This is a genomic window from Geodermatophilus amargosae, assembly GCF_041028265.1.
In the GTDB taxonomy this organism is placed as follows: Bacteria; Actinomycetota; Actinomycetes; order Mycobacteriales; family Geodermatophilaceae; genus Geodermatophilus; species Geodermatophilus amargosae_A.
In genome coordinates this window covers 57274-99547 of record NZ_JABGCW010000020.1, presented here as the reverse complement: position 1 = coordinate 99547, position 42274 = coordinate 57274, and the positions used below count along the sequence as shown (strand labels likewise).

Genomic DNA, 42274 nt, shown 5'->3' with positions numbered 1-42274 from the left:
CGGGGGTGGCGGCCTCGGGGGTGGCGGCCTCGGGGGTGGGGGCCTCGGGCGCGACGGCAAGGGCCTCGGTCTCGGCACCCTCCGGCTCGACGGACTCCGGTGCGGCACCCTCCGGTGCGGCCTCGGGTGCGCTCGCGGCCGCCGTCGGGTCGGCCAGCGCCGCGTCCCCGGGAGTGGGCGCGGCGGGCGTCCCTGCCTCCGGGGTGACCGCGTCGGGACCGGCCGTCTCGGGCGGGGGGACCTGCTGCGACCCGTCTCCGGGGTTCTCCGTGCTCGACACGCACCGCAGTCTCCCACGCCGCATCCGCGAGACTGCTGCGGTGAGCAGCCCGCCCGCCGGACCGGTGCCGGTCGCCTTCTGCCCGTGCCCGCCGCTGCTGCTCCCCGAGGTCGCCCGCGGGGCCGCCGCGGACACCGGCGCCCTGCTCGCTGCGTGCGAGGCGGCGGTCGGCGCGCTGGCCGCCGGGCGGCCCGACGCCGTGGTGCTCGTGGGCCCCGACGCGGACGGCCGCTACGGCCCCGGCGACGGCGGGGACCTGCGCGGCTTCGGCGTGGACCTCGAGGTGCCGCTGGACGGCGCCGTCCGTCCCGGGGGCCGGCAGCTGCCGCTGTCGCTGACCGTGGGCGCGTGGCTGCTCGACGGCGCCGGGTACGCCGGCGCACGGGTCGGCGCCGGGCCGGAGGACCTCACCGCCGTCGTCGCGGAGCTGCCCGGCCGGACCGGCCTGCTCGTCATGGGCGACGGCTCGGCCCGCCGCAGCGAGAAGGCACCCGGGGCCCTCGATCCCGCCGCCGGGCCCTTCGACGCCGCCGTGGCCGCCGCCCTCGCGCACGGGGACGCCGGCGCGCTCGCCGCGCTGGACCCGGCCGAGGGGGCGCGGCTGCTGGCCGCCGGTGTCCCGGCCTGGCGGGCGGTCGGGGCGCTCCTCGCCGGCCGCGAGGTCGCCGGCGACCTGCTGCTCGACGACGCGCCGTTCGGCGTCGGGTACCTCGTGGCGTGCTGGACGGCGCGGTGACGCCGCCCGCCCTCGCCCCGCCCGTCGTCGCGATCGTCGGGCCGACCGCCACCGGCAAGACGGCCCTGGCGGTCGCGCTGGCGCAGCGCCTGGGCGGCGAGGTGGTCAACGCCGACTCCATGCAGCTCTACCGCGGCATGGACATCGGCACCGCCAAACCCAACGCCGCCGAGCGGCAGGGCGTGCCGCACCACCTGCTCGACCTCTGGCCCGTGCGGCAGGCGGCGTCGGTGGCGGAGTACGCGCGGACGGCGCGCGCGCAGATCGACCGGCTGCGGGCAGCGGGCGTGCTGCCCCTGCTGGTCGGCGGCTCGGGGCTGTACGTGCGCGCCGTCCTCGACGACCTCGACATCCCCGCCACCGATCCCGCCGTGCGCGCCCGTCTGCAGGCCGAGCTGGACGACGTCGGCCCCGCCGCGCTGCACGCCCGGCTGGCCGTCGTCGACCCGGACGCCGCCGCGGCGGTCCTCCCCGGCAACGGCCGGCGGATCGTGCGGGCGCTGGAGGTCGTCGAGATCACCGGCCGCCCGTTCCGCGCCACGCTGCCCGAGCCGCGCCCGCACTACCCGGCGGTGGTCGTCGGCCTGGACCGGGAGCCGGCCGAGCTCGACGCCCGGGTGGCTGAGCGGGTGGACCGGATGTGGGCCGCCGGGTTCGTCGCCGAGGTCGAGGCGCTGGTCGAGCAGGGCCTGCGCGAGGGCCCCACGGCCTCCCGGGCGCTCGGCTACGCGCAGGTGCTCGCCCAGCTCGACGGCGAGCTCACGGCCGACGAGGCGCGCGAGCGGACGGTGGGCACCACCCGCCGGTTCGTCCGCCGGCAGCGGTCCTGGTTCCGCCGCGACGCGACGACGACCTGGTTCGATGCCGCCCGCCCCGACCTCGCCGACGCGGTCGGGGCGCTGGTCGCCGGCCGTACGATCGGGCGGTGAGCGACCGGTTCCTCCTCGGGCACGGCACCGAGAACGACTTCGTCGTCCTCCCCGACCCCGACGGGGACCGCTGGCCCGAGCACCGCCTCGACGCCGCCCTGGTCCAGCGGCTGTGCGAGCGCCGCTCCGGCCTCGGGGCCGACGGCGTCCTGCGCCTGGTGCGCAGCCGGCACGTGCCCGACGCGCCGGCCGTCCTCGGCGAGAGCCTCGACGCCTGCGAGTGGTTCATGGACCACCGCAACGCCGACGGCTCGCACGCCGAGATGTGCGGCAACGGCATCCGGCTGTTCCTGCACGTGCTGGTCACCGAGGGCCTGCTCGACCGGTCGGCCTGCGCCGACGGCGTGCTGGTGGGCACCCGCGGCGGGCCGCGCCGGGTCGGCGCCGGTTCCGACGGCACCTACTGGGTCGACATGGGCCCGGCCCGGCCGTTCGGCCGCGGGGAGGCCACCGTCGCCGGGCAGGCGTTCGCCGGGCAGGCGGTGTCGATGGGCAACCCCCACCTGGTCTGCCTCACCGACGCCGACCTCGACGCCCTCGACCTCACCCGTCAGCCCGCCTTCGACGCCGCGCTGTTCCCCGACGGCGTCAACGTCGAGTTCGTGCGGGTGCTCGCCGCCGGCACCGAGGGCGCCGACGCGCACGTGCGGCTCCGGGTGCACGAGCGCGGGGTGGGCGAGACCCGCTCCTGCGGCACCGGCGCCTGCGCCACGGCGTACGCGGCGCTGGCGGCCGGGTCCGAGGAGCCGCAGCGCGGCACCGTCGTCGTCGACGTCCCCGGCGGCCGGCTGACGGTCGACGTGTCCCCGGAGACGACGGTGCTGCGCGGCCCCGCCGTCGTCGTGGCGACCGGTGAGCTCACCCGGGAGTGGCTGGGGGTCTGACGTCCCTCACCCCGTGGCGGGGGCCTCGTCGAAGAAGCCCGTCAGGCGGCGGATGCGGCCGGCGTCGTCGACCTGGACGACGTCGAGGCCGGTGAGCACCGTGGCGCCGGCGGCGTCGGTGATCCGCCAGTGGAACAGCGCGCTGTCGTGGTGGCGAGCAGGCGCGCTGGTCACCTCGACGCGGCCGCCCGCGAGCGACGCCTGTGTCTGCGCGATGTGCGCGGCGAGCGCCTCGCGACCGGCGACGAGGGTGAGCGGGTCGCAGTAGACGCCGTCGGACGCCCACGCCTGCTCCAGCAGGGCGAGGCGCTCGCGGTCGTCGGTGGCCAGCCAGGCCGCGCCGTACGCGGCGACGGAGTCGTGTTGCTCGGGACCGGTCACGGGATCTCCTCTGCGTGGACGGGGGTGCCGGTCAGGCCGGCCAGGGGGTCGGTGCCGTCGAGGGTCCCGGTGCTGCCGAGGACGGCGCAGCGCAGGAAGCCGGTGCTGTCGAGCATCGAGTGCGTCTCCTGGCGGGCGACGGTCGCGGCGTGGTCGGGCCGGTGGTAGGCCCACGTGACGGCGTCGCGGAGGGTGCGCCACGCGGAGAAGGTGAGGACGGCGCCGTCCTCGGGGGCCTGGACGAGAGCGGCGCGCGAGCCGGGCGCGTCACGGACCTGGCGGCCCAGGGAGGCGAAGCGCTCGAGGAACTCCCCGGTGCGTCCCGCGTCGGCGGACAGCCCGGCCAGCGTGATCACGGCCGCCGCGCCGGCGACCTTGCCGCGGTGCGGGAGCCGGTCGAAGGGCCGCGCGCCGCCGGACAGCACCGCGTCCCCCCGGTAGGACACCGGCTCCAGGACGACGTGCCACGCGCCGCGCACGGACGCGCCGGGCGCCGGGGCGGCCGCGAGCGCTGCTCCTGGGTCCTCCCAGGTCCCGAGCACCGACCACCACGAGCCGACCGTCTCGGGCAGCTCGGCCCGGCCGGGGCCGGCGATCCCCGCCTGGCTGAACGTCGCGCCGACGGGACGCCACGGGCACACCGCGGCGGGCGTGGCCAGCTCCAGCGCCGTCCAGGACACGAACACCGCACACCTCCCATGTGAACGGCACCAACATAGGAGGGGCGGTGAACAGTGTCAACATCGATGGCAGGATGACCCCGTGGCCGCACGGACGACCTACCACCACGGCGACCTGAAGGCCGCCCTCGTCGAGGCGGGGGTCGCCGCGGCACGCGAGGGTGGGGAGGCAGCGGTGGGGCTCAACCGCCTCGCTGCCGGCCTGGGCGTGTCCGCCTCCGCCGCGTACCGGCACTTCCCGGAGGGGCTGGAGGACCTGTTGGTGGCCGTCGGTGACGTCGCCCGACGCCGGCTCGTCGAGCGCCTGGCGCTGCGGATCTCCGAGGTGCCGCCGTCGCGGGACGCCGCGACGGACGCGCGGCGCCGGTTCCGCGCCTCGGGGCGGGCCTACGTGGAGTACGTGCTCGAGGAGCCCGGCCTGTTCCAGGTGGCCAACCGCCACGACCGCGGCCGCCTGCCGGACGCCGATCCGTTCGGCGTGCTCGAGTCCTGCATCGGCGACCTGGTCTCGGCCGGCGTGCTCGGCGAGGCGCGCCGGCCGGACGCCGCGACCGCTGCCTGGGCGGCGGTCCACGGCCTCGCGGTGCTCCTGACCGAGGGCCCGCTGCGCCGGCTGCCCCCGGACCGCCGGGACCGTGCCGTGCAGCGCACCCTCGACATGGTGGAGGCGGGGCTCTGACCGCGGTCGGGTGCCGGCACCCGACCGCGGACGGGTCAGGGGTTGTCGGGGGTGTCGGCGCGGGTCTCGGGCTCGTCGGTCGGCGCCTCGGGCTTGTCGCCGGGGCCCACGTTGCCGGTGCCGCGGGGCGTACCGGCCCCGGTGTCCTGGTCGGCGCCGCCGAAGATGTTGCGCGGGACCTCGAGGCCGGCGGGGTCGCGGCCGGGGTCGTCGGTGCCGGCGTCGCTGCTGGTGCTCACGGAGGGCCTCCTCGGGGTGGGCGTCGTTCCCTGCTGCCCGCAAGCCCTACCCGCCTCCCGGCGGGATGCACCTGACCCGTTCCGGTGTTGTACCCGCCGTATGACGACTGCAGAGACGACAACCCAGGTGACCGCGGACGGCGTGCGTGACACGCTGGACCCGATGACGACCGCACAGAACCGCGCCGTGCTCGCTGCTGCGCAGGACCGGGCCGAGCGCGCGGGGGGGACCCCGCCGCCCGCGCCGGAGTCCCCACGCCCCGCGCCGGCGGGCCAGTGGGACGAGACCGACGACAGCACCGGCTCCTACGACCTCGAGGCCCGTGGGGCACTGCGCCGCGTGGCCGGGCTGTCCACCGAGCTCGCCGACGTCAGCGAGGTCGAGTACCGGCAGCTGCGCCTCGAGCGCGTCGTCCTCGTCGGCGTGTGGGCCGAGGGCACCCAGGCCGACGCCGACCGCTCCCTGGCCGAGCTCGCCGCGCTGGCCGAGACCGCCGGCTCCGAGGTGCTCGAGGCGGTGAGCCAGCGGCGCGACAAGCCCGATGCCGGCACCTACGTGGGCTCGGGCAAGGCCGCCGAGATCCGCGACATCGTCGCGTCGACCGGTGCCGACACCGTGATCTGCGACGGCGAGCTGACCCCGGGCCAGCTCAACGCGCTGGAGAAGATCCTCAAGGTCAAGGTGGTCGACCGGACCGCGCTGATCCTCGACATCTTCGCCCAGCACGCCACCAGCCGGGAGGGCAAGGCCCAGGTCGAGCTCGCCCAGATGCAGTACATGCTGCCGCGCCTGCGCGGCTGGGGTGAGTCGCTGTCCCGGCAGGCCGGTGGCCGCGTCGCCGGCGGTGGCGGCATCGGCACCCGCGGTCCGGGTGAGACCAAGATCGAGACCGACCGGCGGCGGATCCGGTCACGGGTCAGCAAGCTGCGCCGCGAGATCGCCGGGATGGCGACCGCGCGGGCCACGCAGCGCTCGGGCCGCGACCGCAACGCCGTCCCGAGCGTGGCGATCGCCGGGTACACCAACGCCGGCAAGTCCAGCCTGCTCAACCGGCTGACCGGCGCGGGCGTGCTGGTGGAGAACGCGCTGTTCGCCACCCTCGACCCGACGGTGCGCCGGGCCCAGTCGCCCGACGGCCGCGAGTACACGCTCACCGACACCGTCGGCTTCGTGCGGCACCTGCCGCACCAGCTGGTCGACGCCTTCCGCTCGACGCTGGAGGAGGTGGCCGGCGCCGACCTGCTGCTGCACGTCGTCGACGGCTCGGACGCCGACCCGCTCGGCCAGATCGACGCGGTGCACGTCGTGCTCCGCGAGATCGACGCGGCGGCGGTGCCCGAGCTGATCGTCGTCAACAAGGTCGACGCCATGACCGAGGACGACGTGCTGACCCTGCGCCGGGCCCTGCCCGGCGCGGTGTGGATCTCGGCCCGCACCGGTGAGGGCATCGAGCGGCTGCGGGAGATCGTCGCCGCGCGGCTGCCGCACCCGGACGTCGAGGTCGAGGTGCTCGTGCCCTACGACCGCGGCGACCTGGTGGCGCGGGTGCACCGCGACGGCGAGGTCCTCAGCGAGCAGCACGAGGCGGCCGGCACCCGGCTCAGCGCCCGCGTCGACGGCGGCCTGGCCGCCGCGCTCGAGCGGTTCGCCGTCCCCGTCGGCTGACCGCCCCGCACCCGCACCACGCACTCCGCATCCGCCCGGGTGCCCGGCTCCGAGCCGGGTACCCGGGCGGCTCGCCGTCCGGGGTCGCCGAGGTCACGGACGGGTCACGGCCCGGTACCGTGACCGGGTGACCAGCGGCCGTGTGAGCAGCGCCGCTGTGCGGCGCAGTCCCGGCGCGCCGTCCGGGGAGCCGGGGGAGGCCGACGTCCCGCCCGAGCCGGTGGTGACGCCCGGACGACCGTCGTGGTGGCTGCTGCTCGGGGCGCTCGTGGTCACCGCCGGGATCACCGTCGACCTGCTCAGCCGCGGGGTGCTCGAGCGGCTCGACCTCGAGGTCTCCGAGGTGGTCAGCGCCTGGGACCTGCGGAACTCGCCCGCCTACTGGCCGGTCTGGGCGGTCACCCAGATCGGCGGCCGCGGCACCATCCTCATCGTGCTGACCGCCCTGGTCGGCTGGCTGTGCGTGCGGCGGCGGACCGTGGCGCCCCTGGTGCGGGTGCTCACCGCGCTGGCGCTGCTCACCGTGGTGGTCTACGCGTTCAAGTTCGGCACCGGCCGCACGGCACCGGCGTACCCGGGCTCGTTCTTCCACCGCGACGGCGCCAGCTACCCCTCGGGGCACGTGGCCAACGCCGTGCTGATGTGGGGCGTGGCGCGCTGGCAGGCGGTCGAGTACCGCCTCGGTGCGGGGGTGCAGCGCGCGCTGTGGTGGCTCAGCATCGTCGGGCCGGCGGCGACCGGGATCGCGATGGTGTCCCTGGACTTCCACTGGGTCACCGACGCCGTCGTGGGCGCGGCCGTCGGGGTGCTGCTGCTGGGCGTGGTTCACGCACTCGACGCACTCGTGATGTCACGCTGGGCGAGTGCCCGAGCCGGCCGCCCCGCGGCGTAGCGCCGTCGCGCACCCCCGCCGGGCACCGGCGGTCCTGCTCGGGCTGGGTCTGGCGCTGCTGCCGGTCGTCCCTGCGCGTGCCGAGGCGCCGGCCGCCCCGTCCGTGCGCTGCCAGATCACCGATCCGCGGCTGACCGAGCTGTCCGGACTCGTGGACGTCGGTGACCGGATGCTGGCCATGGTCGACGGCGGGGACCAGGTCGCCGTCCACGTGCTCGACGGCGCGTGCCAGGTGGTCGACGTGACCACCGCCGCGCTGGACCCCTACGACCCCGAGGACCTCGGCGTCGGGCCCGACGGCACCGTGTGGTTCGCCGACACCGGCGACAACGCCACCACCCGGGCCACGGTCGCGCTCATCGCACTGCGTCCCGACGGCGGCACCTCGCTGTACCGGCTGACCTATCCCGACGGGCCGCGCGACGCCGAGGCGCTGCTGCTCGCCCCCGACGGCACCCCGTACCTGGTCACCAAGGAGGTGCTCGGCGCCAGCCACGTCTACCGGCCCGCCGCGCCCCTGGCCGACGGCGGCACGGTGCCGCTGACCGACGTCGGGACGGTGACGTTCACCCTCACCGGCACGCCGGGCGGACCGGTGGGCCGGGCCGGGCAGCTGCTGGTGACCGGCGGGGCGGTGGCGCGCGACGGCAGCCGGATCGCGCTGCGCACCTACACCGACGCCTACGTCTGGCCGCTCGCCGGCTCCGACGTCCCGGCCGCGCTGGCCGCCGAGCCGGTGCGGATCGCCCTGCCCGACGCTCCGCAGGGCGAGGCGGTCTCCTTCACCGCCGACGGCAGCGGACTGCTCGTGGCGGGGGAGGGGGTGCCCGGGGACGTCACCCTCGTGCCCATCCCGGCGGCAACGGCGCCGGCTCCCCCGAGCGGGGCCGCCGCGGCCGATCCGTCGCTGTCGGCGCTGCTGGGGGACGACGGCACGGGGATCTCACCCGTGACCGCCGGGGTGGCCGCCGCGATCGTGGCGACCGTGCTGGTGTGGATCGGCGGGCGGATGCGCCGACGCCGCTCGGGCGGTCCCCCCGCCGGCGCCTGACCGACGCGCCGGCGGGCGGACCTGCGGTCAGACCCGCCGCAGGACGGTGACGACGCGGCCGAGGACGGTGGCCTCGTCGCCGGGGATGGGCTCGTAGGCCGGGTTGTGCGGCAGCAGCCAGACGTGCCCGTCCCGGCGCTTGTAGGTCTTCACCGTGGCCTCGCCGTCGAGCATCGCGGCGACGATCTCGCCGTTCTCGGCGGTGGGCTGCTGGCGCACGACCACCCAGTCGCCGTCGCAGATGGCCGCGTCGACCATCGAGTCACCGGCCACCCGCAGCATGAACAGGGTGCCCTCGCCGACGAGCTCGCGAGGCAGCGGGAACACGTCCTCGACCGCCTGCTCGGCCAGCACCGGCCCACCGGCGGCGATGCGCCCCACCAGCGGCACGTAGGTGGGCGCGGTGGTGCCGTCGGGGGCGGCGGGAGCCGCCGGCGCGGTGTCGGCCGTGGCGTCCCCGGGGAGCCGGACGTCGAGGGCGCGCGGCCGGTTGGGATCGCGCCGCAGCCAGCCCTTCTTCTGCAGCACCGAGAGCTGGTGGGCCACCGAGGACGCCGACGACAGGCCGACCGCCTCGCCGATCTCGCGCACCGAGGGTGGGTAACCGCGCCGCTCGATCGAGTCGCGGATGACCTCGAGGACCCGGCGCTGCCGCTGGGTCAGGCCGTCGCCGGCCTCGCCGCGGTCGGGGAAGGTGCGGACCGCGCCCGCGCCGTCCACGCCGTCCGCCGGCCGGCGCGTCGCCGTCCCGCCGTCACGCGTGCCCTGGCCGGTCCCGCTCGTGCCCGCCACGTCTCCTCCTCGCCGGCCGCGTGCCGCGGCCCGTCCGTCGACCGCCCGGCCCTGCGGACCGGTCGGCGGGCGGTGCGCCCGTACGGACCGTAGCGCGTGGACCGCGCGGGTTCAAACGTGTGTTCGAAGGACACGCCGTGCCGACTCGATCCCGTCGTCGAGTTGCGGTAGACATCCGCACATCCGTTCGAAGTCGAACGGGTGTTCGAAACGGTGGGTCGGTCGAGGAGGAGTGGTCATGGGCGGCGTGCGGCAGGCAGTGCTGGACTTCGACGCGGCGGTCCGGGTCCCGTGGCGGCCCCTGCTCGACGGCGCCACCGGCGACGCGCGGCCGGCCGGCCGGCCGGCGCGGGGAGCCTCCCGGACGGCGCTGCCCGGCTCGGGCCTGCGGGTCACCGGTCACCTGCGGCCGGTCCCCGACCTGCCGGCTCCGGAGGCGGTGCGGACCGCGGGCCCGCCGGCGGAGGCGCCCCGCGCCCGCCGGGACCCGGCCCGTCCCGGCGGCCGGCCGGTGCGCTCGGGCCCGGTCCGCGGGGGTGTCCGCCGCGCCCCGGCGCCCGCGCCGGTGCGGCTGACCCGCCGCGGACGCCGCCTCGTGGTCGCGCTGGTGCTGGCGGCGGGCGTGGGCGGCGCGGCCCTGGGGCGGGAGTTCCTCGCGCCCGACCCGGGGCTGCACCTCGCGGGGGAGAGCAGCGTCGTCGTCGAGCAGGGCGACACCGTCTGGTCGATCGCCGGGGAGGTCGCCGGCCCCGGGCAGGACGTGCGGGCCGTGGTCGACGCGATCCAGGAGCTCAACGACCTCGAGGGATCCGCGCTGGTCGCCGGGCAGGTCCTCCGCCTGCCGTAGGCGTCCCGCTCCGGGTCGTCATCCCTGAGAAGTGACGAGACCGCATCGGTGAGTTCGTCAACCATCCGGGCCTTGTCGTTCACCGGCCGGGGTCGCCGGGGCACTTACGGTCAGGAGCGTGTCAGCAGCCGTGAACAGCAGTGCAGCGGTGTCCTTCCGGTCCCCGCAGGACGTCGAGGTCTCCGTGGACGGCACCTGGGGGCCGGGCGTCATGCTCGGCTGGCGGGTCGACGAGACCGGCGGCTGCCAGGCGCTGGTCCTGCTGCGCGACTCGCGGGGCCGGGAGACCTGGACGGACCTCGCCGCCGTGCGGCTGCCCGAGCGGCACCTGTCCCTGGCTCCGGCGACGGGTGAGGCGTCCGGAGGCGTCCCGGGGACGGTGGGTGTGTCCGCGGTCGGTCATCCCGTCGTCGCGCCGGGGGCTCGCGCCGCCCGCCGTCCCTTCCGCCGGCACGGTGGCGACGTCACCGCCGAGCAGCCCGCGGTCAGCGCGGCCGTGGCGGGGCGGCACCGCGCGCCTGCCGGATCCGGTCGGCACCGGGCGGCGACCGCCGAGATGCCGGCCGTGACCTGCGCCGCCCCGGCCGTCGCCGTCCCCACCGGCCCGACCGCCGGCCCGACCGCCGACCCGACCGTCGGCATGGCTCCCGGCGCCTCCGTCTCCGCCACCGCCACCGCCACCGCCACCGCCGAGCCGGACCTGCTCACCCGGCCGATCCGGCTCGGCGACCTCGTCCCGAACGCGCGCGGCGGCCGGCCCGCGGTCCGTCCTCCGGCCTGACCCGGCGCCGGGCACCCGCCCGGCCCGTCGCCGCTCGCCGGCTCCCCGGACGCCGTTGCCTCCCGTCCGTCGGCCCATCTCGGCCTGGCTCCTCGTCCGGACCCGGCGTCTGCTCCGCCGGGCCGGCACGTCCTCGTCCGGGCGGCGGGTCGCTGCCCGGCGTCCGCGGCTGGCCTGAGGCGTCCGGCGGATACACCCGCGCGACCGCCGTCGCGCGCCGACACGCGGTCCCGACCGGCGTGTCGTGTGACGGGTGGGGAACGTGGTCGCGCCTGGTCACCAACGGGTCACGAGCGCATCTCGGCGGAATCGACACGCGGGTCCCCGTCTTGCAGATGTAGTGGAGCGCGGCCTACTGTCCCCCTACATCTAGTAGTTGCACCGGTGGAAGTCCTCCACAGGTCGTCCTCAGGCCCTCCACGGGGTGTCCACCGGATGTCCCCAGAGAGGTCCACAGGACGAACGCCGACGGGCGGCCCGGAGCGGCCCGCCGGCACCGGCCGGCGGCCCCGTGGCGCCGGCCGGACGAGGGATCCACGGAGGAGGTGAACCGCAGTGCGCTGCCCGTTCTGCCACAACCCCGACAGCCGGGTGATCGACTCGCGCGAGGCCGACGAGGGGGCCACCACCCGTCGTCGCCGTTCGTGCCCGGCCTGCGGTCGCCGGTTCACCACCGTGGAGGAGGCGGTGCTCGCCGTCGTCAAGCGCAGCGGGGTGAGCGAGCCGTTCAACCGCGCCAAGGTCGTCGCCGGGGTGCGGCGGGCCTGCCAGGGCCGCCCGGTCGACGAGGACCAGCTCCAGCAGCTCGCCCAGCAGGTGGAGGACGCCGTCCGCGCCAGCGGCGTGGCCGAGGTGCCCAGCAACGAGGTGGGGCTGGCCATCCTGCAGCCGCTCCGGGAGCTCGACGAGGTGGCCTACCTCCGCTTCGCCAGCGTCTACCGCGCCTTCAGCTCGGTCGAGGACTTCGAGAAGGAGATCACCGAGCTGCGGGCGCGCCACCACCGCGGCGGCACCCCGCCCCTGCCGGGCATGCAGATCGAGCCGCCGGCGCCGCGCCGCCGGGGACCGGCCCGCACCCCCTCACCCGCCCGCGACGGCTGACCGCCGTCCCCAGCCCGCCGGCAGCGTCGCCGGCCCCAGCACCACCGCCTGGACCACCGTTCGCACCACCGTTCGCACCGCCAGAGAACGTCGGTACCGCCCGCTAGAAACAGGTCGGCTCTCTTCCCCAGCCGCCTGGACCACTCACCGAGGGAGAGCTCGTGACCGAGATCGAGGACCGCCCGGCAGGCCGCACGCGTCGGGCCGCCAAGGCGCCGACCAGGGGGAAGGGCCTGAAGGTCAAGCGCGTCTACACCACCCCTGGCGTCCACCCGTACGACGAGGTGACGTGGGAGCGCCGCGACGTCGTCATGACCAACTGGCGTGACGGCTCGATCAACTTCGAGCAGCGCGGCGTCGAGTTCCCCGCCGAGTGGAGCATCAACGCCACCAACATCGTCACCACGAAGTACTTCCGCGGCGCCGTCGGCACCCCGCAGCGGGAGACCAGCCTGCGCCAGCTCATCGACCGGGTGGTGCTCACCTACGGCGCCGCCGGCCGCGAGCACGGCTACTTCGCCAGCGAGGGCGACGCCGAGGTCTTCGAGCACGAGCTGACCTGGATGCTGCTGCACCAGGTGTTCAGCTTCAACAGCCCCGTGTGGTTCAACGTCGGCACGAGCGCGCCGCAGCAGGTCAGCGCCTGCTTCATCCTCGCCGTCGACGACACGATGGACTCGATCCTCAACTGGTACCGGGAGGAGGGGCTGATCTTCAAGGGCGGCTCCGGTGCCGGCCTGAACCTCTCCCGCATCCGCTCCTCCAAGGAGCTGCTGTCCTCCGGCGGCACCGCCTCCGGCCCGGTCAGCTTCATGCGGGGCGCCGACGCCTCCGCCGGGACCATCAAGTCCGGTGGTGCCACCCGCCGCGCGGCCAAGATGGTCGTCCTCGACATCGACCACCCCGACATCGAGGAGTTCATCGAGACCAAGGCGCGCGAGGAGGACAAGATCCGCGCGCTGCGCGACGCCGGGTACGACATGGACCTCGGCGGCAAGGACATCACCAGCGTCCAGTACCAGAACGCCAACAACTCCGTCCGCGTCTCCGACGAGTTCATGCGCGCGGTCGAGGACGGCACCGCCTTCGGCCTGCGCGGCCGCATGGACGGCTCGGTGATCGGGACGGTCGACGCCAAGGAGCTGTTCCGCAAGGTCACCACGGCCGCGTGGGAGTGCGCCGACCCCGGCATCCAGTACGACGACACGATCAACGACTGGCACACCAACCCCGAGACGGGCCGGATCAACGCGTCCAACCCCTGCTCGGAGTACATGAGCCTGGACAACAGCTCGTGCAACCTGGCGTCCCTGAACCTCATGAAGTTCCTCAAGGACGACGGCACCTTCGACGCCAAGACCTTCGTCAAGGCCGTCGAGGTGGTCATCACCGCGATGGACATCTCCATCTGCTTCGCCGACTTCCCGACCGAGCCGATCGGGGAGACCACCCGCGCCTACCGGCAGCTGGGCATCGGCTACGCCAACCTCGGCGCCCTGCTGATGGCCACCGGCCACGCCTACGACTCGCGCGGCGGCCAGACGCTGGCCGCCGCCATCACCTCGCTGATGACCGGCACCGCCTACCGCCGCTCGGCCGAGCTGGCCGGCATCGTCGGCGCCTACGACGGCTACGCCCGCAACGCCGACGCGCACGCCCGCGTCATGCGCAAGCACGCCGCGGCCAACGACGCCATCCGCCCGGTCGGGGCCGACGACGCCGACGTGCTGCGTGCCGCCACCGCCCAGTGGCAGGAGTGCCTGGAGATCGGCGGCGAGGTCGGCTGGCGCAACGCCCAGGCCTCCGTGCTGGCCCCCACCGGGACCATCGGCTTCATGATGGACTGCGACACGACCGGCATCGAGCCGGACTTCTCGCTGGTCAAGTACAAGAAGCTGGTCGGCGGCGGGTCCATGCAGATCGTCAACCAGACGGTCCCGCGGGCGCTGAAGAGCCTGGGCTACCAGGACGAGCAGGTCGAGGCGATCGTCGAGTTCATCGCCGAGCACGGCCACGTCGTCGACGCGCCGAGCCTGCGCCCGGAGCACTACGAGGTGTTCGACTGCGCCATGGGCGAGCGGGCCATCTCCCCGATGGGCCACGTGCGCATGATGGCCGCGGTGCAGCCGTTCATCTCCGGCGCGATCAGCAAGACGGTCAACATGCCGGAGACGGCGACCGTCGAGGACGTCGAGAACATCTACTTCCAGGGCTGGAAGCTCGGCCTCAAGGCGCTGGCGATCTACCGCGACAACTGCAAGGTCGGCCAGCCGCTGTCCGACGCCCACTCCTCGAAGAACGCCGCCAAGAAGGCCGACGCGAAGGTCGAGGCGCCGGCGCCGGTCACCACGACGTCGCACCCGGTGCGCCGCCGGCTGCCCAAGAAGCGGCAGAGCATGACGACGTCGTTCAGCGTCGCCGGTGCCGAGGGCTACATGACCGCCGGGATGTACGAGGACGGCAGCCTCGGCGAGGTGTTCCTCAAGCTCGGCAAGCAGGGGTCGACCCTGGCCGGTGTCATGGACGCCTTCTCGATCGGCATCTCGATCGCACTGCAGCACGGTGTGCCGCTGGAGACCTACATCCAGAAGTTCACCAACATGCGCTTCGAGCCGGCCGGCATGACCGACGACCCGGACATCCGGATCGCCCAGTCGGTGATGGACTACATCTTCCGTCGCCTGGCCCTCGACCACCTGCCGGTCGACACCCGCGCCACCCTCGGCATCTTCAGCGCCGAGGAGCGGGCCGCCCAGGTGGCGGGCAGCTACGGGTCGGCCTCGACCGCGGAGGTCGTCGAGGCGGAGGAGGTCGACGTCGAGGCGCTGCGCGGCTCGGTGCCGACCGAGACCGAGACCAGGAGCGTGACACAGGAGAAGGTCACCCCCGAGGGCCCGAAGTCGGTCAAGGAGGCCCACTCCTCGGCCGAGCTGCTCGAGCTGGTCACCGGGACCGCCACCGACGCGCCGCTGTGCATGACCTGCGGCACGAAGATGCGCCCGGCCGGCAGCTGCTACGTCTGCGAAGGCTGCGGCTCCACCAGCGGCTGCAGCTGACCCGAGCGGGCACGAACGGCCGGTGCCCCGGTCCCGCACTCCGCGGGGCCGGGGCACCGGCCGTTCGCGGTCCGGGCGGCGGCCCCCACCGTGCCGGGAGCGTCGTCCCGCCCGCGCCGGGCCCAACCGGCGGAGGGAGGATCCGGCGCGAGCCCGCAGCCGATCCGAGGAGTCCCGTTGGAGCAGGTCCCCGTCGCCGTCACCGGCGCCACCGGTCAGGTCGGCGGCCGCGTCGCCCGCCGGCTCGCCGCGGCCGGCATCCCGCAGCGGCTGCTGCTCCGCGACCCGTCCCGCGCGCCGCGGCTGCCCGGCGCGACCGTCGCCGTCGCGCCCTACGCCGACGGGGACGCCGTCCGCCGGGCGCTGGAGGGCGTGCACACCGTCTTCATGGTGTCGGCGTCGGAGTCGGCCGACCGGGCGGACCAGCACCGGGCCTTCGTCGACGCCGCCGCGGCCGCGGGCGTGCAGCACCTCGTCTACCTCTCCTTCCAGGGCGCGGCGCCGGACGCCACCTTCACGCTCGCCCGCGACCACTGGGCCACCGAGGAGCACGTCCGCGCCCGCGGCCTGCTGCACACGTTCCTGCGCGACTCCCTCTACGCCGACTTCCTCCCCGGCCTGGTGGGGGAGGACGGCGTCATCCGCGGCCCCGCGGGCGACGGCCGGGTGGCGGCGGTCGCCCAGGACGACGTCGCCGACGCGGCGGTCGCCGTCCTCCGCGACCCCGCTCCGCACGCGGGGCGCACCCACGACCTCACCGGCCCGCACGCGCTGACCCTCACCGAGGTCGCCGGCACGATCGCCGCCGTCACCGGCCGGCCGGTGCGCTACTCCCCGGAGACGGTGGAGGAGGCGTTCGCGTCCCGCGCCTCCTACGGCGCCCCGGACTGGCAGGTCGAGGCCTGGGTGTCCACGTACACCGCCATCGCCGCCGGCGAGATGGCGGACGTGAGCACCGCCGTCGAGGACCTGACCGGCCGCCCGGCCACCGCGTTCGAGCAGCTGCTGCGGACGACGGCATGAGCCTGCGCGTGCACGCGGTCGCCGGCTTCCTGCGGCTGACCGCCAAGCCGCGCAGGACCACCGCCGAGCGTGCCCGGCAGCGGATGGCCGACCCCGGGCGACCCGCGCCCCTGCCGGATGCCCTGCGACGGCGGCACGACGTCCGCACCCGGTAGGTCGACCGCGTCGCCGTGCACACGGTGGCCCCCCGCGGAGGGGGACCGGACGGGTCGCGGTCCACCTGCACGGCGGCGCCTACGTCGCCGGGATGGCACCGCAGCACTGGACGCTGGTCGGGCGGCTCGCCGACGCCGGCGTCCGGGTCGAGGTGCCCGACCACGGCCTCGCGCCGCGGTCCACCTACCGCGAGGCGTACGTGCTGCTCCCCGCCGAACACGACCGGCTCGTGAGCGACGACGTCGTCCTCGCGCGAGGTGGGCGCCGCGGTGGCCGGGGACTGAGGGCGTCGACGCCATTCCGCCGACAGCACGAGAACTGCGCGAAGGGCGAAACCGTGCCCTTCCGGACGACTTCTCCGATCGACTGCGGGTGCTCCGTCCCCGAGCCGTCCCGGAGGTCCCCGTGCCCGTCCCGACCCTGCGAGAGGCGGGCGGCAGCGCCGGGCTGCAGGACGCCGTCTCCGACCGGCTGCTGCGCGAGCGCATCGTCCTGGGCAGCGAGGTCGACGACGAGGTCGCCGACCAGCTCTGCGCGCGCACGCTGCTGCTGGCCGCCGACGACCCGCGCCGCGACATCTCCCTCCACGTCGACTCACCGGGCGGCTCGGTGGCCGCCGGGCTCCCCCGGAGGAGGCCCGCGCGTACGGGCTGGTCGACCACGTCGTCGCCTCCGCGGCGGGCCTGCCCGTCCCGGCCCGCCGACCCGGGCGGCGCGGGTCAGCCGCCGGTGCCGTCCGGCGCCGTCGGAACGGTGGCCCTCGGAGCGGTGGCCCTCGGAGCGGTGGCCCTCGGAGCGGTGACCGGCGCGGCCAGGACGCCGGTGGTGGACAGCTCCTCGGCGAGGTCGGCGAGCTTGCGGTTGGTGTACGAGGAGGCCCGGACCAGCACGGCGAAGGCCTGGTCGGCGGTGAGCCGGTGACGCTCCATGAGGATGCCCTTGGCCTGGCCGATGAGGTCCCGGCTGGCGATGGCGGTCCGCAGCCGGTCCTCGTGCTGCGCGCCGGCCAGCGCGACCGAGGCGTGGCCGGCGAAGACCAGGCCGATGCTCTCGGACTCCTCGCCGAACGCGGAGGTCCCCCGGGCGTAGAGGTTGAGCGCGCCGAGGTCGGACCCGGTGACGAACAGCCGGAAGCACAGCATGCTGCCGACGCCCAGCGCGGCGGCCTCGCCGGCGAACCGCGGCCACCGCCGCTCGCGGGAGACGTCGTCGATGCGGACCGTCCGCGCGGAGTAGACCGCGTCCAGGCACGGGCCCTCGCCGACCCGCTCCTGCAGCCGGTCGACCTCGCGCGGGAGGTCGCCGGTCGGCGCCCGGGACTCCACCCGCCGACGGCCGAGGACCAGCGTGATGCCGCAGTCGTCGGCCCCGGGGACCGAGCGCACCGCCGCGTCCGTGATCGCCTCGAGCGTCGCCGAGACGTCGCCGTGCTCGGCCTGCAGCGTGCGGGCGACCTGCTCCATGAGCCCACCGAGGTCGGTCGGCCCGCCGGGAGGCGGCACGCCGTGCGCCTCCTCGCGATGCGCGGACCGCCCGGAGCGGTCGGGACCCCCGGTCACGCTCCGGACGCTAGTCTCCGCGCCCGGCCCGGAGCTCGCCCCGGTCACCACGACCACGCCCATCTGCACTCCTGCCCTGACCGGTTCCGTACCGGCCCAGCATGGGTCAGCGTCCCGGCCGCTCCGCGCGGGGGCTCCCGCACCGACCTACCGTGGGGCCGGTGCCCCCCACCTCCGCCCTGACCACCGTCCTGCTCGCCGGCGCCACCGGGGACCTGGGCGGCCGGGTGGCCCGGGGACTGCTCGACCGCGGTGCCGCCGTCCGGGCACTCACCCGTCCCGGCTCGGACCCCGCGGCGGCCGCACGGGTCCGGAGCCTCGGCGCGACGGTGGTGGCGGCCGACTACGCCGACGCGGCGGCGCTGCAGGAGGCGTGCGCCGGTGCCGACGTCGTCGTCTCGGCCGTCAGCGGGCTGCGGCCGGTGGTCGTCGACGCGCAGTCCCGGCTGCTCGACGCCGCCGTCGCGGCCGGGGTGCCGCGGTTCGTGCCGTCGGACTTCTCCGCCGACCACCGCACCCTTCCGCCGGGCACCAACCGCAACCTGGAGCTGCGGCGGGAGTTCATGCTCCGGCTGGACGCCGCGCCGATCCGGGCGACCTCGGTGCTGAACGGCGCGTTCACCGACATGCTCACCGGCCAGGCGCCCCTGGTGCTCGTCGACCGCGGGCGGGTCCTCTACTGGGGCGACGCCGACCAGCCGCTGGACTTCACCACCAAGGACGACGTCGCCGGCTACACGGCCGACGCGGTCCTGGACGCGGCCGCACCGCGGTTCCTCCAGATCGCCGGCGACTCGGTGTCCTCGCGGGACCTGGCGGAGACGATGACCCGGCTCACCGGGCGCCGGTTCCGCCTCCTCTACGCCGGCGGGGTGCCGCTCCTGCGGGCCATGGCCGGCATCGGCCGGCGCATCGCCCCCGCGCCGGCGGAGCTCTACCCGGCCTGGCAGGGCATGCAGTACCTCCACAGCATGTTCAGCGGCGACGCCAAGCTGCACCTGCTCGCCAACGACCGCTACGGCCCGCGCTCCTGGACGACGGCGGAGCAGGTCCTCGCGGCCCACCTGTCCGGCGGCGACCGGGCAGCGGCCTGAGCGTCCCGGCAGGATCGCACCCATGACGTACGCCGCCGCCGAGAACCGCTACGACTCGATGACCTACCGCCGGACCGGCCGCAGCGGGCTGGACCTCCCGGCGGTCAGCCTCGGGCTGTGGCACAACTTCGGCGACGACGTCCCGCTGGACCGACAGCGCGCCATCCTCCGGCGGGCCTTCGACCTGGGGATCACCCACTTCGACCTCGCCAACAACTACGGCCCGCCCTACGGCAGCGCGGAGACCAACTTCGGCCGGCACCTGCGCGACGACTTCCGCCCGTACCGCGACGAGTTGGTCCTCTCCACCAAGGCGGGCTGGGACATGTGGCCGGGCCCCTACGGCCAGGGCGGCGGGTCGCGGAAGTACGTGCTGGCCAGCCTGGACCAGTCGCTGGCGCGGATGGGCGTGGAGTACGTCGACGTCTTCTACTCCCACCGGCCCGACCCGACGACGCCGCTCGAGGAGACGATGGGGGCGCTGGACACCGCCGTCCGGTCGGGCCGGGCGCTGTACGCCGGCATCTCGTCGTACTCGCCGCAGGACACCGCGAAGGCCGCGGCGATCCTGGCCGACCTCGGCACGCCGTTGCTGATCCACCAGCCGAGCTACTCGATGCTCAACCGCTGGATCGAGACCGAGGGCCTGCTCGACACCCTCGCCGACGTCGGCGCCGGGTGCATCGCCTTCTCCCCGCTGGCCCAGGGGATGCTCACCGACAAGTACCTCGGGGGGATCCCCGAGGGGTCGCGGGCCAGTCAGGGCAAGTCGCTCTCACCCGACCTGCTCACCGACGAGGCGCTCACGCACGTGCGGGCGCTGGGCGAGCTGGCCGCCGAGCGCGGGCAGTCGCTGGCGCAGATGGCGCTGGCGTGGGCGCTGCGCGACGAGCGGGTGACCAGCGTGCTCATCGGCGCCAGCAGCGTGACGCAGCTCGAGCAGAACGTCGGCGCGCTCGACCGGCTCGACTTCTCCGACGAGGAGCTCGCCCGCATCGACGGGCACGCCGTCGACGCCGGCATCGACCTCTGGGCCGGCGCCCGCACCGCCTGAGACACGCACCGCCTGAGACGCGCACCGGCCGCCGTCCCCGGGAGGGGCGGCGGCCGGTGCGTGCGGGGGGTGCCGTCGCTCAGCGCCGGCGGCGGCCGGCCAGGACGGCCAGCGCCACCAGCAGGAGCGCGGCGGCCACCGGGGCGGGACCGCTGCTGCGCAGGGCACCCGCCGGGTGCAGCCGCGCGCGGCGGGTGCCGAGCAGCGCCGAGCCGGCCGCCGAGTCGACGTCGGCCCCGAGGCTGAGCACCCGCCCCGACGGCCCGTCGAGCCGTGCGGTCAGGCCGTGGGCGGCCAGCGTGTCGGCCACCCGCGCCAGTTCCGCGCGGCCGGGGGCGGCCTGGGTCGCCGCCCCGCCGGCCACGCGGACCGCGGCGAACAGCCGCCGGACGTCCGGGGAGGTCACCTCGATCTCCGCGCCGGACGCCTGCACGCGCACGGGGACGCCGTCGACCTCGACGGAGAGGTCGGCGGTGACGTCGAGGGCGTGCTCCGGGGGACGGCCGCCTCCCGGGGTCATCCCCGGCTGGCGTTCTCGGCGGTGGTGATCCGCAGGGTGCCGTTGAGCTTCCAGGTGGCGCGCGGCGCCTCCGGCCCGGTCTCGCGCGGCACCTCGACGGTCATGTCGACGAACTCGTAGTTGATCGCCGCGCCCTTGCCGGTGAGGTAGGACCACATCTCCTTGCCGAGGTCGGCGAAGCTGGTCGTCTCGTGGGACTTGATGTCGCGCGGGCCCGTCGCGGCGTCGCGGGTGGTGGTGTCGGGGACGGTCATGGCGGACTCCTCTGCTCGGCGTTCCGGTCCCCTGACCCCTACCCCCGGGGAGGGGGTGCACACGACACGACCGCGCGCGAGCGGTCCCCGGGGCTCAGGCCGGCGTCATCCGGACCGGGATGCTCTCCCACGCGCGCAGGGTGTTGTTGTGGTGCCGCACCGGAGGGCCGGCGAGCTCGATCGTCCGCACCCGGTGGGCCAGCGCGGCGAGCATCGACTCGGCCTCCAGCCGCGCCACGTGCTGGCCGACGCACTGGTGGATGCCCATGCCGAACCCGACGTGCCCGGACGGGTCGCGGGAGAGGTCGAAGGCGTCGGGGGCGGCCCAGCGCCGCGGGTCGCGGTTGGCCGCGGCCAGGAACATGAGGATCTTGCGGCCCTCGGGGACGACCGCGTCGCCGATCCGGACGTCGGTGGTGGCGGCGCGGAAGAACGTCTGCACCGGCGACTCCCAGCGCACCGCCTCGTCGAAGGCGACGCGGGACAGGGACGGGTCCCGGCGCAGCCGTGCCCACTGGTCGGGGTGGGTGGCGAACGCGTAGAGGACGGCGGACAGCCCGTGCACGGTGGTGTCGACGCCGGCGGTCAGCAGTGAGCGGACGACGAGCGGCGCCATCTCCGGCGTGATGTCCCCGCGGTCGCTGGCCGCCCAGATGTCGGCGCCGAACCCCTCGGGCGCCAGCGCCTCCCGCCGGCACTGCGCGGCCACCCAGCCCGACAGCTCGGCCACCCGCGGTGTGCCCTTGGCCACCAGGTCGTTGGACGGGCCGAAGGCGTTGAACGCGTGGTCGCCGTAGGGCAGCAGGTTCTCCCGCCCCTCCGGTCCGATGCCCACCGCGTCGGGGAAGACCCGCAGCGGGAAGGCCGAGGTCAGCACGGGGACGGCGTCGAACTCGGTGCCCGCGGTGAGCACCTCGTCCACCAGCGCCTCGGCGTCGGCCCGCCAGGCCTCGTGCAGCTTCCGCAGCGCGCGGGGCCCGAGCACCTTCTGCAGCACCCGGCGGGGTGCGTCGTGCCGCGGCGGGTCGGCCTCGAGCAGCAGGCTCGGCGGCCGCCACGGCTCCTCGTAGCGGAAGTTGGACATGCCGACGCCGGCCGCCGACTGGAAGCCCTGCCAGTCGACCAGCGCCGCGTGCACCTCCGCGTACCGCGCCATGGCGAAGACGTCGTACCGGGACAGGTGCACCACCGGGCCGGCCTCGCGCAGCGCGGCGTGCATCGGCAGCGGGTCCTCGAGCACCTCGTGGGAGAACGGGTCGACGTCGCTGGTGGGGACGGTCGTGATGGTGGCGCTCATGGGGACTCCATCGCGGTCAGGGGCTCGGAGGTCGGGACTCAGAGGTCGAGGACGAGGCGGTCGTCCCGGGAGCGGGAGACGCACACGTACATGCAGTCGGCGGTGGCGCGCTCGTCGTCGTCGAGCAGGGCGTCGCGGTGGTCGGGACGGCCGGCCAGGACCGTCGTCTCGCAGGTGCCGCACACCCCTCGCCGGCAGGAGGACAGCACCTCGACGCCGACCCGGTTGAGCGCCTCGAGGACGGTGCTGCCCGGGTCCACGGTCACGGTCGTCCCGGTGCGGGCGAGCTCGACCTCGAACGGCGTGGTGCGCGCCGGGGCGCCGCCGTCCGCGGCGACGAAGCGCTCGGTGCGCAGCGTGTACGGGGGCCACGCCGCGCAGGCGGCCTCCATGGCGGCGAGCAGGGGGGCGGGGCCGCAGGAGTACACCCGGACGCCGGGCCGCGGTCGGCCGAGGAAGCCGGCGAGGTCGAGCAGGCCGGTCTCGTCCTGCGGCCGGACCAGCACGCGGTCGCCGTAGGCGGACAGCTCGTCGAGGAAGGCCATCGACCGCCGGGTCCGGCCGCCGTAGAGCAGCCGCCAGTCGGCGCCGAGCAGGTCGGCCTGGCGCACCATCGGCAGCAGCGGTGTGATGCCGATGCCGCCGGCCACGAACAGGTAGCCGTCGGCGGGCACGAGGGGGAAGTTGTTGCGCGGGCCGCCCACCCCGACCACGTCGCCCACCGCGAGCTCGCGGTGCACGTACGCCGAGCCGCCGCGGCTCTCCGGCTCGAGGAGCACCCCGACCCGGTAGGTGGTGGGGTCGAAACGGTCCCCGCACAGCGAGTACTGCCGGGTCAGTCCGTTGGGCAGCACGAGGTCGACGTGCGAGCCCGGCGTCCAGTCCCGCAGCCGCCCGCCCGACGGCGCGGCGAGGTCGAGGGTGAGGACGCCGTCGGCCTGCACCTGCTTGCCGACCACGCGCAGCGTGGCCACGTCGGCGCCGGCCGGTGCGGCGGTCGGGGTGGTGGCGGTCACACGCTCAGGGTGACGGCCACGTCTGTGACGTGGACAACGCCGTCTCAATGGACGAGAGTCCGACCGTGCCGCGCACCGCGACCGGGGAGTCCTCGCTGGCCCGCGCCGTCCGCGTCCTCGAGGCGTTCACCCCGGACGAGCCGGAGCTGGGCGTCACCGAGCTCGCGCGGCGGGCCGGCCTGCACGTGGCGACGGCGTCGCGGATCGTCGGGCAGCTCACCGGGCACGGCCTGCTCGAGCGGGCGCCCGACCGGCGGGTGCGCATCGGCATGCGGATGTGGGAGCTGGCCTCCCGGGCCTCGCCGACCCGCTCGCTGCACGACGCCGCGATGCCCTACCTGGAGGACCTGCACGCCGTCGTCGGCCACCACGCCCAGCTCGCGGTGCGCGACGGCGACGACGTGCTGTTCCTCGAGCGGCTGTCGGCGCGCGACGCCGTCGTCAACTACTCGCGGATCGCCGGGCGGCTGCCGGTGCACGTGTCGTCGTCGGGGGTCGTGCTGCTCGCCTACGGCCCGCCGGACCTGCAGGAGCGGGTGCTCGCCGCACCGCTGCAGCGCTACACGGTCGCGACGGTCACCTCACCCGCCCGGCTGCGGGCGCTGCTCGAGCAGGTGCGCCGGCAGGGGTGGGTGCTGCTGGCCGGCCACGTGCACGCCGACGCCGCCGGCGTCGCGGTGCCGGTGCGCAACGGGCTCGGTGAGGTGGTCGCGGCGCTGTCGGTGATCGTGCCGAACGACGATCGCGCCGCCTCGACGGTGCCGGTGCTGCTCGCCACCGCCCGCGGCATCGGCCGGTCCCTGGCCGTCGGTGGCGGCCCCTAGCCTCCGCGCATGGGAACCCGGGTGGTGGCGTGGCGGCGGACCGACGAGGACGCCGGGCACAGCCTGGCGCGCGTCGAGCACCGGGCCGGCGGCTGGCTGTTCTCCGGCACCGAGGTGCTGGCCGGCCCGGAGACGCTGCTCGCCTGCTCGTTCCGGGTGGAGGTCGACGACGCCTGGGCGACCCGCCGGGTGGAGGCGGCCGCGGTGTCCGCCGCCGGCGAGCGGCGGCTGGTGCTGACGGCCGGCGACGACGGCCGGTGGACCCGCGACGGCGAGCGGGCGCCGGACCTCGACGGCTGCGTGGACGTCGACGTCGCCGCGACCCCGCTGACCAACACCCTCCCGATCCGGCGGCTGGCGTCGCTGGGGGTCGGCCAGGAGGTGACCACGCCGGTGGCCTGGGTCGACGTGCCGGGCCTCGGGGTGACCCGGGTGGAGCAGACCTACCGGCGGCTGGGTCCCTCGCGGTGGCGGTACTCCGACGACGCGCACGGCGCCTTCGAGCTCACCGTCGACGACGACGGGCTGGTCGTCGACTACACCGGCATGGCCACCCGCGTCGCGGGCTGAGGACGATCGGGGTAGGACCGGGGCATGGAACTGAGGGACGCCGTCGTCGTCGTCACCGGGGCCGGCAGCGGCATCGGCGCCGCACTGGCCCGCCGCTTCGCCGCCGAGGGTGCTGCCGCCGTCGTCGTGAGCGACCGGGACGGCGACGCCGCCCGGCGGGTCGCCGCGGAGATCGGCGGGACCGCGGACACCACCGACGTCGCCGACGGGACCGCCGTCGCGGCGCTGGTGGAGCGGACGCTGGGCGAGCACGGCCGGATCGACCTGTTCTGCTCCAACGCCGGCGTCTTCTCCGGCGGCGGGGTGGAGACGCCTCCCGACGTCTGGCAGCAGGTCTTCGCCGTCAACGTGCTCGCCCACGTCCACGCGGCCCGTGCCGTGCTGCCGTCGATGCTCGAGCGGGGCAGCGGGTACCTGCTCAACGTGGCCTCGGCGGCCGGCCTGCTCACCACGCCCGGCGACGCCCCGTACACCGTGACCAAGCACGGTGCCGTCGCGTTCGCGGAGTGGCTGGCGGTCACCTACGGCGACCGCGGCATCGGCGTCAGCGCCGTCTGCCCGCTCGGGGTGGCCACGCCGCTGCTGCTCGACCCGCTGGAGGAGGGCGAGGCCGCGGCGGCCGTGGTGGTCGCCTCGGGGCGGGTCATCCAGCCCGACGACGTGGCGCAGTCGGTGGTCGAAGGGCTGGCCGACGAGCGCTTCCTCATCCTGCCGCACCCGGAGGTGGGCACCTACTGGGCGCAGAAGGCCGCCGATCCCGGGCGCTGGATCGCCGGCGTCCGCAAGCTCGTGCGGGCCACCTCCCGGGACCGGTCCGGGGACCGCTAGCCGCTAGCCGCGCCGGCGGGCCGCCGCCTCCAGAGCGACGGCCACCCGGCCCTCGGGGTCCAGGCGCTCCAGGACCGCCCCCGCGATCGCCTCGAGCTGGGAGACCTGCTCGGGGGTCAGGGCGTCGAAGACGTGCTCGCGGACCGTGGCCAGGTGCCCGGGCGCGGTCTGCCGGACCTTGGCCCAGCCGGCGTCGGTGAGGCGCGCGTTGGTGGCGCGCCCGTCGGAGGGGCAGGGCGCGCGCTCGACCAGGCCGCGCTCCTCCAGCCGGCGCACGACGTGGGACAGGCGGGGGAGCGTGGCGTTGGTGCGGGTGGCCAGCTCGGTCATGCGGAGGGTCCGGTGCGGTGCCTCCGACAGCATCGCGAGCACGTGGTAGTCGAAGTGGGTCAGCGCGGCGTCGCGGCGCAGCTGGCCGTCGAGGACGCCGGGCAGCAGCTCCACCACGGCGACGAGCCGCAGCCACGCCGCCATCTCGTCGTCGGTCAGCCACCGGGGTTCCACGGCGACATCGTCGCACCCCGGTACTTGTAGCTTCAAGTGTCGGCGACTACGGTGACACTTGTAGCTACAAGCGACCCGGAGGTCTGCATGACCCTCACCCTCGGCGCGGACCTCGTGTCCCCGGTACCGGCAGCGGCGGTGCGCACCCGTGTCACCGTGCCGCTGCGCTTCCCCGACGGATACGCGACGACGGCCGAGGTGGTCACCTTCGACGGGCTCGCCGACGGCCGGGAGCACCTGCTGCTCGGGCTCGGCGACTGGCGCGGCGCGCTGGCGCGCTCGGCGGCCGGGAGCGAGGCGCCGCTGGTCCGGCCGCACAGCGAGTGCCTCACCGGCGACGTCTTCGGCTCCGAGCGCTGCGACTGCGGCCCGCAGCTGCGCGAGGCGGCCGAGCGGATCACCGGGGCTGGCGGCTTCCTGCTCTACCTGCGCCAGGAGGGCCGCGGCATCGGCCTGTACGCCAAACTCGACGCCTACGCCCTGCAGGACGCCGGCCTCGACACCTACGAGGCCAACGTCGCGCTGGGCCGCGGCGAGGACGAGCGCGACTACACCGTGGCGGCGCAGATGCTGCAGGCGGTGGGCGCCGACCGGATCCGGCTGCTGTCGAACAACCCCGACAAGGCCGTCCAGCTCGAGCTGCTCGGCGTCGAGGTGACCGAGCAGGTGCCCACCGGCGTCCACCTGTCGCCGGCCAACGCCCGCTACCTGGCCGTCAAGCGCGACCACACCGCGCACACCCTCGACCTGTCCCTGGCGGGCTGACCGCCGAGCAGCTCAGCAGTGAGGTGCGGCAGCCCACTCGCTGCTCAGTTGACGACGTGCAGCTGGTCGATCCAGACGATCTCCCAGACGTTGCCGTCCGGGTCGGCGAAGCTGCCGGTGTAGCTGGCGTCCTCCTCGCGCGGGGGCAGCCCCGGCCGGCCGCCGGCGGCCTCCGCCTTCCCGACCAGCTCGTCGACCTCGCCACGGCTGTCCGCGGTGAGGGCGTGCACCGCCGTGGGGGCCTGGGCGGGATCGCCCGCGTCCCCGGGCAGCAGCGCGGCGAAGCGTTCCCGGGTCTGCAGCGACAGCACGAGCTCGTCGCCCAGCACCACCGCGGCCTCGCCCTCGTCGGAGGAGGTCTCCTCGATGCGGAAGCCGAGCGCCTCGTAGAAGGCCCGCGCCGCCGCGAGGTCGCGCACCGGCAGCTTGACGAACAGCATGCTCACGACGCCGCCCCGCGGCCCAGCTCGGCGAAGGTGTCGGCCACCCAGTCGGCGACGAACGTGCTCACGTACGGCAGGTGGTCCAGGCCGATGTGCTCGGTCGCGCCTTCCTCGGGGGTGAACACGCGCAGCTCCCGCTTGGGGGAGTTGACCGCCTGGTCGTAGGAGCGGTGCGCCATCTCCAGCGGGATCTGCCGGTCGTTGGCGCCGTGGGCGACCAGGAACGGCACGGTGATCTGCTCGACGACGCCCTCGAGGTTGATCCGGTCGGCGAAGTCGAGGAACCCGTCCAGGTCGTTCTCGTCGCCGTCGACGCCCCACACCCAGAGCACGTGCTCCCAGTAGTGCGGCACCGGCCGCTCGCCCTCGCGCCGGCGGCGGCGGCGCTGCACCGCGCCCCAGTCGTGGTTGGCGCCCCAGGCCACGCAGAGGGCGAAGCGCTTCTCGAACGCCGCCGCCCGCGGGGCGTAGTAGCCGCCCAGCGACCAGCCGACGACGCCGATGCGGTCCCCGTCGACGTCGGGCCGGGCCTGCAGGAAGTCGACCGCCGCCGCGCCCCACGCCTCGGTGTCGACCCGGGCGGTCAGGCCCTGCAGCCGCAGCGCCTCACCGGTGCCGGGCTGGTCGAGCATCAGGCAGGAGATGCCACGGGCGGCGAGCTCCTCCCAGTGGTTCGAGGCGTACATGTGCTCCTTGGTGGAGTCCAGCCCGTTGACCAGCACGACCACCGGCACCGGGCCGTCGTCGGCCGCCGGCGCCACGCTCAGGTAGGCCGGAAGCGTCGTGCCCTCGTAGGGCACCTCCACCCGCGACACCCGCGGGCTGTGCGTCTCGAACGCCCGCTGGGCGATCTCCAGCATCCGCCGGTAGGTCGGCACCCGGTCGGGGTCGGAGTGCGCGAGCATGCGCTCGGCCTGCGCGAGGTAGTTGCTGGCGCGGAACCACAGCTGCCCGGCGGTGCGGACGTGCCCCGCCTTCTCGGCCTCCTCGGCCTGGCCGACGAGCTGGTCGGTCAGCGCGGTCCAGGCGCGCAGGAAGTCCGGCGTCCCGGCGTCCTCGCCGGCGTTCGCGGCGTCCTTGATCGGCCGGCAGGCGCGGTCGACCTCGTCGATCAGCCCGCCGGAGTTCAGCGTGGCGACCACGCCGAGGTTCCAGGTGTAGGGGCCGGTGGGGAAGTACTCGAACACGGGTGGTTCCTCTCAGGTACGGACGGCGTCGCTGATCGACTTCACGCCGCCGTGGGCGGTCATGCCGCCGTCGACGGGGATCTCCGCGCCGGTGACGAAGGAGGCGCCGTCGCCGAGGAGGAAGGCCACCAGGGGCGCCACCTCGTCGACGGTGCCGGTGCGGCCGAGCGGGGTCTCGGCGAGGTTGGCGTCGCGGAACGCCGGGGCCGCCGAGGCGGTCATCGGGGTCTCGATGTAGCCGGGGTGCACGGTGTTGACGCGGATGCCGCGCGGGCCCAGCTCCAGGCAGGCGGCCTTCGCCAGCCCGCGCAGCGCCCACTTCGACGCCGTGTAGGCCACCGGGTAGTGGCCGGTCAGGGCCGCCACCGAGCCGACGACGACGATCGAGCCGCCGGCGGTCATCAGCGGGGTGAGCGCCTGGATGCCCAGCAGGGTGCCGGTCACGTTGACCTCCGACACCCGGGCGAGGTCGGCCGGGTCGAGGTCGCCCAGCCGCGCCCGCCAGGTGATCCCGGCGTTGGCGACCAGCCCGTGCACCCGGCCGTGCTCGGTCTGCAGGTCGGAGGCCAGCGCGGCCCAGCCGGCGGCGTCAGTGACGTCGAGCCGCCGGTAGATTGCGCCGCCGAGGTCCTCGGCCGGTGCAGGCCGCACGTCCGTGGCGACCACGGTGGCGCCCTCGGCGGTCAGCAGCCGGGCCTCCGCGGCACCCTGACCCTGGGCCGCGCCGGTGACGACGACGACCCTGCCGAGGAGGCTCACGCCGGGCGCGTACGGGTGCGCGGCCGGGGCCGGGCGGCGCGGACCGCGGGCAGGTCCACCCCGGGCACCACGCGGTTGCGGATCGTGCCGATGCCCTCGACGGTCATCTCCACGACGTCGCCGGGCCGCAGCGGGGGAGGCGCGGCGCCGCCGCGCCGACCCCACAGCTCGGCCAGGCAGCCGCCGTTGCCGCAGGTGCCGGAGCCGAGCACGTCGCCCGCGCGCACCTCGGTGCCGCGGGAGGCGTAGGAGACGAGCTCCTCGAACGGCCAGCCCATGTTGGAGAGCAGGTCCTGGCCGATCTCGGTGCCGTTGACGCTGACCCGCATGTCGAGCTGCAGGAAGCCCTCGGCGTCGCGGTACGGCTCGAGCTCGTCGGCGGTGACCAGCCAGGGCCCGAGGGTCGTGGCCGAGTCCTTGCCCTTGGCCGGGCCGAGCCGGACGGCCATCTCGCGGAACTGCAGGTCGCGGGCGGACCAGTCGTTGAGGACCGTGTAGCCGAAGACGTGGTCGCGGGCCTGCTCCGGGGAGAGCGAGGCGCCGTCCCGGCCGACGACGACGGCGACCTCGAGCTCGAAGTCGAACCGCTGGGACCCCGGGGGCACCGGGACGTCGTCGAACGCGCCGACGAGCGCGTACGGGTTGGTGAAGTAGAACGTGGGCGCCTGGTACCACTCCGGCGCGACGGCGTCGCCGCTCGGCGCCACCATCCCCTCGACGTGCTCCTCGAACGCGACGAAGTCGCGGACGGTCGGTGCGGCCAGCGGCGGCAGCAGCCGCACGGACCCGACCGGGATCGCCGGCCCGTCGAGCGCTGCGGTGCCGGCCTCGATCGCAGCGGGGAGCCCCGAGCGGACGAGGTCGAGCACCGTCGCCCGCTCGGGGAGTTCGTGGAGCCCGGCGTCGGAGACGACGCCGGCGGTGACCCGGCCGCCGGCCTCCCAGGTGGCGAACCGCATCAGACCGGGGGAGCGACGAAGAGACCCTTGTCGGGGTCGTTGAACGACTTCTGCGCGACGAACTCGTTCATCGCGTTCGCGGTGCCCCACTGGTCGCTGACCTCGGGGTTGCTGATGTCGTACACGTGCGGGTGCCAGGTGTCCTCGTCGACCAGCTCGAGCTCGGTCGTGTACTCGACGGTGTTGCCGTGCGGGTCGAGGAAGTAGCTGAAGGTGTTGTTGCCCGCCAGGTGCCGGCCGGGTCCCCAGATCTTCTCGACGCCGGCGCGCAGCAGGCGGCCGGTGCCGCGCATGTACTCGTCGATGCCGCGCATCTCGAACGAGGCGTGGTGCAGCGAGGGGTGCGGGCCGCGGGCGATGGCCATGCTGTGGTGCCATGCGTTGATCCGCATGAACCACATCATGCTGCCCATCCGCGGGTGCATGAGCGTGTCCGACAGGGCGAAGGCCAGGTGCTTCTCGTAGAAGGCGCGGGTGCCCTCGGGGTCGGCGGAGTTGAGGACGACGTGCGAGAGGCGCACCGGGATCGACTCGCCCTCCTCGATCTTCCGGTGCTGCCGGACGGCGACGTCGGAGCTGATCTCGACGGTGCGGCCCTCGTTGTCGAAGAACCGGAAGCCGTACCCGCCACCGGGGGTCTGCAGGGTGTCGGGCTCGCCGACGAGCTGCACGCCGTCGGCGGCGACCTGCGCGGCGAGGGTGTCGACGTCGGCCGGCGTCGCCACCCCGAAGGAGATCAGGTCGATCCGCTTGTCGGTGGCCTGCCGCAGCCGGACGACGTACTGCTCGGGCGATCCCTCGGCCGCCAGGAACGCGATCCCCGAGTCGCTGTGCTCGGCGGTCAGGCCCCAGGTGTTCGTGTAGAAGTCGAGCTGCTTGCCGAGGTCGGGCACGGCCAGGTCGACGTGCCGCAGGTGGGTGATCAGGCGCTGGGTCATGTCTGGCTCCAGGTAGGGCCTTCGTCGCGCCAAAGGCTCGACGGGGTGGGTCAAGCGGGCTGGGCGACGAGCTGGGCGATGGAGCGCATGAGCCCCGGGATGTCGCCCTGCACGTGGTCGAGCTGCCACTGGGCGAGCTGGTTGGAGGCGTCGACGACGGTCTTCGCGCGGTCGAACCGGCGGGCGTGGAAGGCGTCCCACAGGTCCTGGTCGAGCACGTCGCGGGTGCGCAGCAGGTCGGTCAGCGCGTAGGCGTCCTCCAGCGCCATCGCCCCGCCCTGCGCGATGGTCGGCGGGCAGGTGTGCGCGGCGTCGCCGATGAGGACGACGCGGCCGCGGTTCCACGGCGCGGGCAGCACGTGCGTCTCGAACCAGGTGTAGTTCACCCGGGACGGGTCGGTGAGCTGCTCGCGGATCTCGTCCCACGGCCCGTGGTAGGCCGCGGCGAGCTCCTTCATCGTGGCGAGCTGCTGCTCGGGCGTGAGCGTGGAGCGGTCCTGCGCCGGCTCGACGATGTAGGCGTAGAGGGAGTCCTCGCTGGTGGGGCAGTAGCCGGCGATGAACGAGGGCCCGCCGTAGTACAGGTCGGTGCGGGTGACGCTCGCCGGCCGCGGGCCGAACGCCCGCCAGATGCCCATGCCGACCGGCCGGGTCTCCAGCTCCACGCCGATCGCGCGGCGGGTCCAGGACCGCAGCCCGTCGGCGCCGACGACGAGGTCGTAGCGGCCGGTCGAGCCGTCGGCGAAGGTGACGTCGACGCCGGCGTCGTCCTGGGTGAGGGCGGTGTGGGTGGTCCCGCACCGCACCTTCACGCCCACCTCGGCGGCGCGCTCGGTGAGGATGCGCGCCAGCTCCGGGCGGGGCATGCCCATGGCGGCGGGCAGGTCGGGGCCGCCGGTGCGCGCGTCGGGGACCTCGGCGACGATGCTGCCGGCCGGGTCGGGTGCGCGGATGCCGGTGACGTCGAAGGCGTAGCCGGCGGCCTGCACCTGCTCCCAGACGCCCAGGTTGCGCAGCTCGCGCAGCGCGTTGCCCTGCAGGGTGATGCCCGAGCCCAGCGCGGCGGTGTCGGGCTTGATCTCGACCAGGTCCACGGCGACGCCGGCCTCGGCCAGGCGGATCGCGGTCGCGGCGCCGGCGAGACCGGCCCCGACGACGAGGACGGTGCTGACGGCGGGCACGGGTGCCTCCTTCACTTGACGGCGATCGGGTTGACCGGGGCGCCGACCGCGCCGGTCACCGGCAGGGGTGCGGCGGTGAGCCAGAAGTCGTAGCGCCCGTCCTCGGCGCAGTCGGCGGCGAGCGCGTCGAGGTCCCACATCTCCCCGAGGAACAGGCCGATGTGCGGGATGGCGATCTGGTGCAGCGGCTGGAAGGCCTCGTCGAACTCGTTGGGGCGCACCTCGAAGCCCCACGTGTCGGTGGCGATGCCGGCGATCTCGGTGCCGTGCAGCCAGTCCGCGGTGGTGAAGGACAGGCCCGGGGCGGCGCCGCCGGCGTAGTCGCCCCAGCCGCGTCCCTCGGCGATGTCGCGGCGGGCGCGGGTGAGCCGGCCGGTGCGCACGAGCAGCAGGTCGCCGCGGCCGACGCGCGCGGACCCGCCCTGCGCGGCGATCGTCGCCTCGAGGTGCTCGGTGGTGATGGCGAACCCGTCGGGCAGCTCGCCGTCGGTGCCGAGGGCCCGCCCCACGTCGAGCAGCACCCCGCGGCCGGCGATCAGGGAGGCGACGGTCTCGATGCCGGTCACCGAGTCGCCCATGCTGGTCACGACGTCGCCGGCGCGGCGGCCGTTCCAGGCGTTGCCGTGGTCGAAGATGTGCCCGAGGCCGTCCCACTGGGTGGAGGCCTGCAGCGGCATGGCGATGAAGTCGTCGGCGCCGCCGATGCCGTGCGGGAAGCCCTGCACGTTGCGCTCGGCGTCGAGCCCGGTGTCGGTCATGGTGTGGACGGGGTTGACGCGCCGCCGCCAGCCCTTCTGCGGGCCGTCCGTGTCGAAGGTCTGCGACAGCGAGAAGCTCACGCCCCGGCGGACCAGCGCCGCACCCTCGCGCCGCTTGGCGTCGTCGAGGAGGTTCAGCGTGCCGATGACGTCGTCGGCACCCCACCGGCCCCAGTTGGAGACGCGCTTCGCCGTCGCGGCGATCGCCCCCTCGGGGTCGCTGCGGTCGAGGCGGTCCGGGAACTCGTGCACGGTGACGACAGTGGTGCAGCCCACAGGGGTGAGGGAAGACGAGATGTCTGATGTCCGGCATCGACGACGTCGATAGCGTGGGCCGGTGAACCTCGCCGGCCTGGACCTCAACCTGCTGGTGTCCCTCGACGCGCTGCTCCAGCAGCGCAGCGTCACGCGGGCCGCGGCGCAGATGGGGCTCAGCCAGCCGGCCCTCTCGGCGTCGCTGGCCCGGCTCCGCCGCCACTTCGGCGACGAGCTGCTCACCCGCGTCGGCAACGAGTACCGCCTGACGCCGCTCGCCGTGCAGCTCCGGGAGCTCGCCCGGATCGCCCTGTCGGGTGTCGAGCGGGTGTTCTCCGCCCAGCTGGAGTTCGACCCGGCGTCGTCGACCCGCGAGTTCACCCTGCTGGTCAGCGACTACGTCGTCACGGTGCTCGGGGACACCGTGGCCGGCCTGCTGGCCGAGGAGGCGCCGCACACCCGCCTGCGGCTGGGCACGCACTCCCCGGCGATCGTGGACCGGGCGGAGCAGGCGCTGCTGTCGGCCGACCTCCTCTTCCTGCCGCCCGGGTTCCTCACCGACCTGTCCCGCCGCGACCTGTACCGCGACGAGTGGGTCTGCGTGGTGGCCGCCGACAACCCCGTCGTGGACGCCGGCCTGACCGTCGACGACCTGGAGACCCTCCCGTGGGTGGTCACCTACCACGGGCCGACGGCGTCGACCCCGGCCGCGCGCCAGATGCGCATGCTGGGGATCGAGCCGCGCGTCCAGGTGGTGACCGAGAGCTTCCTGACCGTGCCCGCGCTGGTGTCCGGCAGCGACCGGATCGCGCTGCTGCAGCGCAGGCTCGTGGACCTGCTGCCCCTCGACACCGGCATCCGGGCGCTGCCGTGCCCGTTCGACGCCGGACCGCTCATCGAGGCGATGTGGTGGCACCCCGTCTTCGACGACGACCCCGAGCACGCCTACCTCCGGGACCTGGTCGCGCGGGCTGCCGACCTGGCCGCGGGGGAGCGGCCGGTGGGTATCGACCTGGTCGATGAGGCGTAGCACGAGAAGTGATTTCCGCTCGACCCCCGGCGTCCTGACACTCCTCCTCCAGTGATGCCGGTCACCGGGACCGGCACGCCCGTCGATGGAGACGCCCGTGTCGGAGAACGTCCTGAGCCCTGAGCGGCCGGCCGAGGAGCCGCTGGCCGGCGAGGTCGCCGTCGATCCCGTCACGGGGCGGCCGGCCGGCCGCGCACAGGCGCTGGTCCTGCTGCTGTCCAGCTGCCTGGCCGTCCTGGGCGCCGTGCTGCTCGCGCCCGTGCTGCCCCGCATCCAGGACGCCTTCGCCGACACCCCGGGGGTCGAGGCGCTGGCGCCGGTCGTGCTGACCGCGCCGGCGCTGGTCATCGGCCTCACCGCGGTGATCGCCGGCCGGATCGTCGACCGGGTGGGCCGCAAGCGCCTGCTCGTCGGCGCGCTCGTCGTCTACGCGTTCGTGGGCACCGCGCCCGTGTGGCTGTCCTCGCTCGAGCTCATCGTGGCCAGCCGCGTGCTCCTCGGCCTCACCGAGGCGGCGATCATGACCTGCTGCACGACCCTGCTGGCCGACTACTTCCACGGCTCCCAGCGCGAGAGGTACTTCGGCCTCCAGGTGGTCTTCACCACCGTCGCCGCGACGGTCTTCTTCGGGGTCGGAGGCGCGCTCGGCGCGGCGGACTGGCGGACGCCGTTCTGGCTGTACGCGGTCAGCCTGCCGCTCGCCGTCGCCGCCGCCAAGCTGATCTGGCAGCCGGCCCCGCGGGTGCAGGCGGCAGCACGCGCCGAGAAGCTGCCGGCCCTGCCGTGGCGCCGGCTCGCTGCGCCACTCGGCGTGTCCCTGGTGGGTGGGCTGGTCTTCTACGTCCTGATCGTCCAGCTGTCCTTCAAGCTCGACGACATCGGCGTCGAGTCCACGGCGGTCATCGGTGCCGCCAGCGCGATCGCGTCGGTGGGCACCGCGGTCGGCGGGATCCTCTTCGGCCGGCTGGCCAAGCGCGGTCCGGCGGTCCTCGTGCCGCTCGCCTTCGCCCTCTCCGGTGTCGGCATCGTCGGACTCGGCCTGTCCTCGGCGGTCCCTGCGGTGATCGCGTTCGCCGTGATCACCGGTTTCGGCAACGGGCTGATCCTGCCGTCCCTGCTCACCTGGGCCCTCGGCTCGCTGAGCTTCGAGCAGCGCGGCCGGGGCACCGGGATCTGGACGTCGGCCTTCTTCATCGGGCAGTTCTTCTGCCCGCTGGTCGTCCTCGCGCTCACCGGCGCCCTCGGCGGTCTCGGCACCGCGCTGGCCGTCCTCGGCGCGGTGAGCCTGGTGGCCGCGGCCGGCGTGCGTCTCGCTCGTCCGACGGCGGTCGCCGCCGCGCACTGAGCGCCCGCACCCCCGGTGCCCCCGGCCCGCCGTCCGCGGGCCGGGGGCACCGTCGTGTCCGCACCGCTGGACCGGCGGTCGTGGCGTCCGCTGCACTGGGTGGCCCGCCGTACGAGGAGGTCCCCGTGGACGTCACCGTCGTCTCCGTCCCCGTCAGCGACCAGGGCGTCGCCCTGCGGTTCTGGACCGAGCAGGTCGGCCTCGCGGTGGTGCGCGACGCCGAGTTCGCGCCGGGCATGCGCTGGGTGCAGGTGGGCGCGCCCGGTGCCGCGACGACACTGACGCTGGTCACCTGGTTCGACCGGATGCCCCCGGGTTCACTGCAGGGTCTGGTGTTCGAGGTCGACGACGTCGACGCGGAGTACGCGCGGCTCGCCCGGGCGGGCGTGCCCTTCGAGGGGCCGCTGCGCACCGAGGCCTGGGGGCGGCAGGCGGTGTTCGTCGACCCCGACGGCAACGGCTTCGTGCTCAGCAGCCGCGCCCACGCCGGGTGAGGCTCAGCGGCGGATGCCCCTCCGGGCGCCGATCGCGGCGGTGACGAGGAAGGCGGCCAGGCCGACGACGACCAGCCAGAACAGGCCCTCCACCACCCAGCCGATGACGGTCACGACGATCCAGACGACCAGCAGCAGGCCGAGCAGTCGCAGCAGCACGGGGACCTCCGGACGCCGGTGCGGGTGTGTGTGGCCAGCCTAGGGCGAGCGTGTGCGCCGACGCCGCCCTCTCGCGCACGGGACACGGCGTCGGCGCACACCGTCGCCGTTCCAGCGGCAGCCGGGGACGCCGGACGCCCCCGCCCTGCGCGGGGCAGGACGGGGGCGTCCGTGGTGGTGGAGTAGCAGTCGGCCAGACCCCCGAGCATGGCCGCCGACTGCACGCGCCGACCGCAAGGGAGGTTGCCAGGTGCAACCGCTTCAGGACAAGGGGTGACACCCGGGAGTGCCACGTCCGGCGGTCGACGGCTACTCGCGCAGGAGCGTGACCTCCTCCAGGTCCATCTCGTGCTGCACCCGCCGGAAGACCTCGTCGTCGATGCGCCGCTGGTCGCGGTACCGGACGAACACCTCGCGCTCGGCCTCGAGCATCGCCCGGCGCAGCCGCCGGTAGACCGCGCTCGGCGTCTCCCCGCCGCCGGCGATCGGCCCGCCCAGTCGCTCCCACGCCGCGTTGGTGCGCGCCTGCACGCGGTGCCGCAGCTCGGCCACGGTGGCGGCGTGCAGCGGGTCGCCGTCGTCGAGGTCGTCGAGCCGGGCCACGGCGGCGCGTCCGGCGTCGTTCTGCGCCTGCGCCTCGGCCAGGGCGTCGGCCGCCTCCTCCGAGCCCTGCACGCCCAGCCGCCGGATCACCGTGGGCAGCGTCAGCCCGTGCAGCAGGAGGGTTCCCACCGTGACCACGAAGGTCAGGAAGACGACCTCGTCACGACCGGGGAAGGGGGCGCCGGACGACGTGGTCAGCGGGATGCCGGCCGCCGCGGCCAGCGAGACCACGCCGCGCATCCCCGCCCAGGACACGACCGCGGCGTGCCGCCAGGACGGCGACGTCCAGCCCGGCCGGCGGCGGGCCAGCGGCCGCAGGTACGTGGTGGGGAAGACGAACGCCACGCGGGCCACCAGGGCGACCAGGACCAGGAACAGGCCGACCGCCGTCAGCGTGCCGACCGCCGGGCCGACGCTGCGGACCACCGCGGCCAGCTGCAGGCCGATGAGCGCGAACACCGTCGCCTCGAGCACGGTGTCGGCCGCCTGCCAGACCGCGCGGTCCTGGATCCGCGCCACCGGGTGGGCGGCGGGGGAGCGGTGGCCGAGGTAGAGGCCGGCCAGCACGACGGCGAGGACGCCGGAGGCGTGCACCTCCTCGGCGACGACGAAGCCGACGAAGGGCACCAGCAGGCCGAGCGCGCTCTCCAGGACGCCGTCGCGCAGCAGCCGCCGCACCCGGTGCACCAGCCAGCCGAGCGCCCAGCCGATCGCGGCACCGCCGACGGCGGCGAGCACGAAGACGCCGAGCCCCTCCGCGATGCCGTAACCGGCGCCCGCGGCGACGGCGACCGCGACCCGGTAGGCGGTCAGCGCGGTGGCGTCGTTGACCAGGCTCTCGCCGCCCAGGATGGTCATCACCTTGCGCGGCAGGCCCAGCTGGCGGCCGACGGCGCTGGCCGCGACGGCGTCCGGCGGGGCGACGACGGCGCCGAGCACCAGCGCTGACACCAGGGGCAGGCCCGGCACCAGCCACCAGGCGGCCACCCCGACCGCGACGGTCGTGAGCAGCACCGCTCCCACGGCGAGCATGCCGATCGCCCGCACGTTGTCCCGCAGCCGCAGGTAGGAGCTGTCCAGCGCCGCGGAGTACAGCAGCGGCGGCAGGACCAGCGTGAGGATGAGCTCGGGGTCCAGCGCGTAGTCCGGGACGCCGGGCACGGCCGACACGGCCAGCCCGACGAGCACGAGCAGCAGGGGCGGGGAGATCCCGAGCCGCCGGGCCAGCGCGCTGACGGCGAAGGACCCGGCGAGCAGACCGACGAGCGGCAGCTCCATCAGACCAGCGCCTGGTCCACGTAGCACCAGCGCCAGGACTCACCCGGCTCGACCGACCGGATCAGCGGGTGGCCGCTGGCACCGGAGTGGGCGGTGGCGTGCCGGTTCGGCGAGGAGTCGCAGCAGGCCACGTGCCCGCAGGTCAGGCACATCCGCAGGTGCACCCACCGGCTGCCGATGGCCAGGCAGTCGGTGCAGCCCTCGGTCGAGTCCGCCGTCACGTCCTGGACCTGGTCCAGGTGCCCGCAGGTCGTCATCGCGGTTCCCCCCTCGTCGCACTCGGTCACCGGGAGTCGTCCACCCGCGTGACGGGGGCGGCAACGTCCTGCGGCCGGTCCGCTCTTCCCGTGGCAGGGTCGGCGGCGACCGTGCCGGCAGGGGAGGGGGTGCCGTGGACCTCGAGGAGGTCGCCGGGGAGCTCTACGCCCTGCCGCCCGAGGGCTTCGTCGCCGCCCGCACCGAGGCCGCGCGCCGGGCCCGCGCCGCCGGGGACCGCGGCCTCGCCCGGGAGATCGGCGCGCTCGGGAAGCCCTCGACCGCGGCGTGGGCCTGCAACGCCCTCGTGCAGGAGGCGCCCGACGAGATCGCCGGGCTGGTCGAGCTCGGCGACCTGCTGCGCGAGGCCCAGCAGACGCTGGCCGGTGACGAACTGCGGCAGCTGGGCACCCAGCGCTCCCGGCTGCTGGCCGCCCTCACCCGCCAGGCCCGGGCGGTCGCCGCGCGGCGGGGGCACCCGCTCAGCGACGCCGTCGCCGACCAGGTCGAGGAGACGCTGCGGGCGGCGCTGGCCGACCCGGACGCCGGCGAGGCGCTGCTGGCCGGCCGGCTGACCGCGCCGCTGTCCACCCGCGGCACCGGCTTCGGCAGCCGCCCCGACCTGCGGGTGGTGCCGCCGCCGCGTCCCGGGCGTCCGGCCCCGGCCTCCCGGCCGCGGGGGACCGGGCGGGAGGACGCCGCCCGCCGGGCGGCGGAGGAGCGGCGGCGCGCCGCGCAGGAGCGCCGGGAGCAGGAGCTGGCCGCCGCCCGCGAGGAGGCGGAGGAGGCGCAGCGGGCCGCCGCCGAGGCGGAGGAGGCCGCCCGGGCCGCCGCCGAGCGGGCCGGGCGGGCCGCCCGCCGGCAGGAGGAGCTCACCGCCCGCGCCGAGGAGCTGGCCGCCGAGCTCGAGCGCGTGCGCGCGGAGGCCGCGTCGGCCGAGGCGGAGGCCGCGCGGGCCGCCCGGCGCTCGGCGTCGGCCGACCGGGTGGCGGAGCGGGCGGCCGACGACCGCGACTCGGCCGCCGCCCGCGTGACCGAGCTGGAACAGGCGCCGCTGCCGGACTAGCCCATCGTCTTCTGCCCGTCGAGCGACTCCCGCAGGATGTCGGCGTGCCCGGCGTGCTGGGCGGTCTCGGCGACGACGTGCAGGAACACCCGGCGGGCCGAGCGCACCGCACCGGGGGCGAACCACGGCGCCTCGGGCAGCGGGTGCGCGGAGTCGAGGTCGACGGTGCGGACCAGCTCGTCGGTGCGGGCGGCGACGTCGTCGTAGTGCGCGAGGACCGACTCCAGCGTCTCGCCGGGCTGCAGTCCCCACTGCCCGGCCCACTCCTCCGGCGACTGCTCCATCGCCGCGGTCCCGCGGACCACGAAGTCGGCCCACGACGCCTCGGTGGCGGCCACGTGCTTGACGATGCCGGCGAGCGTGAGCTCGCTGGCGGTGGTGCGCCGGGTGGCCTGTTCGGTGCTCAGCCCCTGCACGGTGACGCGCAGGAAGTACCGGTGCGCGGCGAGCGTCTCGAGCAGGTCGGCCCGCTCGGCGGTCAGGGTGGCAGGGGCGGTCGGGGTGGTCACGGGATCCTCCAGGAGTCGTCCGGGCTGGTGAGGACCATGCTCCCGGGTATTGCGGTCAGATCGTGACCGCTGTGTCGGGCAGGATGGGCGGATGAGCGACCCCGGGGCCCGCACGCTGCGTCTGCTGTCGCTCCTGCAGGCGCGCCGCTACTGGTCCGGCGCCGACCTCGCCGGCCGGCTCGGGGTCTCGGTGCGCACGCTGCGGCGCGACGTCGACCGGCTGCGCGAGCTCGGCTACCCCGTGGCGGCCTCCCGCGGCGTCGACGGCGGCTACGCCCTCGCACCGGGAGCTGCGCTGCCGCCGCTGGTCCTCGACGACGACGAGGCGGTGGCGCTCGCCCTCGGACTGCAGGCCGCCGCGGGCTCGGCGGTGGCGGGCATGGCCGAGACCTCGGTGCGGGCGCTGGCGAAGGTCGTGCACGTGATGCCCGCGCGGCTGCGGCGGCGGGTCGAGGCGCTGCGCAGCGCGACGGTCTCCGGGTGGGGCCCGGCACCGACCGCGGCCGCCGTCGACCCCGCCGTCCTGACCACCGTCGCGCTGGCCTGCCGCGACGCCGAGCGGACCGTCTTCGGCTACACCCCGCCCGGTCGGGAGCGCACCGAGCGGACCGTGGAGCCGCACCGGCTGGTGTCGCTGGGCCGCCGCTGGTACCTCGTCGGCTGGGACCTCGACCGCGGCGACTGGCGGGTGTTCCGCCTCGACCGGCTCGACGCGCCGCGCGGCACCGGCGCCGTCTTCGCTCCGCGCCGGTTCCCCGCGGCGGACGCCGCGGCCTACGTGCGCGAGCGCGTGGGCGGACCGTGGGGGCGGCTCGTGGTGGAGGCGGTGGTGGCCGCGCCCGCGACGCGGGTGCGCGACCGGATCGGGCCGTGGGCCACGGTCACCGACGCTCCCGCCGGCTGCCGGGTGCAGATCGAGGCCGACGACCTCGACTGGGCGGCGGCGGCCCTGGGCCTGACCGGTGCGCCCTTCACCGTGCTCGGCCCGCCGGAGCTCAAGGACCACCTGCGCGACCTCGCCGCCCGGTACGCGGCCGCCGGGGCACCCTGAGCGCCCGGCACCCCGGCGGGGACGCGCGTCACGGGACGGCCGTCTCCTCGGGGAGGACCGGGTCGACGGGTGCGACGTCGGGGAGCTCGGGGGCCGGGGGTTCCGAGACGGGCACCTCCTCGACCGGGACCGGGGCCTCCTCGACCGGGACCGGGGCCTCCTCGACCGGAGCCGGGGCCTCCTCGACCGGAGCCGGGGCCTCCTCGACCGGAGCCGGGGCCTCCTCGACCGGGGCCGGGGCCTCCTCGACCGGAGCCGGGGCCTCCTCGACCGGAACCGGAGCCTCGTCGGCCGGGGCCTCGTCGGCCGGAGCCGGCGCCTCCTGAGGGGGTGCCTCCTCCGCCGGAGCCCCGCCGCCGGGCGGATCGCCGGTGGTGCCGCCGTCCGGCTCGTCCGGCTGCTCCGGGACGCCCGGGTCCGGCGGGTTCCCGCCCGCGGAGCCGTCGGGGGAGTCGCCCGTCCCGGCCCCCGGGTCGGGCCCCGTCGTCGCACCGGACTCCTCGCCGGTGCCACCGGGCGGGCTCCCGCCGCCGGTCGGCGGCGCGCCGGCACCGGCCGGCCCGTCCGCCGGAGCAGGTCCCGGAGCGGCCGGTCCGCTCCCGCCGGGGTCCGCGGCCGGCGGGTCGGCGGACGGGGTGCCGCTGCCCGACGAGGACGTCCCCTGCTCCGTCCCGAACGCGCGGGCCTGCGCCGTCGGCACCGGGTCGGCCGGCCGGTCGGCGTTCCCGGTCGTGCCCAGGGGCCGTGCCTCGACGACGCCGGTCGCCTCGTCGACGACGACGAGGGCGGACACGGGCGCCGGGCTGCTCTCCACCACGACGACCGTGGCCTGCGTGAAGCCCGGCCACGGGTCGCCCAGGTACTCGGGCGAAGGGCGGGACGCGGGCGCGTCGAGCGGGTTGCCGCACGTGCAGCGGACCTGCGGGACTCCCGAGTCGTCGACCAGCACCGCGGTCCCGGCCTGCAGCACGGACTGGAAGGGGACCGCCCGGCCCTCGGCGTAGCCGTGGTTGGTGACGGCCGTGTCGAAGCGCAGCACGACGGGGGTCAGTGACGCGAGGTGGTCGCCGATCGCGTCCGGCGGGACGTCCTGCGCGCCGGCCCACGCCGCGGCCCGGTCGGGGTGCCCGGTCAGGAACGCGGTCATCGCCGCGACGTCGCACACCTCCTCGCCGGCGTCGCCGTACAGGCCGGGCTGGTCGCCGGACACCGCGCTGCCGGCCGCCGCGGCCGGGGTGGCCGGGTCCGTGCCCGGCGGGGGCGTGCCGGGCACGGCGGTGCTCGGCGCGGCGGTGCCCGGCGCGGCGGTGCCCGGCGCGGGACCCGTGCCCTCGGGAGGACCGGCGGTCCCGGGCGGAGGGTCGGCCGTCCCCGGCGGGAGCTGTCCGGGCATCGGGACGAAGGGGTCCTCGCCGGGGGCGTCGACGGGCTCCAGGGCGACCGGGGTCCTCGCCGTCGCGTCGGAGGCGTCGGAGGCCAGCTGCGTCGCGGCCACCCCGCCCGCGGTGGCCAGGGCGAGCCCGCCGGCCACCAGGGCCGCCACCAG

46 protein-coding genes and 2 pseudogenes (1 of these 48 cut by a window edge) are annotated in these 42274 nt (G+C 75.6%); 25 read left to right on the top strand and 23 right to left on the bottom strand.

The window, feature by feature from the left end:
• Positions 1 to 280: pseudogene (locus HLV61_RS21375) on the bottom strand (DUF349 domain-containing protein); the annotation flags it as partial.
• Between the two features lie 40 nt (positions 281 to 320).
• Between HLV61_RS21375 and HLV61_RS21370 the strand changes: the two are divergent.
• The 3 genes from HLV61_RS21370 to dapF are packed head-to-tail and all read left to right on the top strand — an operon-like array spanning position 321 to position 2829.
• Positions 321 to 1016, top strand: coding sequence for a hypothetical protein (locus HLV61_RS21370; RefSeq protein ID WP_369259130.1), 696 nt, complete (start codon positions 321 to 323; stop codon positions 1014 to 1016).
• Positions 1013 to 1945, top strand: coding sequence for a tRNA (adenosine(37)-N6)-dimethylallyltransferase MiaA (gene miaA / locus HLV61_RS21365; RefSeq protein ID WP_369259128.1), 933 nt, complete (start codon positions 1013 to 1015; stop codon positions 1943 to 1945). Before HLV61_RS21370 ends, miaA begins: the two co-directional genes overlap by 4 nt.
• The gene (dapF, locus tag HLV61_RS21360; protein WP_369259126.1) at positions 1942 to 2829 is read left to right on the top strand and encodes a diaminopimelate epimerase; all 888 of its coding nucleotides are present in this window, start codon (positions 1942 to 1944) and stop codon (positions 2827 to 2829) included. Before miaA ends, dapF begins: the two co-directional genes overlap by 4 nt.
• A gap of 6 nt (positions 2830 to 2835) precedes the next feature.
• Here the strand turns inward: dapF and HLV61_RS21355 are convergent, their stop codons facing one another.
• Both HLV61_RS21355 and HLV61_RS21350 read right to left on the bottom strand, forming a co-directional pair.
• The gene (locus HLV61_RS21355; RefSeq protein ID WP_369259124.1) at positions 2836 to 3210 is read right to left on the bottom strand and encodes a nuclear transport factor 2 family protein; all 375 of its coding nucleotides are present in this window, start codon (positions 3208 to 3210) and stop codon (positions 2836 to 2838) included.
• Positions 3207 to 3896: a hypothetical protein gene (locus HLV61_RS21350; protein WP_369259122.1), complete on the bottom strand. Its 690-nt coding sequence runs from the start codon at positions 3894 to 3896 to the stop codon at positions 3207 to 3209. Before HLV61_RS21350 ends, HLV61_RS21355 begins: the two co-directional genes overlap by 4 nt.
• A gap of 76 nt (positions 3897 to 3972) precedes the next feature.
• Between HLV61_RS21350 and HLV61_RS21345 the strand changes: the two genes are divergently transcribed.
• Positions 3973 to 4569, top strand: coding sequence for a TetR/AcrR family transcriptional regulator (locus HLV61_RS21345; protein ID WP_369259120.1), 597 nt, complete (start codon positions 3973 to 3975; stop codon positions 4567 to 4569).
• A 35-nt stretch (positions 4570 to 4604) separates the two neighbouring features.
• Here HLV61_RS21345 and HLV61_RS21340 read toward each other — a convergent pair whose 3' ends face one another.
• Positions 4605 to 4808 (bottom strand): hypothetical protein, encoded by a 204-nt coding sequence (locus HLV61_RS21340; RefSeq protein WP_369259118.1) that lies wholly within the window; start codon positions 4806 to 4808, stop codon positions 4605 to 4607.
• Positions 4809 to 4971: 163 nt separating this feature from the next.
• On the opposite strand from HLV61_RS21340, the gene hflX reads away from it, so the two are divergent.
• From hflX to HLV61_RS21325, 3 genes are all read left to right on the top strand, one after another.
• Entirely contained in the window at positions 4972 to 6474 is a 1503-nt protein-coding gene (gene hflX / locus HLV61_RS21335) for a GTPase HflX (protein ID WP_369259116.1), read from the top strand.
• A gap of 127 nt (positions 6475 to 6601) precedes the next feature.
• Positions 6602 to 7366, top strand: a complete 765-nt coding sequence (locus HLV61_RS21330) for a phosphatase PAP2 family protein (protein ID WP_369259115.1) — start codon at positions 6602 to 6604, stop codon at positions 7364 to 7366.
• Positions 7338 to 8417, top strand: coding sequence for a hypothetical protein (locus HLV61_RS21325; protein WP_369259113.1), 1080 nt, complete (start codon positions 7338 to 7340; stop codon positions 8415 to 8417). Before HLV61_RS21330 ends, HLV61_RS21325 begins: the two co-directional genes overlap by 29 nt.
• Before the next feature lie 27 nt (positions 8418 to 8444).
• Here the strand turns inward: HLV61_RS21325 and lexA are convergent, their stop codons facing one another.
• The gene (lexA, locus tag HLV61_RS21320; RefSeq protein WP_369259111.1) at positions 8445 to 9209 is read right to left on the bottom strand and encodes a transcriptional repressor LexA; all 765 of its coding nucleotides are present in this window, start codon (positions 9207 to 9209) and stop codon (positions 8445 to 8447) included.
• Positions 9210 to 9447: 238 nt separating this feature from the next.
• Here lexA and HLV61_RS21315 point away from each other — a divergent pair, with 238 nt between their 5' ends.
• The 7 genes and pseudogenes from HLV61_RS21315 to HLV61_RS21285 all read left to right on the top strand — a co-directional run.
• Positions 9448 to 10056 (top strand): LysM peptidoglycan-binding domain-containing protein, encoded by a 609-nt coding sequence (locus HLV61_RS21315; RefSeq protein ID WP_369259109.1) that lies wholly within the window; start codon positions 9448 to 9450, stop codon positions 10054 to 10056.
• 118 nt (positions 10057 to 10174) lie between these two features.
• Positions 10175 to 10837, top strand: a complete 663-nt coding sequence (locus tag HLV61_RS21310; protein WP_369259107.1) for a hypothetical protein — start codon at positions 10175 to 10177, stop codon at positions 10835 to 10837.
• Positions 10838 to 11392: 555 nt separating this feature from the next.
• Positions 11393 to 11938: a transcriptional regulator NrdR gene (nrdR, locus tag HLV61_RS21305; RefSeq protein ID WP_369259105.1), complete on the top strand. Its 546-nt coding sequence runs from the start codon at positions 11393 to 11395 to the stop codon at positions 11936 to 11938.
• A 161-nt stretch (positions 11939 to 12099) separates the two neighbouring features.
• Complete coding sequence (locus HLV61_RS21300; protein WP_369259104.1) at positions 12100 to 14994, top strand: vitamin B12-dependent ribonucleotide reductase; 2895 nt, start codon at positions 12100 to 12102, stop codon at positions 14992 to 14994.
• Between the two features lie 177 nt (positions 14995 to 15171).
• Complete coding sequence (locus HLV61_RS21295; RefSeq protein WP_369259102.1) at positions 15172 to 16017, top strand: SDR family oxidoreductase; 846 nt, start codon at positions 15172 to 15174, stop codon at positions 16015 to 16017.
• Positions 16014 to 16172: a hypothetical protein gene (locus tag HLV61_RS21290; protein ID WP_369259100.1), complete on the top strand. Its 159-nt coding sequence runs from the start codon at positions 16014 to 16016 to the stop codon at positions 16170 to 16172. The genes HLV61_RS21295 and HLV61_RS21290 overlap by 4 nt, the downstream gene beginning before the upstream one ends.
• A pseudogene (locus tag HLV61_RS21285) lies at positions 16135 to 16785 on the top strand (ATP-dependent Clp protease proteolytic subunit); the annotation flags it as partial. The gene HLV61_RS21290 and the pseudogene HLV61_RS21285, both read left to right, overlap by 38 nt.
• 107 nt (positions 16786 to 16892) lie before the next feature.
• On the opposite strand, the gene HLV61_RS21280 reads toward HLV61_RS21285, so the two are convergent.
• On the bottom strand, positions 16893 to 17732 hold the full coding sequence (locus tag HLV61_RS21280; protein WP_369259098.1) for a GAF and ANTAR domain-containing protein: 840 nt from the start codon (positions 17730 to 17732) through the stop codon (positions 16893 to 16895).
• Between the two features lie 161 nt (positions 17733 to 17893).
• Between HLV61_RS21280 and HLV61_RS21275 the strand changes: the two genes are divergently transcribed.
• Positions 17894 to 18826, top strand: a complete 933-nt coding sequence (locus tag HLV61_RS21275) for an NmrA family NAD(P)-binding protein (protein ID WP_369259096.1) — start codon at positions 17894 to 17896, stop codon at positions 18824 to 18826.
• A gap of 22 nt (positions 18827 to 18848) precedes the next feature.
• Positions 18849 to 19880, top strand: coding sequence for an L-glyceraldehyde 3-phosphate reductase (mgrA, locus tag HLV61_RS21270; RefSeq protein ID WP_369259094.1), 1032 nt, complete (start codon positions 18849 to 18851; stop codon positions 19878 to 19880).
• A gap of 79 nt (positions 19881 to 19959) precedes the next feature.
• On the opposite strand, the gene HLV61_RS21265 is transcribed toward mgrA, so the two are convergent.
• The 4 genes from HLV61_RS21265 to HLV61_RS21250 all read right to left on the bottom strand — a co-directional run bounded on the left by HLV61_RS21265 (position 19960) and on the right by HLV61_RS21250 (position 22967).
• Positions 19960 to 20400, bottom strand: a complete 441-nt coding sequence (locus tag HLV61_RS21265) for a hypothetical protein (protein WP_369259092.1) — start codon at positions 20398 to 20400, stop codon at positions 19960 to 19962.
• Entirely contained in the window at positions 20397 to 20654 is a 258-nt protein-coding gene (locus HLV61_RS21260) for a hypothetical protein (protein ID WP_369259090.1), read from the bottom strand. Before HLV61_RS21260 ends, HLV61_RS21265 begins: the two co-directional genes overlap by 4 nt.
• Before the next feature lie 94 nt (positions 20655 to 20748).
• Positions 20749 to 21951: a cytochrome P450 gene (locus tag HLV61_RS21255; protein ID WP_369259088.1), complete on the bottom strand. Its 1203-nt coding sequence runs from the start codon at positions 21949 to 21951 to the stop codon at positions 20749 to 20751.
• A 38-nt stretch (positions 21952 to 21989) separates the two neighbouring features.
• Positions 21990 to 22967 (bottom strand): PDR/VanB family oxidoreductase, encoded by a 978-nt coding sequence (locus HLV61_RS21250; RefSeq protein ID WP_369259086.1) that lies wholly within the window; start codon positions 22965 to 22967, stop codon positions 21990 to 21992.
• Between the two features lie 65 nt (positions 22968 to 23032).
• Here HLV61_RS21250 and HLV61_RS21245 point away from each other — a divergent pair, with 65 nt between their 5' ends.
• Genes HLV61_RS21245 through HLV61_RS21235 form a run of 3 tightly spaced genes read left to right on the top strand, consistent with a single transcriptional unit; the run spans position 23033 to position 25189 of the window.
• The gene (locus tag HLV61_RS21245; RefSeq protein ID WP_369259084.1) at positions 23033 to 23791 is read left to right on the top strand and encodes an IclR family transcriptional regulator; all 759 of its coding nucleotides are present in this window, start codon (positions 23033 to 23035) and stop codon (positions 23789 to 23791) included.
• Between the two features lie 9 nt (positions 23792 to 23800).
• Positions 23801 to 24361, top strand: a complete 561-nt coding sequence (locus HLV61_RS21240; protein ID WP_369259082.1) for a putative glycolipid-binding domain-containing protein — start codon at positions 23801 to 23803, stop codon at positions 24359 to 24361.
• A gap of 24 nt (positions 24362 to 24385) precedes the next feature.
• Positions 24386 to 25189 carry an SDR family oxidoreductase gene (locus HLV61_RS21235; protein ID WP_369259080.1) on the top strand — a complete coding sequence of 268 codons (804 nt, stop codon included), beginning with the start codon at positions 24386 to 24388 and terminating at the stop codon, positions 25187 to 25189.
• Positions 25190 to 25192: 3 nt separating this feature from the next.
• Here the strand turns inward: HLV61_RS21235 and HLV61_RS21230 are convergent, their stop codons facing one another.
• Positions 25193 to 25693 (bottom strand): MarR family winged helix-turn-helix transcriptional regulator, encoded by a 501-nt coding sequence (locus HLV61_RS21230; RefSeq protein WP_369259078.1) that lies wholly within the window; start codon positions 25691 to 25693, stop codon positions 25193 to 25195.
• 87 nt (positions 25694 to 25780) lie between these two features.
• Between HLV61_RS21230 and HLV61_RS21225 the strand changes: the two genes are divergently transcribed.
• A complete protein-coding gene (locus tag HLV61_RS21225) occupies positions 25781 to 26458 on the top strand; it encodes a GTP cyclohydrolase II (protein ID WP_369259076.1) in 678 nt (225 codons plus the stop codon).
• A 44-nt stretch (positions 26459 to 26502) separates the two neighbouring features.
• On the opposite strand, the gene HLV61_RS21220 is transcribed toward HLV61_RS21225, so the two are convergent.
• The 7 genes from HLV61_RS21220 to HLV61_RS21190 are packed head-to-tail and all read right to left on the bottom strand — an operon-like array spanning position 26503 to position 32935.
• Positions 26503 to 26898, bottom strand: coding sequence for a VOC family protein (locus HLV61_RS21220; RefSeq protein ID WP_369259132.1), 396 nt, complete (start codon positions 26896 to 26898; stop codon positions 26503 to 26505).
• 2 nt (positions 26899 to 26900) lie between these two features.
• The gene (locus HLV61_RS21215) at positions 26901 to 28088 is read right to left on the bottom strand and encodes an alpha/beta hydrolase family protein (RefSeq protein ID WP_369259074.1); all 1188 of its coding nucleotides are present in this window, start codon (positions 28086 to 28088) and stop codon (positions 26901 to 26903) included.
• A gap of 12 nt (positions 28089 to 28100) precedes the next feature.
• Positions 28101 to 28847, bottom strand: a complete 747-nt coding sequence (locus tag HLV61_RS21210) for an SDR family NAD(P)-dependent oxidoreductase (RefSeq protein WP_369259072.1) — start codon at positions 28845 to 28847, stop codon at positions 28101 to 28103.
• A complete protein-coding gene (locus HLV61_RS21205; protein WP_369259070.1) occupies positions 28844 to 29806 on the bottom strand; it encodes a fumarylacetoacetate hydrolase family protein in 963 nt (320 codons plus the stop codon). Before HLV61_RS21205 ends, HLV61_RS21210 begins: the two co-directional genes overlap by 4 nt.
• Positions 29806 to 30744 carry a VOC family protein gene (locus HLV61_RS21200; protein ID WP_369259068.1) on the bottom strand — a complete coding sequence of 313 codons (939 nt, stop codon included), beginning with the start codon at positions 30742 to 30744 and terminating at the stop codon, positions 29806 to 29808. The genes HLV61_RS21205 and HLV61_RS21200 overlap by 1 nt, the downstream gene beginning before the upstream one ends.
• A 50-nt stretch (positions 30745 to 30794) precedes the next feature.
• Entirely contained in the window at positions 30795 to 31925 is a 1131-nt protein-coding gene (locus HLV61_RS21195; RefSeq protein WP_369259066.1) for an FAD-dependent oxidoreductase, read from the bottom strand.
• A gap of 11 nt (positions 31926 to 31936) precedes the next feature.
• Positions 31937 to 32935 carry a cyclase family protein gene (locus HLV61_RS21190; protein WP_369259064.1) on the bottom strand — a complete coding sequence of 333 codons (999 nt, stop codon included), beginning with the start codon at positions 32933 to 32935 and terminating at the stop codon, positions 31937 to 31939.
• Positions 32936 to 33020: 85 nt separating this feature from the next.
• Between HLV61_RS21190 and HLV61_RS21185 the strand changes: the two genes are divergently transcribed.
• The 3 genes from HLV61_RS21185 (at position 33021) to HLV61_RS21175 (ending at position 35807) form a co-directional block, all read left to right on the top strand.
• Positions 33021 to 33968, top strand: a complete 948-nt coding sequence (locus HLV61_RS21185; RefSeq protein ID WP_369259062.1) for a LysR family transcriptional regulator — start codon at positions 33021 to 33023, stop codon at positions 33966 to 33968.
• A 97-nt stretch (positions 33969 to 34065) separates the two neighbouring features.
• Positions 34066 to 35313, top strand: a complete 1248-nt coding sequence (locus HLV61_RS21180; protein WP_369259060.1) for an MFS transporter — start codon at positions 34066 to 34068, stop codon at positions 35311 to 35313.
• A 125-nt stretch (positions 35314 to 35438) separates the two neighbouring features.
• A complete protein-coding gene (locus tag HLV61_RS21175; protein ID WP_369259058.1) occupies positions 35439 to 35807 on the top strand; it encodes a VOC family protein in 369 nt (122 codons plus the stop codon).
• A gap of 3 nt (positions 35808 to 35810) precedes the next feature.
• Here the strand turns inward: HLV61_RS21175 and HLV61_RS21170 are convergent, their stop codons facing one another.
• From HLV61_RS21170 to HLV61_RS21160, 3 genes are all read right to left on the bottom strand, one after another.
• A complete protein-coding gene (locus HLV61_RS21170) occupies positions 35811 to 35966 on the bottom strand; it encodes a hypothetical protein (RefSeq protein ID WP_170149180.1) in 156 nt (51 codons plus the stop codon).
• 309 nt (positions 35967 to 36275) lie between these two features.
• On the bottom strand, positions 36276 to 37847 hold the full coding sequence (locus HLV61_RS21165; RefSeq protein WP_369259056.1) for a Na+/H+ antiporter: 1572 nt from the start codon (positions 37845 to 37847) through the stop codon (positions 36276 to 36278).
• A complete protein-coding gene (locus HLV61_RS21160) occupies positions 37847 to 38104 on the bottom strand; it encodes a ubiquitin carboxyl-terminal hydrolase 14 (protein WP_369259054.1) in 258 nt (85 codons plus the stop codon). The genes HLV61_RS21165 and HLV61_RS21160 overlap by 1 nt, the downstream gene beginning before the upstream one ends.
• A 134-nt stretch (positions 38105 to 38238) precedes the next feature.
• On the opposite strand from HLV61_RS21160, the gene HLV61_RS21155 reads away from it, so the two are divergent.
• Positions 38239 to 39168 carry a hypothetical protein gene (locus HLV61_RS21155; protein ID WP_369259052.1) on the top strand — a complete coding sequence of 310 codons (930 nt, stop codon included), beginning with the start codon at positions 38239 to 38241 and terminating at the stop codon, positions 39166 to 39168.
• On the opposite strand, the gene HLV61_RS21150 is transcribed toward HLV61_RS21155, so the two are convergent.
• Positions 39165 to 39677, bottom strand: coding sequence for a DinB family protein (locus tag HLV61_RS21150; protein WP_369259050.1), 513 nt, complete (start codon positions 39675 to 39677; stop codon positions 39165 to 39167). The two genes, HLV61_RS21155 and HLV61_RS21150, sit on opposite strands and share 4 nt — an antisense overlap.
• A 91-nt stretch (positions 39678 to 39768) precedes the next feature.
• Here HLV61_RS21150 and HLV61_RS21145 point away from each other — a divergent pair, with 91 nt between their 5' ends.
• Positions 39769 to 40728 carry a helix-turn-helix transcriptional regulator gene (locus HLV61_RS21145; RefSeq protein ID WP_369259048.1) on the top strand — a complete coding sequence of 320 codons (960 nt, stop codon included), beginning with the start codon at positions 39769 to 39771 and terminating at the stop codon, positions 40726 to 40728.
• Positions 40729 to 40756: 28 nt separating this feature from the next.
• Here the strand turns inward: HLV61_RS21145 and HLV61_RS21140 are convergent, their stop codons facing one another.
• Positions 40757 to 42274 carry the 3' portion of a DUF6777 domain-containing protein gene (locus tag HLV61_RS21140; protein WP_369259046.1) on the bottom strand. 1164 nt of this gene lie beyond the right edge of the window, so 1518 of the gene's 2682 nt are visible here — the last part of the coding sequence; its start codon lies off the right edge, out of view; its stop codon occupies positions 40757 to 40759.

What these genes read in the sequence shown, in the direction of transcription:
- HLV61_RS21225 (WP_369259076.1), top strand. Translation starts at nt 25,781, where the DNA reads ATGACCCTCACCCTCGGCGCGGACCTCGTGTCCCCGGTACCGGCAGCG.
- HLV61_RS21260 (WP_369259090.1), bottom strand. Translation starts at nt 20,654, where the DNA reads ATGACCGTCCCCGACACCACCACCCGCGACGCCGCGACGGGCCCGCGC.
- HLV61_RS21265 (WP_369259092.1), bottom strand. Translation starts at nt 20,400, where the DNA reads ATGACCCCGGGAGGCGGCCGTCCCCCGGAGCACGCCCTCGACGTCACC.
- HLV61_RS21255 (WP_369259088.1), bottom strand. Translation starts at nt 21,951, where the DNA reads ATGAGCGCCACCATCACGACCGTCCCCACCAGCGACGTCGACCCGTTC.
- HLV61_RS21240 (WP_369259082.1), top strand. Translation starts at nt 23,801, where the DNA reads ATGGGAACCCGGGTGGTGGCGTGGCGGCGGACCGACGAGGACGCCGGG.
- hflX (WP_369259116.1), top strand. Translation starts at nt 4,972, where the DNA reads ATGACGACCGCACAGAACCGCGCCGTGCTCGCTGCTGCGCAGGACCGG.
- HLV61_RS21205 (WP_369259070.1), bottom strand. Translation starts at nt 29,806, where the DNA reads ATGCGGTTCGCCACCTGGGAGGCCGGCGGCCGGGTCACCGCCGGCGTC.
- HLV61_RS21165 (WP_369259056.1), bottom strand. Translation starts at nt 37,847, where the DNA reads ATGGAGCTGCCGCTCGTCGGTCTGCTCGCCGGGTCCTTCGCCGTCAGC.
- HLV61_RS21220 (WP_369259132.1), bottom strand. Translation starts at nt 26,898, where the DNA reads ATGCTGTTCGTCAAGCTGCCGGTGCGCGACCTCGCGGCGGCGCGGGCC.
- HLV61_RS21315 (WP_369259109.1), top strand. Translation starts at nt 9,448, where the DNA reads ATGGGCGGCGTGCGGCAGGCAGTGCTGGACTTCGACGCGGCGGTCCGG.
- HLV61_RS21290 (WP_369259100.1), top strand. Translation starts at nt 16,014, where the DNA reads ATGAGCCTGCGCGTGCACGCGGTCGCCGGCTTCCTGCGGCTGACCGCC.
- HLV61_RS21160 (WP_369259054.1), bottom strand. Translation starts at nt 38,104, where the DNA reads ATGACGACCTGCGGGCACCTGGACCAGGTCCAGGACGTGACGGCGGAC.
- HLV61_RS21200 (WP_369259068.1), bottom strand. Translation starts at nt 30,744, where the DNA reads ATGACCCAGCGCCTGATCACCCACCTGCGGCACGTCGACCTGGCCGTG.
- HLV61_RS21235 (WP_369259080.1), top strand. Translation starts at nt 24,386, where the DNA reads ATGGAACTGAGGGACGCCGTCGTCGTCGTCACCGGGGCCGGCAGCGGC.
- HLV61_RS21145 (WP_369259048.1), top strand. Translation starts at nt 39,769, where the DNA reads ATGAGCGACCCCGGGGCCCGCACGCTGCGTCTGCTGTCGCTCCTGCAG.
- mgrA (WP_369259094.1), top strand. Translation starts at nt 18,849, where the DNA reads ATGACGTACGCCGCCGCCGAGAACCGCTACGACTCGATGACCTACCGC.